Genomic DNA, 57,671 nt, shown 5'->3' on the forward strand with positions numbered 1-57,671 from the left:
GATGTCTTTTACAAATTTTTCAGTACTCTTTTTCTTTGGAGTTTCCATATCTAAATCTAATTGTTTTTCTTGAAAACTCTCCTTAAGTTTTTATAATAGTGTGTCCACTTTTTGCTGACGATTTACAGAGTTAGAGAAACTGCTTACGTATATCCAATACGTCCAGAAACTGAGCAACAATAGTGCAGAGACTATTCCGTTGCAGTGTGTACACCTCAACCTTCAAGACCTTTTTAGTTCAGTCGTTGAAAAATATCGAACTGCAAAAGATAATCTCGTAAAACTTGATCTTTCCCTGCGCACCAAGCAAACTACTATTTACGCAGATTTGCTGCACTTCGCTAATATTATCGACAACCTGATCGAAAATGCCATTAAGTATTCGAATGAAAGGGTACATATTGAAATCACCGTAACGGACGCTCAGGATAAACTGAAGATAACTGTAAAGGATGATGGCTTAGGGATTTTAGACAGCGACCTACCTCATATCTTCACAACATTCTACCGAAGTAATGACAAGGAAATACAACGAAGGGTGGGCTTAGGGCTAGGGCTGACCTATGTAAAAGCACTTGTCGAAGCACACGGCGGTGAAATAAAAGTAAAAAGTAAATTTGGCATGGGTAGTGAATTTATCGTATATTTCCCTTAAACTTTTTTTTCCTGTAAAAAACAATGCGTAATAAAATTCTACTTATAGAGGACGACCCGGGGCTAGCCATCCCTTTGAAAGATTATTTCGAAGATAACGGATTGATTGTCTCCCATACGATATCCGGAGAAGAAGGATTATTGCATTATAGAGATCAAAAACCGGATCTGATTATCCTCGACATTATTTTACCCAACAAAAGTGGATTTGACGTTATTGCAGAGATCCGTGACAAAGATCTTATTACCCCTATCATCTTAATGACGGGAACAGAGTTTGATCCCGACAGCCAAATAAAGGGCTATTCTTTGGGAGCGCTCAATTTTATGCAAAAACCTGTCATGCCTCAGGCTTTATTGGCACTAATCAAGAACCTGCTCTCGCTGCCGAGTAACATTCAACAATTTCAAATTGGGAACACGACAATCTGCATACATGAGCAACGTATTGAACTGAATGGCAAGCAATTCTATGTAAGAGAAAAAGATGCCCGGGTATTTGAATTTCTATTGGCGCGGAAAAACCAGGTCGTAATGCGATCGCTATTACTTAAGCAAATATGGCTGGATGACCATCCCGACAAGAATAACCTCCTGGACGGATCCATACTTCGGCTAAGACAAATATTAAATAAACACCCCTCCCCCCGAATCAAAAGCGTGTACGGAAGAGGTTATTTACTGGATACAACCTCTTCGCAGACTTGTATATAAAACCAACTTTATCTATGTTTGCATCATGATTAGTGCAACTGCAAATACCATATTCCAGCGCGCTATTGATGCTTATCACATTCATGATAATATCGATACGGTGATGGAGAACCCCTACGATTCGGCTACATTGGAGCACCTTTTGTATTTGAAATGTTGGATTGATACCGCACAATGGCACATGGAAGACGTGGTACGTAATCCGGATATCGATCCCAAAGAAGGATTATACTGGAAAAGACGTATTGATAAACAAAATCAGGTGCGCACAGATACGGTCGAATATATTGATAGCTATTACCTGCAAAAATTTGCCGATGTAACGCCATCGGCCGATGCCCGGATCAACTCTGAAAGTCCGGCCTGGGCAATAGACCGCCTGTCGATCTTAGCCTTAAAAATCTATCACATGCAACAGGAGACCTTACGCCCGGATGCCTCTCTCGATCATATCGATAACTGCCGCCAGAAGTTGAATATCCTTTTAGAGCAACGTACAGATTTGTCAAAAAGTATTGATGAACTATTAGAAGATATTGCCTCCGGTCAGAAATATATGAAGGTTTACAAACAGATGAAGATGTACAACGACCCTTCGTTAAACCCTGTCTTATACGGTGTCCAAAAATAATATCTAATATGAAGCGAATTATAGTTATTCGTTTTTCGGCAATGGGTGATGTGGCTATGGTTGCTTCCGTACTTACAGAATTTCAAAAACAGCATGGAGATACGGAAATAGTGCTGGTCTCCAGAAAATTATTTGCTGCATTTTTCGAACATATCCCCAGACTAATTTTTCATCCTATAGACCCCAAGGGGAAACATAAAGGTTTAAGCGGTCTGTTTAGATTATTTAGAGAGCTGAAAGTACACAAGCCCGATTATGTAGCAGATCTACATAACAATATTAGATCTAAAGTCCTAGGTACATTATTCAGACTTAAAGGAAATAATCTATGTACGCTCTACAAGGGCCGCGCAGAAAAAAAATCGCTGACACGACCGCACAACAAAATAAAACGTCAATTAAAACCGACCACGGAGCGTTATGCTGATGTGTTTAGACAGCTGGGTTACAGCCTGAAATTAGACCATGAATTGCCCCGCATCAATCGTGAAGCTCCCGAAGAATATGCTGCTGTTTTTGCATCAGGTATCAAGACAATCGGGATAGCTCCATTTGCGCAACATCCTTACAAAGTGTTTCCATTAGCCAAAATGGAAGATCTGATCCGGCAGCTTTCGGAAAAGAATTATACCGTTTTTTTATTCGGTGGCGGCGCAGCAGAAAAAGAGATCTGTGCCAATTGGTCAAATGAATATAAGCAAGTCGTGAATACCATTGGTCAGTATTCACTTACAGAGGAACTGGATATTATTGCCAATTTAGATTTGATGGTAAGTATGGATAGCTCGGGTATGCATATAGCCTCGTTAGTTGGCACGAGATGTGTATCTATCTGGGGAGCGACACACCCGTTTGCCGGATTTTTGGGTTATGGACAATCTCTGGAAGATTGTGTACAGGTAGCACACCCGGCACGCCCAAGCTCCGTATACGGCAACAAACCCTGCGACTGCGATGGTGTGGAAGCCATTGACTTGGTAACGGTAGAAATGGTGGTTGAGAGAATAAATAAAGTAGTCGGATTGTAGCACACGGACTTGTCCTTAACGTTATACTTTTAATAATAGCTTTTAGTTTGTACATTATATGGAAAAAATATGCTTTGTAGTTTGTCAGTATGGTAGTGAAGTTAATGGCGGAGCGGAAATACATTGTAGAATGCTTGCCGAGAGATTAACTCCCTATTACGAGGTTGATGTATTAACATCAACGACGATTAACAACAGAACTTTTCAACCATATTACCAAGAAGGTTTAGAAATACTAAATGGTGTAAATGTAAGAAGATTTAAATCTGAACCCTACGATAAAGCATTTCATGATAAAATCGCGAAGAAAAGTAAATTAGGGAGAAAGACCAGAAGGATGCTGTATAGAACCGGGATCTTAAGACCCATAGCCGACCTTGTTCCAAAATGGCGTTTAAGCATAGATGAAGAAAAAAAAGTATTAGAAGCACATGGTTATTATTCTTCAGAATTACTAAATTTTGTAAAAGAAAATGTCAATGATTACAAGCGCATTATTCTTTTTTCGTATCCATATCCAAACACCTTCTTTATAGGTGAAATGTTTCCAAATAAATGCATCTTAATTCCTACCGCTCACGATGAAGGCGATCTATTCAGGTCACTACAGACACATTTATTCACTAATATTGGTCATATAGCGTTTAACACCAAAGAGGAAAAAGACCTATGTAAAAATGTATTTGGAAAATCCATGTCTTCCAATAGCATTTTAGCCGTAGGAGTGGAGATTGCCGAACCGGTTTCGAAAGAAAGTATCTACAAAAAGTTTAATTTACCGGAAAACTACGTATTATATTTTGGCCGGATAGCTCCTGAAAAAATGGGCAATCTGATCGATTGGTTTCTCTTGTACAAACAACACAAAAACACCGATGTTAAACTTGTTTTAACTGGCAGGTTATTTATGAAAAATAAAGTGCATCCCGACATCATTTATACCGATTTTGTCACTGAAGCAGAAAAAACAGCTCTAATTAACAGTGCTAAACTTATTATCAATCCGTCGGAGAAGGAAAGTTTATCGTTACTTCTTTTAGAGGCTATGCAATTAGGAAAACCGTCTCTAGTGAATGGCAAATGTGAAGTTATGAAACAGCATTGTATAAAAAGTGACTATGCTTGTCAATATTATATTTCAAAGTCCGATTTTCTTAAGAAACTAGACGATATGCTTTACGGGATAGAAGATCCGGATATGGTCGCAATGAAAGCCAAAAACTATGTCAAAGAACATTACGACTGGAACACAATTATGGATAAATTAAAAAAATTAATCGAATCAACTCCATCCAATTAATATTATCTTTGTTGTCATTCTATGAAAGAACCTGTTAAAACATCGCTTTTAATTTCAACATACAATTGGCCTGAAGCGCTTGATCTTTGTTTTCAAAGTGTGATGAAACAAAGTGTCTTACCCGATGAGATTATTGTGGCGGATGACGGATCAACAGAGGCTACAAGAAATTTAATCCTTGATTTTCAAACTAAAACCGATATGTCTATACAACATATCTGGCATGAAGACATTGGCTTCCAACTTTCTCAAATTCGCAACAAAGCAATCGCGAAAGCTAAAAATCCTTATATCATACAAATCGATGGCGATGTAATCTTAAATCCACATTTCATCGAAGATCATATTGCATTAGCCTCTCCTGAAACTTTCGTCACGGGAAGTCGTGTAAATCTAAGCCAACTTTTCTCTGAAAATCTATTGCTATCTCATGAGCTTCCTTCTTTTACAGTGATCCGGAAAAACAGTCGTAATTTTTTTAACGGACTCAGACTTCCCTTTTTAACAAACTTTCTCTCTACGCGCTATAAAACCACGGGAAAATATAGAGATTTCACCAGAGGTTGTAATATGGCTTTTTGGAAAGAAGATATTATCCGTGTAAATGGCTACAATGAGAATATGACTGGCTGGGGCAGTGAGGATAGAGAACTTGTGGCCAGAATGGCGAACATTGGATTAAAAAAGAAGTTTATTAAATTTGCCGGAATTGTTTATCACATTTGGCATCCATTTGCTTCTCGGGAGCAGGAGACAATTAATGACCGCATCTATGAGCAAACGGTCAACAAACAAATTACAACAATCCCTAACGGGATTGATAAGTACCTAAAATAGCAAATGGTAGCATCAATCATTATAAGCACCTATAATTCCCCCATTTGGCTTGAAAAAGTTCTTATAGGCTACTTATGTCAAACTATTACGAATTTTGAAATCCTGATCGCTGATGACGGCTCAAACGAGGAAACTAAAATGCTTATTGAAAAATATCGTTCTTCTTTCAAATCATTGATTCACATTTGGCATCATGATGATGGTTTTAGGAAGTGTGAAATATTAAACAAAGCGATTCAGGCATCAGCAACACCTTATCTAATTTTTACAGACGGAGATTGCATACCAAGGAAGGATTTTGTTCAGGCTCATTTAAAAAACAGAAAAAAAGGTCATTTTCTCTCTGGCGGTTATTTTAAACTTCAAATGGATACTTCAAATGAGATTTCAATAGAAGTTATTCAAAAACAAGATTGTTTTGATATTAAATGGCTTAAAAAGAATGGATTAAAAAAATCATTTAAAAATAGTAAGCTATCGAACAGTAAAAGACTATTATATATTCTAAATACGATTACCCCGACCAGCCCGACCTGGAATGGACACAATACTTCCGGTTGGAAAGAAGATATTTTATCTGTAAACGGATTTGATGAAAGAATGAAATATGGCGGTGAAGATCGCGAACTTGGAGAAAGATTGGTTAATAAAAATATAACGGGTATTCAAATTAGATACAAAGCTATATGTATTCACTTAGATCACTCCCGTTCTTATGTAAACGATATAGACTGGCAAAGAAACTACCGCATCCGAAAAGAAACAAAACGAAACTCCTCGGTATGGACAGACTTCGGAATCATAAAGTCTTTTTCAAGTTGAAAGAAAGTTTGGAATATTTTTTGTGCTTTCCTGAGTAGCATACCACTGAAACACATCGTTTTACCAAGAATAGAGTATCAATTATTATGAATAGATTAAAAAAATGGCATTTAACCCTCACATCACTTTTCCATTACCCAAATATTATAAAAGAGATTAAAAGGATTGATTCCAATATTTTATTTATTTTTCCATATCTTCAGACTGGCGGAGGCGAACGTGTACATGCAGAAATTATGAAAACATTTTCTCATCTCAACCCAACCTGTCTCATAACCTACTATTCATCCAATGAAGACATGAAGGATGAATTTGAAAAACATGCTAATGTAATAAACCTTGAACGCTGGGGATGGAAAAAATCTTTCCGGCAGATAATGGTCAAAAAAGTAGCCAAAATAATGAATAATAAACCAAATGCTATTGTATTTGGCTGTGGAAATCACTTTTTCTATGACATTATCCCTTTACTCAACGAAAACGTAAAGAAAATCGACCTGATGCATAGCTACTTAGGCAATATACCTAACTCTTTTGAACAATACTCATTGCCTTATGCTCATCTATTAGACAATAGGGTTGTTTTAGGCAGGAAGCATTTTAATCAAATAGCAAAATTCTACAAAGAGAACAGCATAGACTGTTCGGTATCAGACCAAGTTAAGGTAATACACAACAAAGTCTCCCCCCCCCAAGAAGTAATATTCAAAGACTTTATTTCGCCACTAAAAGTTTTATTTGTAGCTCGCAACAGTTCGGAAAAACGTCCCGAGCTTTTTATCGAGATAACGCAGGAATGTTATAAGCGAAGCCTGCCGATCGAGTTTATCATGATTGGTGATTTCGAATGTTATCAGGACGAGGTCAGAAGCAATGTTACTATTACTGGACGCATTACAAACAGTAATCTATTGAATTCCTATTATGCTACAGCACATTTTGTTGCCATCACCTCCGCACTTGAAGGTTTTCCAATGGTGATTTTAGAAGGATTAGCTTACGGCGCAGTTCCATTAAGTACAGATGTTGGGATAGTCTCTGACTATATCAATGAAAAGACTGAGACTGGCTTCATTATAGAAAACTCTCAAAACACTGATCTCATCAAAGATCAATTCATTGAAAAACTAGAATATGCCATCCAACACCCTAAACAACTTTCTGCGATGTCTATAAAAGGACAAATGCTGATTCGTGAGGAATTCAGTGAAGAAAAATTTGAATCAAGTTATAGATCACTTTTATTATCCAAATAATGAAAGTGTTATGTACACAACATGACAAATAATATTACAGAGAACCTTAAAAACAGACCAATTATTACGGTGTTTATGCCCGCATACAATGCTGGCAGGTATATTTATGAAGCGATAGAAAGTATACGCTGTCAAAGTTTTCAAAATTTTGAATTGTTAATTGTAGACGATGGCTCTACAGACAACACATTACATATCATCAAATCATTTTCAGATGCAAGGATAAGACTTATTCAAAATAAAGTTAACAAAGGTTTAGTCTACACCCGAAATATTGCGCTGACAGAAGCTAAAGGTGATTTTATAGCAATTTTGGATAGTGATGACATCGCATTAAACAACAGGCTGGAAAAGCAGTATGAAACTTTCTTACAGCGACCTGATTTAGCTGTCTTAGGAAGCCAAGCTTATGTTATCAATAAAGATGGAAACCGTACCGGCAGGAAAATCACCAATGCAACGGGGGCTGAATTAGTGAAGTCAACTATTTTTTTTGAAAATCCATTTGTGCATTCATCTGTAATGATGCGGACTTCTGTTTTCAAAGAATTTGGGGGTTATCACAACTACTCTACCGCGGAAGACTATGAGCTGTTTATTCGGATTTCCGATAAATATGAGGTAGATAACCTAACAGAATATCTAGTAGAATATAGAGTACATGGAGACAATATCTCGACAACCCAACTTCCACTTTTACAACAGGCAGTTCTGGATATGAAAGCCGATCAACTTAAACGACTAGGAATTGCTAATGATTTGGCACATTGTGAAATGGTCTCATTACAATCTTTTCAAAACAAATATATGTTAAAAGATTACTTCAAGCTATATAAAGATTTGCTGTACACAAATCGTAAAAACAATTTCTTTGAAATCCATTCCTTTGAAAAAGTTTTATTTGACCGTTGGTTTAATGTAATCATGAATAAAGGTGATAAAACTGCTTTTTTAATGCTTTTTAAGCCGCCCCTATTTGACTGGAGTAAAATAACACCACGGCAATTTCGTAAAACATTTAAAAAATCATTAAAAGAAATCTTGTACATCAACAAGATTAGTATGTGCCCCCCTCGCGTTTAAGGTGTCATTTTCATTACACGAGGGAATATAAACTTGCAAACTCATTGTAAATAATAAAACAATAAACATATAAATGAAAATTGTCCATTTTTTAGGTGGCCTAGGAAATCAATTATTTCAATATTCTTTCCTATTAGCATTGAAAAAGCAAGGTCATTTAGTTAAAGCTGACCTTTCAGATTTCAACCATTATTCTTTACATAATGGTTTTGAGCTTCAGAACGTTTTCAATATTCAAATTGAACAAGCCTCTGCTTTTGAACGGAATTTACATTTACCTACAAACCGAAAGTTAGTATGGCGCGCGCTGCGTAGATTTAGTCGAACTAGAAAAGCATATACTTATGAGCATCCCGAATTTCATTTTCACCGAGATTTCATCTACAGTCCAAAAAAGGCTTATCTACAGGGATACTGGCAACATATTTCATACCTAAATTTAGTGGAGAAAGAATTGCGACAGACATTACAATTTCCTCCTATAACTGAAAATCAAAATATAATAGCACAATCCACTATCCAGAATCATGCTAATACAATAGCAATGCATATACGACGTGGTGACTACATAGGCCACTCAGCATTAGGGGGCATTTGCGATCAAGAGTATTATCATAAAGGCATAAAATATATGCTTCAACGCTTCGAAAACCCGCTATTCGTGATCTTCTCAAATGATATTATATGGTGTAAAGAAGAGTTTAAAGATCTTAATGCAATTTTTATCGATTGGAATACCGGAAAAGATAGTTTTCGGGATATGCAACTGATGAGTCTATGTAATCATAACATTATCGCAAACAGCAGTTTTAGCTGGTGGGCTGCTTGGTTAAATCAAAACCCATCTAAAATAGTAGTTTCTCCTAAAAAATGGATAAATGATCCAACCTTAGATACAAGCGGAATGATCTTACCTTCATTTATAACATTTTGAATGGAGCTACCCCCCTTTTCTTCTTTCTTTCGGTGTGTCCGCTGTCCATCGATTATCTATTCAGGCATCAGCTCTATTAGTACAAAAAACCAAAGAGCCATAACGGGATCTTATGATGAAAACCGTGCGTGATGTCGTCTGAAACGATATATGCCTTATCAACTCCTTTAATCTGTTTTTCTGTTTTATCTTTACCACCGATTTCAAAGGTATATTGATTGTCCACGGTAAAATCTCCCTGTTCGGCATAGCTAAGGTCGTACGCATACCCAACTTGGTTAGCAAAAAACGTTTCACGCAGATTTCCGCGATTCGCATTTTCCTTTGCCAGCAAATAAATAAGATTCGTGTTTTCGAGATAAATTTTCGATGGCTTTTGCAACAGACTGATTCCTTCTCCGTATTTGAAAAGATTAGTGGTTAAATCTATTTCATCCAGATAGTGCAGATAGGACAACAACGTACTTCGGTTAATCCCTATCCTTTCACTTATTTTACTTACGTTAGGGATGAAGGGTACGGATTCCGCAATAATCGTTAACAGCTGTTTAATTTTAGCCACATAAGCGAGGCCTATCTGCCGTAATAGAGGCAATTCAATCTCCAGCATCATATTTAATACCTCTCCTAAACGCATAAAATAAAGATCGGGCTCTTCTTTATAGTAGGGATAATAGCCGTGTTGAAGATAGTTTGAAAAATGCTGGAAAGGCTTGATCCGCTCATTTACTTCCCTGGCTTTGTCTGTATGTTGAGCCAATAAATCGTCTAAGGTTATCCGTTCAAATCGAACACCTGTTTCGATAGCCAGATATTCCCTAAATGAAAACCCTTGCATATTATAGATCACAGCCCGTCTGCTAAGATCTGCCCGTGCATTTAAGATTTCTAATAAGGACGACCCCGTAAAAACGATTTTCAGTTCAGGATAGTCATCGTATATATTTTTCAATTCCTGCGCCCAGCCATCATATTTGTGTACTTCATCCAGGAATATGTATTTCCCTCCCTTTTGTTCGAATTCTTTAACCAGCCCCACTAATGAATTGGTGTTGAACCATATCGTATCCAAACTTACATACAACACTTCGTCTAATCGATCAGACAAGTGCAGCTTGATATGTTGCAGGAGCAAGGTTGTTTTGCCGATGCCCCGAGCTCCTTTTATACCGATTAACCTCGCATTCCAATTGACTTCTTCCATTAGACTGCGGGGGAAATCAACATTGACATGTCTCAGTTTTCGCTGAAATAATTCTATTAGATCTTCCATTTTGTTTACTACAATAAACAAAATTAACAAAAATTGTTTATTGTAGTAAACAAAAAATTAGTTAAATAGTTCACCATAATAAACAAGACTAGAAATGAAGCCGGCATTTTACCCTCACTTATTTCCTGAAAAATGCTGATCGGGCAGCGAATTGGGGCATGCTGCACTGAAATATTATTTCGTAAAACATCATCGCACCAGTAACATCTCCGTATTCCATCATCTTTACGACCAGACTAAACTGGTTTCCTTCTGCTTTTCTCCTGACCAATAGGCGACCATCTTCGCCCATTATATTAGCGCTGCCTTAATGTTACCTTAGTCGTATCTTAGGGCTATCCACGAAAAGGTAAGGCAGCCCTAAGACAAAGGTAAGGCAGGGGTAAGGTACCGGGCGAAAACCATCCGAACAACGTCCGAACAAAGGGCGAAGTTAGTCCCTACCCCTCCGAATGAAACTTGCGTCTCCCTTCTTTACACTTGATGCACCAAAAATGGTCGCATGTTATTTTAATTTAACTGAAATCAATATTTCAACACACCAAAAATATCAATAACAAAAAAAATCAAATTTAATTACACTAAGTGTATAAAATACACTACCTTTGTTCAGGTTTATAATTGGTTAGTAAAGGTCTTCAGTCTCTCCGGCTAAAGGCCTTTCATTTTTCACGGCCAATGACTAAATTGATTATACTCTCCTAGATATCGCTCAGTAGCCCGTAATGCGACTCTTTTATCGGATACACCGTGTTCATCACAACAAAAGACCTGTTTGTCACATTTTATTTGGATAAAAGCATATTCTATTTAATCTTGCAGAAGAAAAATACATAACTAAAACTAGTATAATATGAAAACCCGTTGGATAGAATTCTTAATCGTCAGTAGCATCTATTTGTTTTTATTAATCACGATAGCACATGATATCGATAGTGGCAAACAAGCCGTCGGACAGCTTCATCTATTTACCGTATACACTACCGTAAGCTTTTATGTACTATACATATACCCCAATCTCTTTTTGAAGCAAAAGATGTACACATGGTCTATTTTGATAGTCATTACTTTCCTTCTCGAAGCATTTTGTCATTTTGCTTTACAGAACTGGTCACCGTTACCTCCTCATCAGATAATTCCGCCTTTTGCGCTGAGCGGTATGGTTACCCTGGCCCTATTGGTGTATACTGCTGTAAAAACGACTATCAAGGCCTTGAAAACAGTTAGCAACCGTCATTCGATCCAGGCAAAGGTCGGCAAAGAGCTTTTGATATCCTTGGTAATAGGAATTGCTATCCTTATACCCATTTCCCTGGTCAATACATCTATAGCTGCACTAACTGGCTTTACCATTCCTTTTTGCTATACTTTATTTGCGGTACATTATCACTTCTTATTGCCTTATCTAGACCAAAATAAAACACCCAAAACGATCCATATCATACTATCGATCCTCCTAAACCTCATCTGCATTGCACTATTCTCCAGCTTGATGGAAATAACACTTAGACTACTTCACAGTTTTAATAAATTTATTTCTTTCAATGGTTTTAATATATTGTTCTGCTTTCTTTTAGGTACTATACTCACTCCTGTCATTTATATCTTCTATTACCGCAGTCGCAAGCAGCAAACGCAAATAGTTGGCTTAAAAAAGGAACTGGGAAAAACTTCGGCTGACCTGAAACTACTTCAATCCCAGATCAATCCGCATTTTCTATTCAATGCCATGAATACGCTATATGGTATAGCTTTACAAGAAAATGCAGAACGAACATCTTCAGGAATTCAAAAACTCAGTGACATGATGCGATTTATGCTGCACGAAAACCAACAAGACCGTATTCTGCTCGTCCGTGAAATAGCCTATCTCAAAGAATATATCGAACTGCAAAAACTTCGTATAGCTAATCTTCCCTCTATTCAGATAACGGTCGACTTACCGGAGGATGAATACCTGGGAGATCAACGTATCGCACCCATGTTACTGATTCCCTTTATTGAAAATGCCTTTAAGCATGGCATCAGTCTTAACAAGCCATCTTGGATACGGATACAGCTTCACAAGGAAGAAGATACCCTGAAATTAAATGTGTACAACAGTATCCATGCCCATACCGAATCAGATCCCGAGCGGAACAAATCGGGCATAGGTTTAGAAAATGTAGAACACAGGCTTACTTTACTTTACAAAGACCTTTACCAATTGCATATTGAAACAACGAACACGGAATATTTTGTCTTTCTGACTTTGAAATTAACAGATATAGATCCTGAAGTATAAATAAAAAACATTATATTAGCACTACACCGAATATAGATGATCAAAGCCATAGCCATAGATGACGAACCCATAGCCCTGGACATCGTTAGGATGCATGCCGCAAAAGTACCGTTCCTGCAACTCGAAGCGACGTTTGTCAATGCTTTTGATGCCATAGACTATCTAAATAAGAATCAAATAGACCTACTATTTTTGGATATTAAGATGCCCGATATTTCGGGCATTGATCTATACAATAGCCTCGTTCGCAAACCTTTACTGGTATTCGCGACCGCCTATTCCGAACATGCAGTTACCGGATTTGAACTAGAAGCCATAGACTATCTGCTCAAACCTTTCACCTTTGCGAGATTTCTAAAATCCTGTAACAAAGCGCAAGAAATCCTACAGAACAAAAACACTGTTCCTTCCCACATCTTTATCAAAGACGGATATGATACCATAAAGATATTGTTTGAAGAAATACGCTATATCGAAGCTACCGGCAACTACTTGAAATATGTGCTGCACGAGAAGGAAATACTGACACGTGCCACACTCAAAGAGACGATCGACCTGTTGCCGGAATCCTTGTTTATTCAGACACACCGTTCCTTCATCTTAAATCGCACGCATATCCAAAAAATAGAGCGCCATCAAGTCACTATTGACCAACATCATATTCCAATAGGAGCAGCCTATATGGATAACCTGAAAACATCGCTACGTTAAGCTATGCCCTCCCGTGCATCCTTCAAAGGAGTTCGTGAGCTCACCGTATGCTACTTGTGAATGCAACGCATTTTACCTAAGTTTAATGATGGAAACAAAATCACTCTATATTGTACGCCATGCAAAGGCAGAAGAGCATTCCTTTTCTAAAAGAGATTTTAATCGTGATTTAACCGGCAAAGGAATAGAACGCGCCCACAGAATCGCGACAGAATTGTCTTCCGGTGTAACGATCACGGAGAAAACGTTGGTGATTTCATCTCCGGCGAATCGCGCGATACAGACTGCTGAAATATTCAGTACTATTTTAGGATATCCCTTAGAAAAGATCCAAACGGACATCAATATTTATGAAGCATATTACCTGGACATATTGCAGGTTATCAATAATGTACCCGAACCCTACGAATCGGTTTGGATTTTTGGACACAACCCCGGTTTGTCTGACTTAACGAACTATCTGTGCGACAGGGGCATTGACCTCCTGACAGCTAATGTGGCCATTATAGAACTGGAAAGGGGTATTGATTTCGCTTCTGTATCGGGAGGGACCGGTAACTTAAAAACTGTTTTAACCGGAAAATAGAAGAATATTAGGGTAAACTATATCAAATAATCAGTGTTAATCATTTAGTAATCCGCCGGATCATGTCCGAATTGACAACGGAAGGATGTAAAATCGGCTACGAGCATCTTCATCGTTCTTAATTTTCGTACCTTTAAATCTTTATGGCAAATAAACTACAGAACGAGACCTCCCCCTATCTTAAACAGCATGCGCACAATCCGGTAGATTGGATGCCGTGGGGAGCGGAGGCATTGGCAAAGGCAAAAAAAGAAAACAAACTGATCTTGGTGAGCATCGGTTACTCGGCCTGCCATTGGTGCCATGTGATGGAACGGGAAAGCTTCGAAAATGAGGCTATTGCACAAACCATGAATAAATTTTTCGTACCAATAAAAATTGATCGTGAAGAGCGTCCGGATATCGACCAAATTTATATGATAGCTGTCCAGTTAATGACGAATGCCGGAGGCTGGCCATTAAACTGTATCTGTCTGCCCGATGGTAGACCCATATATGGCGGCACCTATTTCAGACCGCAGGACTGGCAGAATGTACTGCTGCAGATCGCAAAAATGTGGGAAGAAACACCCGAAGTTGCACTGGACTATGCACAACGATTGACAGCAGGGATCCATAAGGCCGAACAGCTCCCTATTCTTCCGATTCCGGAACAATACTCCCTGTTGGACATTAAATCGGTCGTACTGCCCTGGAAAGAGCAGTTTGATTTCAAAGATGGTGGTTATCAAAGGTCTCCTAAATTTCCGTTACCCAACAATTGGCTATTCCTCCTCCGTTACGCGGTGCTTGCTAAAGATGATACCGTGTTAGAACATGTACATTTTACATTGGAAAAAATAGCGAATGGCGGAATTTACGATCAAATCGGAGGCGGATTTGCACGTTATTCTGTCGATGAACAGTGGCATGTGCCTCATTTTGAAAAAATGCTATATGACAACGGACAGCTGATCAGCCTGTATAGTGAAGCGTATCAACAAAAACCAACCCCCCTATATAAGCGGGTAGTAGAAGAAACGGTTACCTGGGCCGAACGGGAAATGCTGGCACCAAATGGCGGATTTTATAGTGCTTTAGACGCTGACAGCGAAGGTGTAGAAGGTAAGTTCTATACCTTTGATTATTCCGAATTTGACATCTTAGGGGAAGACGCTGATCTTTTCCGTTCGTATTTTAATATCGTTAAAAACGGCAACTGGGTGGAAGAAAACACCAACATTCCTCTGGTAAACATTGCAGACCAAATTTTCATTACCGAAGCTGGGTTTACGCCGGAAGAATGGGAGCACTATTTAAAAGAGATTAAAAATAAACTCCTATCCTATCGTGCAAACCGGATAAGACCGGGATTGGACAACAAACAGCTGACTACCTGGAATGCGCTTCTCTTAAAAGGGCTAGCCGATGCCTACCGCGTATTTGATGAAGACCGATATCTTAGCCTTGCTTTAGGTATTGGCTACTTTATTAGGGACAACTGCATGGAGAACGATGTATTGCTTCATCAGCCCGCCGATCACAATCGCAAAATAAGCGGTTTTCTCGATGACTATGCTTTTACGATCGAAGCCTACATTGCACTATACGAAGCCACATTCGATGAGCATTGGCTGCTCGAAAGTAAGGCTCTCGCCGATATGGCTATTTCCTTTTTTTATGACAAGGATAATAAAACGTTCTACTATACGGGATCAGATGCCGAACAGCTGATCGCCCGTAAAAGCGAAATTATGGACAACGTGATTCCGGCTTCAACGTCTACTTTGGTACGCCAGCTGTATAAATTGGGACTGTTATTCGACAATGAAAATTACACCGCTGTTGCAGATCAGGTATTTGCAAATGTCTTTCCACACATCAAAAGCTATGGATCGGCCTACTCCAATTGGGCGATCCAATTGTTGGAGCATCATTTCGGGACAAATGAAATTGCACTCACCGGAGAGCCCGCACTGACCTGGCGCAAAGAGCTGGATAATTCCTATATCCCAAATAAAATAATATTAGGAGGAATAAAAAGTACACTTCCATTGTTAAAAAATAGACAAGGTGTGGAGCCAAAAGCCTACCTTTGTCGGAATAAAACATGCAGTCTTCCTCAGTCGTCGATTGCTCATATTATAGAATTAATAAATAATAACAGGGAAAATAATCCCACAAATTAAGTCCAATGGCAGTAGAAAACAACAACGTAATAACGTTGAATTACATTCTTCACACCGTAGAGGGAAATGGAGAAAAAACTTTTGTAGAGCAAACAACCACTGAAAACCCGTTAACATTTTTATATGGTGTAGGTATGATGTTACCTAAATTTGAAGAGAAAATAGCCGGATTAAATGAAGGGGATAAATCTTCATTCGAATTGGCCGCAGTTGATGCGTACGGTGAAAGAGATGATAAAGCTATCGCACAATTACCTGCTGACATGTTCAATGAAACAGGTCTTCCTCCGGTAGGAGAAGTATTACCACTTCAAGATAATCAAGGAAATCAATTCCGCGCGGTAGTGGTTGAAGTAACTCCTGAAGCAGTAGTAGCTGATTTAAATCACCCTATGGCTGGCAAAAACTTAAATTTCGATATCGAGATTTTAGCTGTTCGTCCGGCTACTGAAGAAGAACTATCCCATGGCCACGCGCATGGTGCTGATGGTCATGCTGATCACGAATAATTAAAAACAATAAAATCCGCTTATTAGCGGATTTTATTGTTTTATAGCCCTCAACATCTCTCTTTTGCCGGGAGCTCCAGGTGCCTTTTCGATCGCAAAACCTAAGGCTTTCATGCTCCGCTTTAAGTTTCCCGTAATGGCATACGTTACAAATACACCACCGGGTTTCAAGAACTTACACACATGAGCCAACGTCTCATCCGACCACATTTCGGGTTGATGTATTGCCGCAAACGCATCGAAGTAAATGACATCGAATGTGCCACCTTCATCCTCAAAATCCAATACATCGGCATGTGCAATCTGTAAATCTATCTGCTCAGCTAATCTTGTTGACCCTATCAAGGCATTTTCATAGGCCGGGATAAAATTATTCCACAGATCGGCAGAAATATATTGATCGTAATCGGTTTGTGATATTGTTTCTATTGGCAATGGGAACGCCTCTATACCACAGTAATTTAATTTCACATTATTTTTCATGCAATAGTCGGCTGTAAGCAGAAAATTGAGTCCTGTACCAAATCCCACTTCCAAGATAGATGCTTCTTTTATATGTTCCTTTTCCAAAAAAAACTGTAGCCCCGATTTCAAAAAAACATGTATGCTTTCTTGGTGTGCACCATGTTTGGAATGATAGTGTTCGCCTATTTCAGCATGATACAGTGTTTTTGACCCATCTCCAGTTGTTACAAAATCCATAAAACAAAAATTTATTCGTCAAATCTAATACAAAAAAGGCTATTTTAGCGTTAGACATAACTCTGATGCAGGAAATACTCAAAAACTACAGCAATATTATCCAACTATTGATCGGAATAATAGTCGGTAGTGTTATCGGCTTACTACTACCTCAAGTTGTTTCGTTTATTAAACCGCTGGGGGATATATTTTTAAACCTACTTTTCGTGGCTGTTATTCCACTACTATTTTTCGCCATTTCTTCTGCCGTTGCCAATATAGTAAGCACCAATAAATTGGGACGGATTTTGGGAATAATGTCTGTCGTATTTGTCGTTACGATCGTTATTGCTGCTATTGCTACGATAATAGGTCTGTGGATTTTTCCGGTTACGGCTGCTAAAGATACATCTGCTGCAATTGAAAGTTTGGCAACCAATGCAGACGACACCTGGGGTGATAAAATAGTTCGTTTCTTAACTGTCGGGGAATTTGCGAATCTACTGTCGCGCCAGAATATATTGGCTTTCGTGATATTCTCCTTTTTAGTGGGTACCGCGGCCCGAAAGACTGGCGCAGATGGTGCGCTGTTCATCAAATTCCTGAATGCCGGAAATGAGGTGATGAAATCACTCTTAACACTAATTATGAAATTTGGACCTATTGGTCTGGGAGCATACTTTGCCTACCAAGTACATACCTTAGGCCCCGAATTGTTCGGATTCTACGCTAAACCATTGGCTTTCTACTATATTTTTGGAGTCGTATTTTTCTTTACATTCTATTCCATATATGCTTTTGTAGCACAGCAAAAAAAAGGTGTTACCGCATATTGGAAATATAACATTACCCCATCTTTGACCGCATTGAGTACGTGTAGCAGTCTAGCTACCCTCCCGGCAAATTTGGATGCCGCGAAAAAATTAGGCATACCCGCAAGCGTGGCGAATGTCGTTATTCCGTTGGGCAATACCCTCTATAAAAATGGATCTTCCATTTCTTCTATACTGAAAATCTATGTTGCTTTTTCTATACTGGATTGGAACTTCTTCGAACCCACCACGCTCATCACCGCTGTCGGAATCACCATTCTGGTGAGTATGGTGGCAGGGGGAATTCCAAATGGCGGTTTCATCGGCGAAATGCTCATGATCTCTGTCTATGGCATTCCAAATGAAGCGATACCGGCTATTATGATTATTGGTGCTTTAGTAGATCCACTCGCTACAGTCCTTAATACCACGGGAGACACTGTTGCAGCAATGCTTGTTACTCGATTTTCAGGCGAACGGTTTGAAGAGGTTAAAGAGGGGTGATGCTCGGTGCTTCATTGTTAAAGGTTTACAATTTGATTGTGATAATAGAACCTATTATTTAGTCAGTTTTGCCCCTCGCATTACCTTTCCGTCGTTGCCACGACAGGGCCTTCATTTTTTTCTTGATAAAAAAACGAAGCAAAACCTGCCTGCCTGCCGGCAGGAAATCAAGGCTGTACCGTATTTGTCGTTCCGGCTACGCGATGATGCAGTGCGCAGCTCTTAGGCCGCCACCGCTCTGTCCCACGGCAAGGGCTGAGATCTGCTTGGCTGAGTGCTAATTGTAAGCTTCTGCAACGCATCATCTGCTGTCTGCACGTCCAAATCCGCTAAGGCCGTCTTTTTGAGTCTGCCGAACACCTAACACTCATAACAGAATGCACTATCCTTTCATATTCGAAAAATGTCGCTGGAGTTGCATCAGCCCCTAATCCCCGCACTCGGCCCTGATGCCTGCTTACGCAGTAGCCATTTGCCAATAGCAGGAGGAAGCTCTATCCTTACATGCCCGACAAATGTCGCCTGTGAAGCTTTTGGCAATAGCACTGGGAAGCACTATCCGTACAGCCAAAAGGTTCAAGCGACGATTTCCTGCCTGCCGGCAGGCAGGTTTTGCATCCTTTTTTAGGAAAAAAAGGATGAGCCAGTCGCGGCTTGAGCGACAAAGAAATTGATTTAAAAAATACCTTCTTTAAAAACCAACAAACTATAAAAACCCTCCCCTTACCTTGTAATATTACTGATGCACAATGAGACGCTGCTGGCTCATATCACCACGCACCTCACAAAACACTACTAAACAAGAGGTTAAGCAAAACCCTATTTAGTTTAGAATATTTCTAAATAGAAGGCGTAATTTGTTTAATTCCTTCTTTCAATTCCCTTTTTGTAATTTTGTAACTGGTTTAGTGAATATTCATTATGAAAAAAAGTTCAATCATTCTTATTGTGATCATAGCAGTGGCTATTGCGATGATTTTGGTGATTTACACCGATTCGAGTACCTATTCTACGTTTACAGAAGCGAAGGAAAAGAAAACGGAGTTATACGTTACCGGCGTGTTAAATAAGGAAAAGGATTTAATTTACGATCCCGTAAAAGATGCAAACCTTTTTTCTTTTTACATGTATGACAATGACAGTATAGAATGCCGCGTGGTATTTAATGGAGCAAAACCACAGGATATCGAACGCTCCGAACAGATCGTACTTACAGGAAAAATGGAAGGGGATGTATTTCATGCCACGAAAATATTAATGAAATGTCCTTCTAAATATAATCAAGACGAAGTAGAAGTAGTCGAAACAACTACTGCTTACCTGACTAAGTAGGATCTTTTGAATATTTTTGACTTTTGATTTAAATAATGGACGTTAACTACATTGGTGAAAACCTACTTCCTGGAAAAATAGGGCAGTTTTTTGTTATCCTTTCTTTTGGTGCATCTTTATTTTCTCTGATAAGCTACTTTTTTGCAGCCCAAAACTCGGCGAAAAACCAAGCTGGTGAGTTCATCGCAGATAAGTCATGGAAAACTCTCGGCCGAATTGGCTTTTGGCTGAATACGCTTTCCATTCTTGTTATCGGCTCAACCTTATTCTATATCATCTATAATCACTTATTTGAATACCATTACGCGTGGGCACATTCTTCGCGATCGCTCCCGACACATTACATCATTTCTTCATTCTGGGAAGGACAAGAAGGTAGTTTTTGGCTGTGGATGTTTTGGCAGGTCGTATTGGGGAGTATCCTTGTATTCAAGTCGCGAAGCTGGGAAGCTCCGGTGATGACCTTCGTGATGCTCTGCCAGACGTTCTTGGCCTGCATGCTGATTGGTGTAGAAGTATTCGGATCCCGCATCGGCAGTTCTCCGTTCATCCTGTTGCGAGACGCGCTACATGCGCCTATCTTTAGTAATCCGAATTATTTATCGATGATAGCCGATGGTAGCGGCCTGAATGCATTGTTGCAAAATTATTGGATGGTCATCCACCCACCTACCCTGTTCCTTGGATTTGCCTCTATGATTGTACCCTTTGCTTATGCAGCTGCGGGGCTATGGCAAAGAAGGTATAAGGAATGGATTAATGCCAGTATGCCATGGGCTTTATTCGCCGTTATGATCTTAGGAGCGGGCATTATTATGGGATCATTCTGGGCGTATGAAGCGCTTAATTTTGGTGGCTTTTGGGCTTGGGATCCGGTAGAAAATGTATCCATCATTCCTTGGCTCACCTTGATTGCCGCTGTCCATGTTATGCTAGCCTACAAACATTCCGGACATGCCTACTTCACAGCCACATTGCTTGCATTAGTAAGCTTTGTGTTGGTTATCTATGCGTCGTTCCTAACGCGTAGCGGTATATTAGGCGAAACTTCGGTACACTCTTTTACCAGCCTGGGAATGTCGGGGCAGTTGATTTTCTTCAATTTCACCTTTCTGGCAATCACCATCGTATTATTAGTCTGGAGAAGAAAGGAACTCCCGAGCACAAAGAAAGAAGAAGACATTTATTCGAGAGAATTCTGGTTATTCATTGGCGCATTGGTGTTGACTGTCGCCTGCGTTCAGATGATTGCAACCACTTCAATACCGGTGTTTAATACGCTATTCGGTACCAAAGTAGCGCCTCCGGTTGATCCGATCATACATTATAACAGATGGCAAGGCGCTTTTGTGGTCGTTATCTTATTGCTCACGGCGTTCACGCAGTTCTTAAAATATAAACGATCAGATCCCAATAAATTTTGGCCGGCGCTTATCGCTTCATTTATCGTAGCCCTTATCCTGGCTGCCGTGGTGGTATATTTTACCAAGGTATACACTAACGTCATGTACGTATTGATTACCTTCACCTCCCTTTTCTGTATTTTGGCAAATATCCGTGTACTGGGTGATGCGCTGAAGGGAAAATGGCGATTAGCAGGTTCAGCTGTATCGCATATTGGATTTGCCTTGTTGGTATTAGGTGCATTAGTTGCGGCCGCCACCAATGACGTGATTTCCGTCAATGAAAGCCGGTATATCGGCGTACAAAATTTTGGCAAGGACGGTGATAAATTTACCGACCCTGGTGAAAATTTATTTCTAACCGAAGGTGAACCTGTACAAATGGGAGATTATAAAATTACCTATTTAGGCGATAGCGCTGCTGCTCCGAACGTGTATTATCACATCAAATATGAAAAAATTGACGAGGAAAGCGGCAAAGTGTTAGAGTCGTTCATCCTAAGTCCTTTTGCGCAAAACAATCCGGATATGGGAGGTCTAATCGGCACACCTGCCACCAAGCACTACGTAACCCATGATATCTATACCTTAATCACCGCGGCATCGGCAGATTCTCAATTACCTGCTACAAATATGCAGGACAGTGAAAAAACGGGGTTCGAAGACTATGATGAACCGGCAACCTATCAGGTAAATATTGGAGACACCCTACGCTACCGCAACGGGATATTCATTATCGAGGGCATCAATAAAGACGCTAAATTACAGAATATTCCTTTGGACCCGAAAGACATTTTGGTCGGCTTAAAAATCAAGGTAGTGTCCGGAGATCAGAAAGAATATAATGTGGAACCTGTGTTTTTATTAAAAGAGGGTAATGCGTACGATTTTAATAAAGATGTCGAAGAACAAGGACTTCGGTTCCGCTTTACGAATATCCGTCCGGATCAGGATAAATTAGAAATCATGGTCTATCAAAAACCATTACCCGAAAAGAAATGGATCGTATTTAAAGCAATTAAGTTCCCGTATATTAATTTCTTTTGGTGTGGTACCATCATCATGACGATTGGTTTTATCATGGCGATATATAAACGTATAAAGGACAGAAAATCAGAAGACAAAATTGAATCGTAATGAACATCGTCATACTTGGAACCGGAAATATAGCGACACACTACGCTAAAGCATTCCAAACACTAGGGCACTACATTACGCAGGTATACAGTAAAACTTCAGCCAATGCATCTGCATTGGCTGAAGTCGTTTCGGCCGAAAGCATACCTGATCTTTCCCAAATCAGCCATAGTGCTGATCTGTATATTATCGCGGTCTCAGATCAAGCAATTAAGACGGTCACGGATCAACTTCCCAGGCGACTAAAGGGCATCGTTGTTCATACCTCAGGAGCTACCCCACTGACGGTATTAAATCGTTTTGAAAAAAGTGGAGTCATCTACCCCCCACAAAGTCTTTCCAAAGATGTAGAAACAGACTTATCCACCATTCCGTTTGCCATTGAAGGAAATACATCTGAGGTTGAACAAACGTTGTTGGCGGTAGGGCAACAGCTTTCACATAAATCATTCCTTTGCGATAGCCAACAAAGAATTACCCTACATATCGCAGCTGTCTTTGTCAACAACTTTTCTAATGTCTTGTATCAGGTTGCCTTCGATCTATTAAGGCAGCAGAATTTAGATGTTGAATTGGTGCGGCCGATCATACTTGAAACAGCAAACAAAGTGCAATATCAGGAGCCGAAAGAGGTACAAACAGGTCCGGCGATAAGAAATGACATACAAACAATAAATAGTCATTTAAAATTATTAAGTCAAGATGAGTCTCTTACTCAAATCTATCAAAATTTGACCGCTTTAATTATAAAAACAAGATAGAAAGCGAGCTTTATATACAAAAAAGATAAAAATTAAGACCGACATATTAAAGCACAAATTACTTACTAATTTTGCCGAAGAATAAAACAAACATTAGAAGTAGACGTTTGAATCACATATAACTTGATCACAAACTATGGCAGTTAGAAAATTAATTCTTATCACGGTTCTCTTAATCAATCTTATCATCATTTCTTTTGGAATTATCTTTACGCCGCAATGGTTTTGGTTGCTTAGCGTTCCTTTTCCGCTGATGATAATTGCATTTTACAATAGCTTCCAAACAAACCATGCGATCCTTAGGAACTTTCCTTTGGTTGGCTATTTCCGGTATTTTTTCGAATCTATCCGCCCGGAATTAAGGCAGTACTTTTGGGAATCAGATACTGATGGCAGGCCGTTCAATCGCAGACAACGCTCGATCGTGTATCAGCGATCGAAGAATGAGCGCGAAACAGTTGCGTTTGGTATGCAAACCGATCCACAGGCTGTCGGAAATGAATGGGTCGCACATTCGATTTTCCCGTGCCACATTGAAAGTCACGACTTACGTACTACTGTGGGTAATACATCATGCAGCCAACCTTACAGTCTGAGCGTGTTTAATATTTCGGCCATGAGCTACGGGGCACTGAGCAAAACGGCAATCACTGCATTAAACAAAGGTGCTGCATTGCAAAACTTTGCGCACAACACAGGTGAAGGAGGGATAAGTAATTACCACATCAGCGGAGGCGATTTAATTTGGCAAATAGGAACAGGCTATTTTGGATGTCGAAATGAAACAGGACACTTCGATCCTGATTTGTTCGCCGAAAAAGCGAATCGTCCGTACGTTAAAATGATTGAACTCAAAATCTCTCAAGGGGCTAAACCCGGACATGGCGGTATCTTACCTGCAGCGAAAAATACGCCCGAAGTGGCTGCTATACGTCACGTAGTACCGGGCACCGATGTTATGTCACCTCCCGCACACAGTGCATTCCGCAATCCCATAGAGATGATGGAATTCATCCACCAACTGCGGGATCTCTCAAATGGCAAACCTGTAGGCTTTAAGATCTGTATTGGTGATAAGCAGGAATTTATGGAAATATGCAGGGCCATGCAGACCACTCAAATATTTCCGGATTTCATCTCCATAGATGGATCAGAAGGTGGCACCGGGGCTGCTCCATTGGAGTTTACAGACAACCTCGGTATGCCGTTATACGATGCACTGACATTCGTTACCACAACGCTCATTAAATACGGGCTCAAGAAACACATCAAGATTATAGCTTCGAGTCGTATTGTTACCGGATTCGATTTATTAAAAGTGATTGCCTTAGGTGCAGATGCCTGCTATAGTGCAAGGGGAATGATGTTTGCCTTGGGGTGTATCCAAGCATTGAAATGCAACGAAGATGTCTGCCCGGTTGGAGTAGCTACACAGCAACCTCATTTGTATAAGGGGCTCGACGTAGAAGATAAATATGTACGTGTTGCCCAATTTCATCGGAATACTTTACGTGCTACTGTAGAAATTATGGAAGCTTGCGGATTCCGAACGTTGGATGATGTAACCGCCGACAAATTTTTCAGAAAAGTGGATAGCATACAGACACTAAGTTTTCAGGACATTTATTTTAAAGAAACCGGGCGGTTGAATAAAAAGGAAAACAGCTTTGCAAAAGAGGAGTTCTTAGACTTCTTAGACTAAGATTGGAAAAATTGTGTATCTCGATCAATACCGAGACACACAATTTCTTATTTTAAATTTTGATATACAGTTTCCAGAATATGCTGTGCATCTTTAAGCTTATCCCTGTCAACGTTATCCAGTGCTTCGACGATAGTGCGCGATGCCTGCGCCATACAATCCTTTTTAATCTTCCTTCCCTCCTTCGTCAGGTAAATAAGATTGGTTCTACGATCTACTTTGTCGTTAACACGGATTACCAGCTTCATCTTCTCGAGGTTGTTAATTAATCGTGAAATACTGGGTTTATCACGAAAGGTAAGATTAGCCAATTCTTGTTGCGTTAGCCCTTCTTCGTTCCACAAATAATAAAGGATGCTCCATTGCTCAGAGGTAATATTTAGAGAGCTCTCTTTTAAATTTCGCTGTAGTCTTCGAGACATAGCAGTCGAAGCCTTTCCGGTTAAAAACGAGAAAAACTCTTCTGCAAATAGGTTATCACTAGTCATTTCTAATAAATAAGTTTTAGGTTACCTATACAATATTAAACTAATATTAGTTTAATATACAAATTTTATTTTACCTATGCTTATATTTTTAATTAATTTCTTAACTTTAGTTCAATGGAAAATATATTAATTACTTTGGTATTGGTTGGTGGTCTTATTTATAATATCTACAACAATTATAAAAAGGAGATGGAGAAGACGGCTAAACGTGATGTCAGAACTCCGACACCACCTGTTTCCGCTCAAGTGCCACCGATGCGAACTCCTCCTCCTGTAATCGCAATGGGATCAATCCCTGCGGAAGTATCGCATATTCAAAAATATAAATCGGAAAAAAAGAATGTCTCTAAACAATCTTTAGCCGTTCAACCGTTAGAAGACGAAATTACAGCATTTGATCTCAGACAGGCTGTAATTTACGCAACCATTTTAGATAGACCTCATAAATAATATTTATTGTCCCACTATAAAATGGAAAAGTTGTCTCCGTCTTTTAAAAAAGGGAACTGAGTTCGTGCATTTTCCAAGTCTTTCGGATTGAGTGTGAATGTATACAGATCTTCATCCTCAGGTTTATAATACACGACATCTCCAATCGGTGAGATGCACATGGAGCCACCCGAATAATAAACTTCATTTCCATCATACCCAACACGGTTTACCCCGATCACGAAAGCCTGATTTTCTATTGCTCTGGCCGGAATCAATGTACGCCAATGCGCAGAACGTGTATCTGGCCAACTAGCCGTATACACCAAAAGATCATATCCGTCTACCTGATTACGTGACCAAACGGGAAAACGCAGGTCGTAACAAATCATCGGGCATATTTTCCAGCCTTTAAGCTGAAGAACAATACGGGATTTGCCTTTCGTAAACACCTCATCTTCTTTAGCTATACAAAACAAATGACGCTTATCATAATGGACGAAACTACCGTTGGGCGACATCCATACAAAACGATTATAATATTTATCTTCTTCTTCAATAATAAGGGACCCCGCCACGACACAGTCAAATTTCTTGGACATTTCGTAAAGCCAACGCATAGAAGGACCGTCCATATTTTCCGCACATTTTGCTACGTTCATGGTAAACCCTGTATTAAACATCTCAGGCAAAAGAATAAGATCAGTTTTCTCTCTTAGCGACGATAGTCGCAAAGCCAGATTTTGAAGGTTTTTTTCTACATTCTCCCAAAACAGGTATGCTTGGAATATCGTTATTTTTATAGGTTCCATTTATATGAAAACAGTTTTTTCAATGATTTATTGTTACAATTTAATAAAATTAAAACGAAATCCTATCATTCCAACCAGATTATTGTGTACGTCGCATCAAATTATCAGCTAAACTATAAAGTTCTTTCTTCTGATACTCACCTACGGCCACTTTCTGTAGACTTTCATAAGCCGAATGGGTATATTTTTCCTTCAAATCACTTGCTTCCTGCACGACATGATATTTTTGATACAAATTTTTCATCCGGGTTATTTTGTCATCGGACGTAATACGCTTATCTGTTGACAAAAACTCAAATTCCTGAACATCATCGTTCTCCAATTTAGATTTTAACAGAATATGCAATATGGTCTTTTTATTAGCAATGATATCACCTGCGATCTGCTTGCCAAAAGTAGATGGATCGCCATATACATCCAGAATATCGTCCTGCAACTGAAAAGCTATCCCTAAATTGACACCAAAATTGTAAATATGTCCTCGATCCATCAGCGTAGCGTTTGCTATTATCGCGCCCATTTCCAATGCACCACCTAGTAAAACTGATGTTTTAAGACGAATCATTTCGATATACTGATGCTGAGTTACCGAATCAATTGCCTCAAAATCCATATCATACTGCTGCCCTTCACACACTTCGATTGCCAATTTGTTAAAGATACGCAGGAGCTCCGGTATATATTCGGCTTTCACAAAAGCCAACTGCTCATAAGCTTTTACCAATAAGGCATCACCAGACAGTATAGCTATGTTTTCATTCCATTTTTTATGCACAGCTTGCTTTCCTCGACGCAAGGGGGCATTGTCCATGATGTCATCGTGTACCAGCGAAAAGTTATGAAAATACTCAATGGCTAAAGCCACAGGTGTAGCATTATTGATGTCATTGGTTCCGAATAAATCTGCGCTTAGATAGGTAAGAATAGGCCTGATACGCTTGCCTCCCAACGATAACATGTAACGGATAGGATCATATATGTTTTCAGGAAACCTCGGAAAGGAAGATTTTGCGACTGCTTCTGTCAGAAGATTTTGATAGATTGTTATTTTACTCATATCTACACAAAAATATTAAAAGAATCGATAAGTTATGGGCATATAATTAATTTTATATACTCACGAATTATATTGCGTACAAAGAAGAACTTTATCTAAGTTTGTAAAGACTATTGAACGTATTCCGTATGAAGATATATTATGATCATCAAGTATTCACCATGCAAAAATTTGGTGGAGTCTCCAAATACTTTTCTAATCTAATAGAACATCTCCCTCCTGATTATAATGGTATAATGGCACCGTGCTACTCTGACAATATCTATTTAAAAGAAATCGCTTTATCCAATATCCAACATTTCAATTTTCCTAAAAATTTTAGAATAAAAAGACGTTTATATTATTTCCTTAACAACATCACGCATCGTCAATTTCTTAAACAAAACGACTACGACATTTACCATCCTACTTATTACCAGGTAGCTAACACAAGCAAACCTGTTGTGATAACCCTACATGATCTTATTCATGAAAAATTCCCGCAATTATTCGCAGCATACGATCGCTCCGCACAACTGAAAAAACAAGCTATTCAAAGGGCAGATCATATTATATGTGTCAGTGAAAATACAAAAAAGGATTTATTGGAGTTGTATCCGATTCCAGAACAGAAAATATCTGTGGTATATCATGGTTACGATCTAAATCAAGTGTCTCATTTGGAAGAAAAGGAGAACTACATACTTTATGTCGGTGACAGAGGGGGATACAAAAATTTCAAGAATTTCATATTGGCGGTTAGCCCCCTGTTACTGGATGACCGTTCTCTTCATATTATTTGCACCGGAAAACCTTTTCATAGTGGCGAACTGGCATTATTTGATCGCCTCCGAATCAGTAATCAGGTTCAGGTCTTATCCAATGTTGATTCCAAATCCATGTTACAATTATATCGTAAAGCCAAGCTATTCATATATCCTTCTCTGTATGAGGGATTCGGAATACCCATACTTGAAGCCTTTGGACAAAACTGCCCAATCGTTTTGAGTAATACGAGTTGTTTCCCTGAAATTGCTCATGATGCGGCGGAATATTTTGACCCAGATGAAGTTAAATCCATACAAGAGGCTATCGAAAAAGTATTATTTGATGAAGTCCTGACAAAAACGCTAGTAGAAAAAGGTAAATTGCGACTGCAAAATTTCAGCATGCATCAAATGGCAAATAATACAAGTGAAATTTATAAATTATTCAGATGAGTATAATTATAATGGATAGGCTAGGTCTTGCACCTCAGATCCGAGAGATATTAGAAACCGTGTACGATCCCGAATTAAAGCCTGCAAACATCATCGATCTTGGTCTTGTATACGAGATTATCACAAAAGAAGGTGGTATCGCAAAGGTAGTGATGACATTGACCGCCCCCGGCTGCCCGGTAGCTGGTGAAATAATGGACGAAGTACAACGTAAAGTAGCTTCTATAGATGGTATTAATGAATCGTTGGTAGAGCTCACCTTTGATCCACCATGGACGAGAGACATGATGACAGAAGAGGCAAAACTGGATTTGGGATTGTTTTAAGAGCTTTCTTTCACACTTACTTCCAAATCGCTAAGACTTTTTTGTGGTTTGGAAGGGGGTGTATCTTTCCCAAATAACCCATTCCACATATTACGGGACTCCTTCGTGAGGAGCGGAGATACGATGGAAAGGATCAGCACATATACCACGACAAAGGATTGTATCACCGGAAGTAATCCACCGGCCTTTCCAATATTAGCCATAATAATAGAAAACTCACCTCTTGCCGACAATGTGAATCCAATATCAAAAGATGTCCGTGGTTTCAACTTTGAAAAACGTGCGGCAAAATAGCCGGAAGCAACATTTCCTATTATCGTAACTATCGCTGCTAAAGCTGCCCATCCTATGGCTCCCCCCAGCGAGTAGATATCAATAGAAAGCCCAAAACTAAAGAAGAACATAGCTCCAAAGAAATCTTTATACGGCAATACCATCGCTTCAATCTTTTTGATGTATTTGGAATCTGCGAATACAAGGCCTGCCATCAAAGCACCAATCGCCTCGGCCACATGAATGGTCTCTGAAAAGCCTGCAATCACAAATAATAAGCTAAAAATGATGAGGATAAATAATTCGGACGACTTGTCTTGCAGCAATTTATCTATAAAAGGAATGAGCTTTCTTCCCAATATCAAAAATGTAAGAATAAAACCCAGGGCCAAAAGCGAGGTTCCGGCTACAGCGGCGAACGAAGTACCTCCTGTAAGAATCAGGCCTGAAAGAAACGATATATGCATCGCGATAAATAAATCATCGAACATAATCATCCCCATAATGACTTCTGTTTCAGCATTGGCTGTCCGTTTTAAATCGGTCAGCACCTTCGCAACTATAGCCGTAGAAGAACTCGTCATCAATCCACACAATACCATCAGCTCCTTGAAAGGAAGATCCATCAGCCATCCAATGAATAAACCCGAAACAAAGTTAATGAGTACATAGAGTGCTCCTCCGGTGACGATTGATTTTCCGGATTTGACAAGGCGGCCGACAGAAAACTCCAAGCCGAGATAAAACAGTAAAAACAAAACCCCAAGCCGCCCCATAAACTCAATAAAAGGCTTGCTTTCGGTGAACGTAAAAAATGACCAGACTACATTAAAGCCGGAAGTCAACGAGGGATTATCAACTTGACCCAAAAAGTTAGAAATGAAGGTAGGGTACTCTTCATTTCCCAACAACATACCTATTACAATAAAAAATGGAATGACAGAAAATCGAAGACGGTTAGCTAATAATCCAACCAGAGCAACAAGTAATACAGCAATTCCTATTTCTAAAATAATAATATGAGTCATATATTTTCTATAGCAGTATTTCTTTCAACAGTTTAATATTCTTTTGTTTACCAGCTATTACTAACGTAGTACCAGGCACAATGACATAATCCGGTCCTGGATTGATAGTGGTCTCATCCTCACGAATAGCCGCAATGATCGAAGCCCCGGTACGTTGACGAACTTCCAATTGACCGATGCTTTTATTCACCCCATCATTTGACGTTTCAACTTTATACCATTCAATACGCAAATCATCCAAGGCGACTTGAATAGTTTCAAGTGCTTTGGGCTTGTAAGATAGTCCTCCTAAAATACCAGCAACCTGACGGGATTCTTCATCCGATAAGGTCATAACACAGTGCGTTTCGCTTTCATCATCATCATGACGGTACAGTTCTCGACGACCATCATCATGAATTACAACAACCATATGGTCTCCGGCTTCAGTTTCGATTTGATACTTCTTACCAATACCAATGAGGTCAGACTCTCTTACGATAGACATAGCTCAATAATTAATTGAAATAATATTTTTATTACCATGGGATTTATCCAATACCATTACACAAATCTACAAAAAATTAAATGCGAATAGGCAAAAGGCATAAAGAATACAATTTTGATTAACTATCTTTACATACTTAAAACGAATACCCGTTATTCATTACTATGCAATAGCCGGTTTTAATGTCGTACTGAGGCTTGCAGACTGCGTATCAGGCATTAGGAACGTGTTGGCGGTTATGGAGCTGATGTAACATTGTATCTATACAATTGGATAATAATGCAGTGTTTAGATCGTTATTCATCTGTGTTTGCATTAAGATGAATGATTGCTGCGTCAGGATGACAAATTAAAAAGTATAATGCACAACGAGTTACTTAAAAAAAATAAAAATATGAAAAGAACAACGTTAATAACACTGCTATTTTACTGTGTAACTTTCACAGCAACTGCACAATCAGCTGCGACGTACACGGTTGACAAAACAAAATCGACTATTAATTGGGTCGCTAAGAAGGTCGTAGGTGGTCACGAAGGAACGATCAATATCAAAGAAGGAACAGTGAACGTATCTGACAATAAAGTTACAGGGGGTAGTTTTGTAATCGATATGCCCTCTCTAAAATGCACGGACGCTGAGCGACTAACGGGGCATTTGAAAAATGAAGATTTCTTTGATGTCGAGAAATTTCCGACATCAACATTTGTCATCACCAAAATAGATCACACGAAAAAAGAGCCAATAATAACAGGTAAATTAACGATTAAAGGGATTACAAAAGACATCTCTTTCCCGGCTTCTCTATCTGCAAACGATACTAAAGTAGAAGCAAAGGCAACCGTCAAGGTAAACCGCCTGGATTATGACATCAGATATCGGTCAAGTAGTTTCTTTGCTGATTTAGGGAATAGGGCTATTGAAGATCAGTTTACATTGAATATATCGCTGACAGCTACAAAATAAAGAAAGAGCCCTTAGTAAAATGTCCTCAAAAAGTTAGATATTTTTTGAGGACATTTTTTATTTTGCAGCATCAACGATCCGATATGTCCCATCATCTTTAAGTTCAGGCCTTCCGATGGATATGCTTTTGGAGTGATAAAATAAATACACCCAACCTTCGGCACTTCCTTCTGCCCAATACTGCTTCCTCAAATCACGTGCTAGTCGACCGTCTAAATCATACTTCGCAATGAAATTTCGAAAAATTTCCTCTGGCTCAGGAAGGACATCTCCGCCGAAAAAGAAATGCTCACCCCCCGTTTCAATATGAAATGCTTGATGGAACTCCGTGTGGGCGCCATTCACCAGATACCTGATCTCCTTATTCAACACACCTTCTCCTTCGACTAAAGTAAGATTGCCGCTACGTTGCAATACATCGAAAACTTCAGTACGGTAGGAAGCAGACTCTGAGCTATAGGCATTTTCCCACTCACCACGTTGGATAACATATTCTGCCTCAGGGAAAGCTACCCGGCCTATACCATTTCTAAAATCAACCATCCCCCCGATATGATCTTTATGCAGATGTGACATCAACACATACTTAATGTCTCCTGGTTCAAATCCCAATTTTCGAATATTGTGATGAATCACCAGCTCATCTTCATCCGTACGTTGACCTAATCCGGTGTCGCACAATAGCAGCCCATGGTCAGACTCAATTAAAAAAGGGTGAACATGTATAAATAAGGACCCTGGCCTGTCTTTTACATCGTCTTTGGCAGGATCAAACGGGACAAATTTTTTGGAGGCATCTACTGAAAAAGACCCCTCAAATAAGGAATGTGCCTGTATCATCTTTTATTATATTGTAAATATGATAGTTACACCAAACAACTTTAAATACGCCGCTGCTACATTAGGTAGCTAAGGCTATAAAATGTATATTTACATGTAAATAGTGTGCAAAGATATGCAAAAAAGGTGGGTACTAAAATCTAATAATGATGTCAACAAAATTGAAAAATTACGAGATGAATTGGGGATTAGCGCCCTTATCACCAAGCTATTGCTGAACCGTGGTATTGAAACTTTCGAACAAGCACGTACGTTTTTCAGACCTACACTAGAGGCGCTGCATGATCCGTTTTTAATGAAGGATATGGATCTTGCCATCACCCGTATTGAAAAAGCCATAGGCAATAATGAAAAGATTCTTATTTATGGAGATTACGATGTAGATGGCACTACTGCGGTATCGGTAGTATATAGTTTTTTCAGAACATTTCACAGTCGTATAGAGTTTTACATTCCCGATCGCTACAGTGAAGGGTACGGTATTTCTGTACAAGGAATAGATTATGCTGCTGCGAATGATTTTTCATTGATCATAGCATTGGATTGCGGAATTAAGGCTTTAGATAAAATCGATTACGCAACTAGCAAAGGGGTTGATTTTATAATAGGCGATCATCACTTGCCCGCAGACACCATTCCAAAAGCGGTAGCAGTTCTGGATCCTAAACGATCGGATTGTCTGTATCCTTATAAAGAATTATCAGGATGTGGCATTGGATTCAAAATTATCCAAGCGTTTATCAAAAAAAATGGAATGGATATGGAGCAGGCTTATCAGTATCTGGATTTAGTCGCTGTTAGTATTGCCTCGGACATCGTACCCATTACAGGAGAAAACCGAATTTTAACTCATTTTGGTCTTAAAAAATTAAATTCTAACCCCTGTGTGGGTCTGCAGGCTTTGGTCAGGTTATCGACAAACCGTACTGGGATATTTACTGTAAATGATATTGTATTTCAGATAGGGCCAAGAATAAATGCCGCAGGTCGTATTGACCATGCAAAGGATGCTGTTAACCTGTTGATCTCAAAATCCGTTGAAGAAGCTGTAAACTATTCTGTTGCAGTAGATGATCAAAACAACATCCGCAAAGACTTTGATCTTAAAATCACAGAGGAGGCGTTGGCTATTATTGATAATTGTGAAATAAATCAATCTCGCAAGTCTACTGTATTATATAAATCCGATTGGCATAAAGGTGTTATCGGAATAGTTGCTTCGCGACTGACCGAAAAATACTATCGCCCGACAGTTGTTTTAACCCAAACCAACGGTCAGATCGCTGGTTCGGCTCGCTCGGTTTTAGGTTTTGATCTTTACGAAGCATTAAACGAATGTAGTCACCTCTTAGAACAATTTGGAGGGCATAAATACGCTGCCGGATTAACGATGAGGGAAGAAAACATCCCCCTTTTCCAAAAGAAATTTGAAGAGGTTGTTCAGAAAACCATAAAACCGGAAATGCTGCAACAAGAGGTTTTAATTGAACTTGAAATAGCATTAGATGAAATCGAAAGTAAGTTTTACCGTATCTTAAAACAATTCGAGCCGTTTGGGCCTCAAAATGATTCCCCTATATTCCTATCTACAAATGTAAAAGCTATTGGTCCGGCATATATTGTCGGCAACAATCATATTAAGATGGTTGTATATCAAGAAGACTCACCCAATTTTGAATGTATTGGATTTGGGTTGGCAGATCATATCGACCACATTAATAGCGGTAAACCATTTGATATTTGCTACGCTGTAGATGAAAATAACTGGAGAGGAAAGAAGAATTTACAATTAAATATCAAATCTATCCGATATTAAAATAATCCGAAAATTCGCATGGGCAATATATATCAGCTAAGCTTCTTTCGTTTTTTTTAAGAGTAAGGGGTGATTATAAAACCTACACAGCTGTTACGACAAGAATAAACATTGTATGCGGAGACGATCTCAATTTTTAAGAGACTGTATGGAGTTCAAAAAAACTTATGTAAATTTCATCCGAAGTCTTTCGTTTTCAAAGGTGGATGAGAACCGAGCTTGCCCGCCTCCCGTAGGGCAGGCGAGCTCACTGAAGGTAAATCGCAAAGATTTCTCTATAATGGAAATCTTTGCTAAGTTTGCATCCAAAGCGAACAATACTAGATGATACTTAAAGCGCAACATCTTATCAAAAAATATAAGCAACGTACGGTTGTGAATGATGTATCTTTTCATGTGGAACAAGGTGAGATAGTGGGACTACTTGGCCCTAACGGGGCAGGAAAGACCACATCGTTCTACATGATCGTTGGATTGATCAAACCCAATGATGGCCATGTGTACCTGGATGATGAAGAAATCACCAAGGACGCTATGTACCAACGTGCCCAGAAGGGAATTGGATATCTTGCACAGGAAGCTTCGGTTTTTCGAAAACTATCCGTTGAAAATAATATTCTCGCTGTTCTGGAAATACATTATCCCAATAAAGAAGAACGATTAGCTAAACTAGAAGAATTATTGACAGAGTTCAGCTTACACCGGGTACGCAAAAATCGTGGAGATCTTCTTTCAGGAGGGGAGCGTCGGCGCACTGAAATCGCGCGGGCTCTTGGTGCTAACCCTCATTTCATATTATTGGATGAACCCTTTGCTGGTGTCGATCCGATAGCGGTAGAAGAGATCCAAACCATCGTTGCTAAATTGAAAGCAAAGAATATTGGGGTATTGATTACCGATCACAATGTACAGGAAACCTTATCTATTACCGATAGGGCTTATTTGTTGACAGAAGGAAAAATCATGCTTACGGGTACTCCCGAAGAAATTGCAGACAGTGAATTGGCGAGAAAATTTTATCTCGGACAAAATTTCGTCCTACGTCGAAAAAAACTATAATTATTTTTGAATAGATTTACCTATGGCCATACTAAATTCACTGTTCACATGGATTATGAAAAAGCGCATTCATCAGATAGAGCTCTTCATGAAGTATCCTCACGATGTACAGGAAGAATGGTTTCAAAGTTTAATATCAACCGCTGAAGCGACTGAATGGGGTAAAAAATACGACTATAAAAGTATCTTCACCCCCGAAGAGTTTAAACGACGTGTACCCATTCAGGACTATGACGATATCAAGGTATATGTAGACCGGATGATAAAAGGAGAACAAAATATCCTGTGGCCTTCGGATATTAAATGGTTTGCGAAATCATCCGGTACCACATCCGATAGAAGTAAATTTATTCCTGTTAGTACAGAAGCGTTAGAAGAATGTCATTATCAGGGCGGAAAAGATATGCTTTCGATATATTGCCACAACAAACCTGACAATAAATTATTTACAGGAAAAACTGTTGTTATCGGCGGATCATCTCAAATCAACAATTTCAGTCCGGATTCATATTATGGTGATCTATCGTCCATATTAATCCGTAATCTACCTTCTTGGGCCGAATTCAAGCGAACGCCACAATTAGAAGTTACATTAAATCCGAATTTCGAAGAAAAAATCGAACAGATTGCACAGATTACTATTCAAGAGGATGTGACCAGTTTAGCAGGTGTCCCTACTTGGAATATTGTCATGGCAAAGCGTATCCTTGATATTACCGGAAAAAGCAACTTATTGGAGGTATGGCCGAATCTGGAGTTTTATGGTCACGGCGGTGTGAGCTTCAAACCGTATAGAGAACAATTTAAAACACTGATCCCTTCTACTGAGATGTATTATCTTGAAAATTACAATGCATCGGAAGGATATTTCGGTATTCAAGACCAATCTGACTCGGATGATTTGTTATTGATGTTGGATTATGGTATTTACTATGAGTTTCTACCCATAGAGAATCTAGAAGACGAAGAGCCTCAAACATTAAAGCTGGATGAAGTGGAATTAGGTAAAAATTACGCGTTGATTATTTCCACAAATGCCGGATTATGGCGTTATAAAATTGGTGATACTATCAAATTCACCTCTTTATATCCATATCGCTTTCAAATATCAGGCCGCACAAAACAATATATCAACACATTTGGAGAAGAAGTAATTGTAGATAATGCCGAACATGCACTAGAGGCGGCTTGTGCAGCAACCGGAGCTTGTGTGAAAGATTATACTGCCGGACCTGTTTATTTTAAAGAGGCAGAAGCTGGCGCACACGAGTGGGTAATCGAATTTGACAAGCATCCGAATGATTTTAATCAATTCTGTGAAATTCTAGACAGTACCCTGCGTGAAATCAATTCTGATTACGATGCCAAAAGGTATAAAAATATGGCATTAAAATCCCCTTTGATTCATAATGCGCCCACTAACACCTTCTACACCTGGATGAAATCCCGTGGCAAGTTAGGTGGACAAAATAAAGTCCCTCGTCTTGCTAATAGCAGAGAATATTTAGATCCTTTGCTTCAAATCATGAAAAACACTTAATTTTCTATTGCAGCTCTTTCAATAATTTGTTGGCCTTTCTTCCCAATTCATCATCTGACTTAATATGTTGAAGCAATAAGATGGCCTTCTCATTTTTGTTTTCTTTTGTGTATGCTGCTGCTAAATAGTAAGTAGCTTCCCTTGCGAATACCGACTCACCCTCAGCGATAGCCTCTAATTTAGCAATCGATTCACCCCAGTTTTCTTCGCCATAGTAGGTCAACGCATGGTAATACTTATATTGTACATTTAACGGGTCACTATTTATGAGTTGATCCAAAATGTCTCGTGCCTGGTCAAAAGATTGATTATTAAAATGCCTCACCGCATCTTCATATTTTCCGGCTTCCCCCGCTCCTCTTACAATTTCAGATTCCATGATCGGAAGTTGATAAAGTGTAGATGATGTGCCGGAAAAAAACTTGAAAACGACCAATACACAGGCGGCAGCCAATATAGGAACTAGAATTCTATACAGCGATTTTGATTTATTGTTGCCCTCCGAGCGTCTATGAGCAGTTGCTGCCTCATGAAGATTATTTCGCAGTTCATCTGCATCGCTACTCATTCTTCGTGCGAGAATCGATTGAACCTCCCTGTGCAAATTGAGCTGTTCGCTCAATTGTGGATCAGTGGCAAGTTCTTGTTCAAAAGCAAGCAATTCTTCGCCTTGTAAGAGTCCGTCTATATAATCCTGAATTTTTTCTTCGCTCGTTTTCATCATCTAGTTCATTAAAATCAACTTATTATCTTAAAAATCTGTATCCCCATTAAAGTAAGGATGTGCCTTAACCTTGGATATCAGACTTGCCATACATTCACTTTTTTTCTTACGAAGATAAGCGTACGTAATACCAAGGGACTCCGCAATCTGTTCCTGATGCTTTTCGGTCATACAACGTCGAATAATCTCCTGACACCGCGCTCCTAAGGTATCCAATAGCTGCATCACCATATTTTCCTTTTCAACCTGTTGGACAGATTCGGCTATTTCCTTTGCTGATTCATCCTCAATATGGAATAAGTCTTCCGTTGATTTTGTTACCCACATCTGTTGCTTTTTCTTCAGAACATTGAGCCATTTGCGCTTACAAACCATCAATAAGAAATTTTTGAACGAAGTGGTGAGCTGGAAATCTTTATCTTTAGTCATATAATAGATATCGACCAAAGCCTCTTGCAAAATATCATAGCCGTCATCTTCTGTACCACTATTGTACACAATCATAGAAACTATCTTTTTTGCATAGTTTTTATATATTTTATCAATGCCCGTTCTATCATTATGTTTTAAATAGGCGAGATATTGTTGATCTACATGCATTGTTAATTGGCTTATCTTCAGTAAAAATAAGCATAATTAGATTATTTTAATTATTTTAGATACCTAATTCCCCTATTAATTATGAAGTTTTGGTATCTTGCTTTATATCTATTTTTAATCCCCTATATAGCCGGGGCTCAAATTGATTCATCGTTGATCGAACAGGACACCTTCGTTAGCGTTATTCACTCCCAGATTGTAGACCATAAAATAGCCTTTAAATCGGAGCTGCGGCCACTTGTGCAGGTTCCTGGAGGTAGAGTACCGTTCTACACTTATCTTTGGGATTTCGGAGACGGGCATTTCAGCACGGCGGCAGAGCCCATCCATCAGTACCAAAAAGCCGGGGATTATGAGGTTACCGTATATGCGGTAAACAATTATGATGATGGGAGAAAACCAAAAAGACCTAAGAAAAAAATAACTGTTAATTCGGCTCTCGCATCTTTGGCTCCTTCCCCCTCTCCTTTCGAAGAAAGTTTCTTTACGTCCAATGGCGTATTTCAACTCTTTAAAAATTCGGATGCAAAACCCGGAGAGGATATGGCGCTGGTAGTCGGTGTAAATACCAATGGCAAAAAAGGGAAGGTACTCCTCCTAACAAACGAAAAAATAGCAGGGCTGGATGGCTTTGTTTTAGCCGGACAAAGCAAGTATTACAATGAAAAAATAGACAGCGCATTGCAGCATAAGGAAATAAACAGCCTTTGGGCGAATGTAAAACAATCTACATTTACAAAAACAGGAAGTCCGGATTACGGAATCAAAGAAGAGATGGCTTTCGCATCGTCCAATGAAGCAATAACCTACTTTTCTGATTTACGCATGGCGTATAATAGCTTAGCCACTTATGAAATTGACGGAAGTCAAAGCGAAACACAATTCACACTTATAAACCTGGATATCACCGAAGATATGCTGGTGGATACAAATGCTATTGTGACGATTACCGGCATTTTTATACCGGAGGATGGAATTGCTAACGTACATCAGGTGGATGTACCTGTTGTAAAATCACATGATCCGAACAAAATGTCTATCCGCCCGGCTCGTATGAATTATCGCTTTCAAAAAAAGAATAAAGAACTAACCTACAAAGTACAGTTTCAAAATGATGGCGAAGGTGATGCCAAAAACATACGCCTGGAGATGTTTTTACCCGAAGAAGTAGATCTAAAGACCTTTAAATTGCAGGCTCTCTATCCACAATGCGACTCCTGTTTAACAGCCAACATGCGGGGATGCTATCAATATGACATTAAAGAAGATGGCACCTTGATCTTTCATTTTAAGGACATTTCGCTGCCTGGTACGGGTGCGCCCGATATTACAGATCAGGACAGCACCAAAGGCTTCATTCTGTTTACCGTACAAACGGATAAAAAATTAAAAAACAAAGCTTTCAAATCCTATACCAATATATACTTTGACAAAAATCCGCCGATTAAAACGAACAATGCTACCTCCCGATTCCGAAAGGTATTTTCTCCATTGGTAACCGTTGGAGCAAGCAGCACATTCGGCACACCCTCCGGAAATGATATTCAATACAAGTTTAAACCCGGGATTCAAATAGGGATAGGGATAGCACCAATAGCCCCATACCGAAAACCATACTGGCAAGCAGAGCTGTACACCTCTTATTTTAAAGAAGAAGCCACGCACCCTTTAACCGCTGCCGAGGGTGTCATTCAGTACGTCGATGACAATGGAAGGAATACCGAGGCTAAATATAATGCGTACACGATAAACAGCAAAAAAGATTTTATGACGGTACAGGTACCTGTACAGATCCGATTCAATATTAACGGCTTCCTGTCCACCGGAGCAGGAGTCAGTCTTCGCACCGACTTCAATCTCAAGAATCAGGAATCAATTACCTATAATACTGAAAATGCAAATGGGGTAAATGGCCAGATCGTCCTTCCGCAGGAGGTCGAAAAGGATGCAATGAGTCCGATTAAGATTAATCCGTTTTGGGATATCAATGTTGGCCGGGTGTATCTCGGTCCGGCTCTCGGTATTCGGGTATCGTACGATACACACCAAAAAGCGACTGCGGGTGTTTATGGTATCTGGAGATTTTAGCGGTAATGAAGTTAATACGAATTGGTATATGCTTTTTATTGTTGGTGGGAGCTTGCACGCCCAAACAGAACCCCCACGATAGTGCAAAGGCAGAGAGTCTGAATCCTCTTATCAGCAGTAAAAACGATGCTGATACCGATGAAGTATTCGAGCAATTAGCTGATATTGTAGAGGAGCACCCTGAAAAATTTATTCACCATCCGGATTCGTTTTACAACAATATACCAAACAACCCAAAGACCTCATATCAACAGGAATTGTATGTATATGTCCTGTCCAATATGGGGTATCAACTACGGGAACATGCAGATATCCTACAAAGTATTAGGTACTATGAAAAAGCATTACAGGCTACAAAGATCTATACATTAACAGATGTTGACATCGACAATGATATTATTATGCCATTGGCGAATCTATACATACGTATTGATGACAATAAAAAAGCGATTTCCCTTTTGGAACAGGCCATCAGCACCGTTAAAACGGCAAAAAAATTAAGTTCCTTTATCAATAATCTAGCCAACGCGTACGTCTATGATAATAATCCCAAAAAAGCAAAATCTGTTATTTTAAACACATTACAATCCGATGTACCTTTAAAACCGTTATTATACAACACATTAACCTCTATATACTGGAGCGAGGACAAACTTGATAGCTGTAAACTCTACAATCAAAAAGCCTTGGCGGAATTTGAGCAGATGACATTGACAGGCGATTCCATTTTATGGTATACCAATGCACTCAGTATGGCGGGCCGTTTGTCATCCAGCAAACAGCCTATTGAAGCATCCTTAGAACTATTGGAAAACACTTTTCCTCAGCACAAATTTAGAGAAAAAGCTAAACTACAACTTGAACTCGCAACTATTTACTACGCCCGTAATGACTCCGACAGAGCCCTTAGCAATTATAAAAATGTGTTAACCTATTTTTCTGACACCAATAAATATCAATTAGATTATACGTACACACAGGCGTTGGGTAAAATTGGAGATTGCTATGCTAAACTTAACAAGATAGATTCGGCTATCGCTTATTATCAATGGGCAATAGAAAACGACTACCGTACACAACAGCTTATTGTAAGCAAAGAGAATCAGTTAAAAAATAACATCTGGCATAAAAACCTCATCGAGAGTATAATGGCACTTTGTGAAGTCAAACTAAAAAAAGAGCCAAATAACCAAGCTGTACAGGAAACAATGCTATGGTGCATAGAACTGGGCAAAGCCAGAATGCTAATCACCGAGATTAACCGTTCGGAGAAATGGGACTCACAGAATCAGCAGCTGCAACAGGCTATCCGGATTATCCGCACATCGTATCAAGACCTGGGTGGGCTCGAAGACAACAACCAGCGAGAAAGACTGGAAAAACGGATAAAAAACTTATTACTGGAGTTTCAGCTCTCAGAAAACTATTTCGAAAAAATAAGTTCACCGTCCCTTCGGTATGAATTTATGGAAAAACTTCGCAAACAAGGTGCTGATTATTACAGCTATTTTATGCACCAAGACAGTAGTGTCACAATTTTAGGTCTGTTAAATAAGAAAACTACCTACAAAAAACTGCATGATAAAAACTTTATTACTACCATTGAAGAATTCAAAAAATCGTATTTTGGCGACACACCGAATGCCTATAATCTATCTCCATCTAATTACCAAACAGCTGCTCGTAAAATAGCACAATACCTTCTCCCGGATATCGCGCGTGCAAAGGCTAATATTTTCCTGTCGCTAGATGGTGTATTTCACGGACTGCCCTTTGATGCGTTATGGGATTCCGATTTTCTGCTAAAAAAGCATAACTTTTCTTATCTCAATTCTTTTTTGCTCTTTGACATTCTCCCCAATAACAAGGTTTTATCCACGCCTATTTCTATCTTACATCGGTCGGAATATCAGGAGCCGCTACCAAGTCTCCATTTCGTAAAAGAGGAAGTAAAAAATATAGCCGATAAATTTCTATCCCGAATAATAAACCCCGAAAGGCAGCATGATTCGGTATTGTCCGAAGAATTCTCTTCCCTAAATGTCATTCATATTGCAGCACATGCGATCTTGGAAGGGGATAAAGATCCATATATCTATCTTAAAAATCGGGTTTCGACCAATCAGCTTTCGTACTATGAAATGAATACGCCACTGGTTTTTCTGTCTGCCTGCAACACCGGAACGGGAAAACCCTTGCCTTCGGAAGGAACGGAGAGCATACATCGGGTGTTTTTAAGCCGAGGTGTTCCGTCTGTCATTTCCACCTACTGGTTTGCAAATGATGAAATGATGTTATCCCTTACGGCCTCTTTTTACGAACAATTATATCATATAGGCTTTCCAATGGAGGCACTGGGAGAGGCAAAAAGATTTTTTTTGGCTACGGCTTCCGACAAACAAGCGAACCCCTGGTATTGGGCAAACATCAACTATGCCGGAGTGAACAATGAAATAGGCTTGAAGAAATCTTCAAACCTATTCCTTTATTCTAGTATATTGGCAATATCTCTAATTATACTGCTGTTTTTTTGGCGTATAAGATCAAAATTCTAGGGTCGGGATATTTTATAGAGAAAAATAAAATATCCGATAATAAATCTAATCAATCCCGGTGGCTTTTTCTTTGTTCTTCCGATATATTTCGCATCTTTCATAATAGTATATATTTAATTAGTTAATCGTCAAAATTCGCTCCTATAGCGCCAGTATTTTTATTTCAGTCCTCCGGTTTTGTTCGTGCATTTCTTCAGAACAATTGACATTATTACTACAGTGGTTCATCAACTTACTTTCTCCGTATCCTTTTGCCACCAATCTGTCTTTTGCAATTCCACGGCTAATCAGATATTGTACTGCAGATTCAGCTCTTCGTTGAGATAGCTTTTGATTGTAATCATCATTGCCTCTACTGTCGGTATGCGATGATAGTTCGATACGTAATGTCGGATTCTGTTGGAGTATAGAAACGACATTATCAAGAATAATTGCAGCATCCGGACGGATATTGCTCTTATCAAAATCGTAGTGAATATTCTTTAACACCCATTCGCCTCCGGCTATCAGATCACAGACACCTAACTTCAATGTCACATAGAGCGTTTGACTGCGATCCAAACCTTTTGTACTCACGATTTCCGTCTGTGAATATTTTCCGGCTTGATGTGCTACGACAGAGAACTCTCCATTTTGCTCCAGTTGATAAATAAATTTACCCTCGCCATCCGATATTTGAGAAACGTTCGTTTTTGAGTTGCTATTGGTTAATACTGTGTTGACTCCTGAAGTATTTTTTTCGAGCGCACAATCAAATGTTTCGCCAATTAATGTGAAGCGTGGATCATCGTGGTAAATTTCTTTGAACAGGATGCTGGCAGGAGTCTTAAAATCTTCTTCCGTCAACGCAAGCAATGGCGTTTTTATTCCGTTCTTCTCGCCTATTATTTCATATCTTCCCGGGATTAGAGCGGAGATACGTGCTGCCTGACCATTTGCATCACTTATTGATCTTTCCTCCACGTTTGGCCCTTTCACAGATACCGTCACACCACTCAATGCCAGGTTTGTCTGTTTATCCTTCACCACAACCTGAAGTCCCTTATCTACTCCTTTTACGAGATCGTCATAATGCTGAACGGGTTCTATAACTTTGGGTGTTGTTTTTGTTCCAAAAATGTATTTTATCCCCATACCTAAGTTCACACTTTGGTGAAGTGTAGAAGTCATTACTTTTCGCTCTTCGTAATGGTCTAAAAAGTGCTTAACCTCTGTGCTTGCAACAATAGGACTATATTCAACATACTCTTCTACAGTAAACTGACTGCTTTTGCCTGCAAATTTAGCTCCAAAGGACTGTAAATAGTCCACATTGGCGAAGAGTGCAACGTGCGTTGACAACTTGTAATTAAACCGCAAGCCTCCGACCCCGGCCCAGCTCATTGCTTTATTCGTCGAATCATTAGCTGTAGCTTTTATATCCATGGTAAACGGAAATAACATCGCATCTTCGTAATAGAGCGATCGGGTATATTCGGGAAAATACTGCTGCATGGCACCCCCTTTTACATAGGCTTCAAATTGAAATCGATTTTTTTCATATTTATAGGTAGGTCCTATCCCAATAAAATAATGGACAAATTTGTTCTTTTTATAATCTGTACTCAGATAGCCATTGGTAAAAAACATGGTATCTTTCTTAGCAGCCCCGTATGATAAATAACGTGCATCCAAACCTATACCAAATGTGTTACCATTAAAATATTTGTCGAGAAAAAAACCGGAAAAGTAGCCTATTTTGGCTTCACCTACTGATTTGTATGTTCCAATGGGAATACTAGCACCCCCTTGTACACCTATTTGCAGATCACCCTTGGAACGATTGTCCTGTGCATGTGCTAAAATTGTAAATCCAATTAACATTAAAGCGAGTAAAATTCTTTTCATACCTTTTAGTTTTAAGTTTTTAATTCTGTCAGACTCATTGGTATATCATGGGTAATTACAAATTGTTACCCCAAGAAATAAAAAAACTGCACATCTAGCTGTGATACCTGCAGCATTGCACCTTTTAGGAAGGTTATTGAATAATTATAGGTGTTTTCAGAAAAAATCAGCAATTAGAATGTGTCAACTATTAATCTTTTTCATAAATTGCGTACTTTATAACTAGAATAGAAATGAGCGCGACAGAACAACTTTCAATTCGCGTAGAGCCAACGCAACACTCAAGACTCTCGCAGGTAGATTTTAACAATTTAGTATTCGGAAAAGTCATGTCAGACCACATGCTGGTCGCTGAATACAATGATGGCAAATGGACAGATGTCAGCATTCTACCTTATGGCGATTTAACGGTTAACCCGTCTATGTCGGCACTGCATTATGGGCAGGCTATCTTTGAAGGGATTAAAGGATATAAATTTGCAGATGGTACAGTGAGCATCTTCCGTCCGGAGAAAAATTGGGAACGTTTTAATAAATCAGCTTCACGCTTACAAATGCCGGAAGTGCCGGAAGAAATTTTCTTAGGAGGATTAAAAAAATTATTGGATGTAGATAGGAATTGGGTACCGTCTAAAGAGGGAACTTCATTATATATCCGTCCTTTTATGTTTGCGACAGAAGCGGCATTGGGTGTCCATCCATCTATATCGTATAAATTTATTATTATTACATGCCCTGTAGGAGCTTACTACAGTAAACCTATCAGCTTAAAAGTAGAAACCCATTATACGCGTGCTGCGGAGGGTGGAGTTGGTTTTTCCAAAAATGCGGGTAATTATGCATTATCCCTGTATCCTACCAAATTGGCTAACGATGAGGGATACGATCAAATTATGTGGACTGATGCAAACGAGCACAGATACATTGAAGAAGCGGGTACAGCAAACCTTATATTCCGTATTGGAGACACCATTATCACGCCACACGGAGACACTATCTTGCATGGTATTACACGCCGTACCATTATGGAATTAGCTGAAAAGTGGGGCTATAAGGCCGAACAACGCAAGGTATCGGTACAAGAATTAATTGACGGTATCGAAAACGGAACGGTATCCGAAGCCTTTGCTGCAGGAACAGCTGCCACCATTACGCATATTTCACGTATCGGATTCAATGGGCAGGATTACAATCTACCTCCGGTAGAAGGTCGCGAATTCTCCAACAAGGTATTGAGCTATTTAAATGATCTACGCTACGGCAAAATTGAAGATCCATTCGGCTGGAATTATATTGTCTAATTGTTCAAATTGACTATTATATTAAATCCCAAGCAGTTATTCTGTTTGGGATTTTTGTTTTTAATGAAAGCTGGTTAGTAATGGAAATGAACCTTTTATTTAATCAGTTTTTTGACCCTCACATTGCCTTTCCGTTGTTGCCACGACAGGGCCTTCATTTTTTTCTTGATAAAAAAACGAAGCAAAAAAATCAAGGCTGTACCGTATTTGTCGTTTCGGCGATGCGATGATGCAGTGCGCAGCTCTTAGGCCTCCGGCGCTCTGTCCCAAAACAAAGGCTGAGATCTGCTTGGTTACGTGCTAATTGTACGTTTCTGCAACACATCATCCGCTGCCTGCACGTCCAAATCCGCTAAGGCCGTCCTTTTTCAATTCAGCTGAAGTATTATAATAATCATATAACAATGCACTATCCTTACATGTCCGACAAATGTCGCCTTGGCGGGTCGCCGACAGCAGGAATGGTGATCCGTTCTGGCGAGCCGGCACAGCGACGAGTTCCTGCCTGCCGGCAGGCAGGTTTGATTCCTTTTTGCGGAAAAAAGGAATGCCTCATCGCGGCGAGCGACAAACAGAACTGATTAAATAAAAGGTTCATTAAAAGCATCCTCTCTAAGAAACAAACCGATTAAGATACGCCACTATCTTATCTTTTTCATTCGGTTGAAACCATGTCGTGTTACCATATTTCTTAAACCAGGTAATCTGTCGCTTGGCATAGCGCCGCGAATTTTGTTTTATCTTTTCTATAGATTCTTCCCAAGAGGTCCTGCCGTCCAGATAATCGAATAACTCGGCATATCCAACCGTTAATAATGCGGGCTTGTGACGATAAGGAAGTAAGAGCTTCACTTCTTCTATCAAACCAGCTTCAATCATCTTATCTACACGGATATTAATACGTTCGTATAATTTTTCCCGTTCCATATTGAGACCGATGGTAACGATGTCAAATGGTCTTTGAGGGGCGGCTTTCTTCTGATAAGAAGACATCGGTAGCCCTGTTGTCTGGTAAACCTCCAGTGCTCTAATCACACGTTGGGGATTACCTGTATCCGCTATAGCATAATAGTCTGGATCTATTGCTAAAAGACGTTCTTTCAAAAGATCAAGCCCATATTGTTCGAAGTCTTTATTAAGTTGATCCCGAATACCTTCCGGAGCTTTGGGAAGGTTATCAAGTCCTTCACAAACTGCCCGAACAAACAACCCCGACCCTCCGACCATGATGACAGTATCGTGCTTTTTAAATAATTCCTCCATTAATGCTAACGCATCACGTTCGAAATCTCCTGCAGAATATTCTTCATCGATGGAATGGGAATCGACAAAGTGGTGGGGAGCCGCAGCTAGCTCTTCCGCATCAGGCTTTGCTGTACCAATACACATCTCTCGATAAAATTGGCGCGAATCTGCGGAGATAATTTCGGTGTTAAAATGTTGCGCCAAAGTGATAGCCATAGCAGTTTTACCTACTGCGGTAGGGCCAACCACTGCGACTAGAGTCTTTTTGGCTATTGTATTGCGTGCATTAATAATTATCCTCTCCTCCAAACTCTTGTGAAGACTCCTCTTCTTCACTTTCTTCATCGTCAACAACATCAAAATCATCCTCTTCATCAACACCATACTCTTCGGCTACCACATCAATATCATCGTCGTCGTCATCAACAGTATCTGCCACAGGGAAATTGGCCGCAGCTAGGTTTCGTGGAGCTTGACCGACAACTTTAAATAAAGCCGGATATTCTTTACCATCTTCTTCTTTCAGAATCTTAATGAGTTCCACATGAAAATCGTAGGGACGGTCGAAATTATAGATATAATAAAATTTTTGATGAGGATCGTCTATAAACTTACTCAAACGGATATTTTCCATCAGCAATACGCCATCATTTATTTTACGTGCAGATGGTTGTAAAGCAACTTCAGTTCCTTTCTTCCATTGGTCATTGCTCACATAAAATGAAGATGATGCATCTACAGGATAACCTGTGCTCTTATGAATTTCTTGATGTAATTCTAAGAAGGTGCTTTTTGAAGGCATATCAATATCACGATATATATCTTCATAATCTTCAAAAGTTACTCTAAATCTATAAATTGCCATATTATAAGTCTCGTTTTTAAGCTCGCGCTCAATCGCTGTATAAAAATAAAAATTATTTTGAGGTCTCTAAAGACAAAGTACGCTTGGGTTCTAAATTTAATTCTTTCCCACGGCTTACCATAAAATGATATGCGGCCTCACGATTATTCGGAATATCTCCTTCCAAGATCGCTTCGCGAATAGCATTTTTGATAATGCCGACCACCTTGCCTGGCCCCAATTCAAAGACTTCCATGATATCTTCGCCTGTTACCGGGGGTTGCCAGTTGCGGATCTGATCCCGTTCTTCTACGTCTTTGAGCTTCTGCTTTACCAGCTCAAAATTATCTCTATATTTTTTCTTTTTAAATTCATTTTTTGTAGTCACATCGGCATGACACAGCAACATCAGCGCCTCTATATCATCCCCTGCCTCGAAAAGTAAACGCCTTACGGCAGAATCGGTTACAATCTCTTGTGCCAATACAATTGGCCGCAAATGCAACTGTACCAATTTCTGCACAAACTTCATCTTGTCGTTAAGGGGTAATTTCAGTTCGGCAAAAAGTTTGGGCACCATTCGTGCTCCTTTATCTTCATGTCCGTGGAATGTCCATCCTACACGTTTATCAAATCGTTTAGTTGCCGGCTTAGCGATATCGTGCATAATAGCAGCCCATCTCAACCATAGATCATCAGACATTTCTGCAACATTATCCAATACTTCCAAGGTATGATAAAAGTTGTCCTTGTGTCCTTTACCATCAACTATATCAACACCATGCAGATTGCACATAGCTGGAAATATCAATGTTAATAATCCGGTGTCAAATAGATATTTAAAACCCATCGACGGTTTATCCGACAAGATGATCTTATTCAATTCATCGGTAATACGTTCTTTAGAAATGATTTTAATCCTATCCTTTGTATCCGAAATAGATTGGATCGCATGGATATCAATTTTAAAGTTCAATTGCGTTGCAAAACGGATCGCCCTCATCATACGCAAAGGATCGTCCGAAAATGTTTCCGCTGGTGCTAACGGGGTGCGAATAGAACGGTTTTCAATATCTTCAAGACCATTAAACGGATCTAACAATTCGCCATAGTTATCAGCATTGAGCGAATATGCCATGGCGTTAATGGTAAAATCACGTCTGTTCTGATCGTCTTGTAACGTGCCATCCTCTACAATAGGTTTGCGGGATTCCCGTCGATAAGATTCCTTCCGAGCCCCCACAAATTCGACATCCAGTCCATCATAAACCAACATGGCTGTGCCGAAAGATTTATAAACGGCCACTTTGGTACGCAACTTTTCACCTAAGGCATTTGCAAAATCTATTCCGCTTCCTATAACCAGAATATCTACGTCATTTTTGAATGGACGGCCCATAATACGATCCCGCACATATCCCCCAATGACGTAGCATTCGGTTTTTGTGTGTGCTGCCAATTCTTTAATAATGGAAAATATAGGATGTTGTAAATGTTTAATAATTTGCAAAATTACTTATTTTAATAAATTAATCCCTATCCTTTGAAAGTTTACGAAATGCTAATGGATTTCGCGACAATTCGGCTTGCTCTCGACGGTTTTTGACGATATGTACAGCGGCAAATATCGCTTCCAGAAATGATTCGTGGGAAGCTAAATTCTTTCCGGCAATATCATAGCCTGTTCCGTGATCGGGCGATGTGCGCACAATAGGTAATCCGGCTGTATAGTTTACCCCCTTACGATTCGCGATATGTTTAAAAGGAATTAAGCCTTGATCGTGGTACATTGCCAGCACACCATCAAATTTTAAATAGGCATCCGTAGCAAAGAATCCATCTGCCGGATAAGGTCCAAGACAAAGGATCCCTTCTTGTTTTGCTCTATCGATAGCCGGACGAATAACCGTATCGTCTTCGGTCCCTATAATACCGTTATCACCGGCATGTGGGTTAAGTCCTAATACGGCAATCTTCGGCTTTTGAATCCAAAAGTCGGTCTTCAGACTGCTATTCATCAGACGAAGCTTTTTTAGTATGGCTTCTTCTGTAATCTGTGCCGCAACCTCTTTAACAGGAATATGTCCGGTGACAACACCAATACGGAGATCATCACAGATCATAAACATCAGTACATCATCCGAATTCGTCTTACTTTGCAGGTATTCCGTATGACCGGGAAACGAAAATCCTTCTTGCTGAATATTGTGCTTGTTGATAGGAGCTGTAATCAATGCGTCAATTTTCCCTGCATTCAAATCTTCAACGGCTCTCTCAAGTGAAATAAAGGCGTATTTCCCACCTATCTCATTCTCTTCTCCCAACGTAATCCGAACATCCTCCTGCCAGCAGTTGATCATATTCGCCCGCTTAGGATGAGCTTGTTCTACCCCATTGATTACATTGAAACTGAAATCATTGATATTATTTGCTTTACGATGAAAAGAAGCATTTTTAGTATTTCCATAGACAATAGGTGTAAAATATTCCAGCACACGATTATCCAATAACGACTTGATAATCACTTCTAATCCTACCCCATTTATATCGCCTATACTAATACCTACTTTTAATTTTTCACTCATCTTTTAAAGCTTTATTCGCTCAAAAATAAACAAAAAACCGCAGAAAACTAATGCTTTCTGCGGTTTTACGAATTCTTACACAGAACTATTTACGCTTACATTATTTTTATTTAATGACGCATACTATTTTGCATCCAAAAAGATCTTTTTACTATTTTTATCTAAATCGTATTTCTTCTTATCCTTATCTAACAAGACATCAAATCCATTGTATTTTTCACTTGTTGCCTTATCTTCCATTTTTGGAGGAGTAACAGTTTTAGAATCCGGGAGTGTTTTTTTAGGCATTACTGGTTTTGAAGCATCGGATAATCTTCCAATTTCATTATACCCCTACCCCGTTAGAACTAACAAAAAAGCCTTCATAAACACGTTAATACTTTTACCGACTAACGTTTATTATGAAGGCTTTTTCAATAAAAATAACGCTATTACTTTATCACACCCAATGCTTTTCCGACTTTGGTAAACGCAGCAATCGCTTTATCCAAGTGTTCGGTTTCATGTGCAGCAGAGATCTGTACACGGATACGTGCTTTTCCCTGTGGAACAACCGGATAATAAAAACCGATCACATAAATTCCTTCTTCCAGCATTTTTGCTGCAAATTCTTGTGCTAATTTAGCATCATATAACATGACGGGAACGATGGGATGAAAACCTGATTTGATGTCGAATCCGGCTTCTGTCATTTTCTCACGGAAGTATGTCGTATTATTCTCCAACTTATCCCGTAGTTCAGTCGTTTCACTCAACATATCCAATACCGCAACGGAAGCACCAGCAATTGCGGGAGCCAGGGTATTTGAAAATAAATACGGACGTGAGCGTTGACGCAACATATCAATAATTTCCTTACGCCCAGACGTAAAACCACCTGAAGCACCTCCTAAGGCTTTACCGAGGGTACCTGTTATAATATCTACGCGATCTATCACGTTAAATAATTCGTGGGTACCGCGACCTGTCTTACCAATGAAGCCAGAGCAGTGCGATTCATCTATCATCACTAAAGCCTCATATTTATCGGCAAGATCACAGATTTTATCCAAAGGGGCTACCGAGCCATCCATTGAAAAAGCACCGTCTGTTACAATGATACGATGGCGTGCTCCTGAAGCGGCTTTTAATTGTACTTCAAGATCTTCCATATCGCAATTTTTATAACGGAAACGTTGTGCTTTACACAAACGCACTCCATCGATAATCGAAGCGTGATTCAACTCATCCGAAATAATAGCATCCTCTGCTCCTAATAACGGCTCGAATACGCCTCCATTAGCATCAAATGCGGCAGCATATAAAATGGTATCCTCGGCACCTAAAAATTTAGAAATCTTGGCTTCTAATTCTTTATGAACATCCTGCGTACCACAGATAAAGCGCACAGATGACATCCCATAACCATGTGAATCAATGGCTTTTTTTGCAGCTTCTGTAACTTTGGGATGAGATGACAATCCCAGATAATTGTTCGCACAGAAATTAATCACTTCCTGCCCTGTACTTACTTTAATATCTGCCCCTTGCGGTGTAACGATGATACGTTCTTCTTTGTACAAGCCTGCATCCTTAATCGCTGCAAGTTCTTTTTCCAATACGGGTTTTAATGTTGTAAACATATTATAAGTAAAAAAAGTTATAAGTCAAAAAATAGGCAAATAAGCGGATTCGCAAATTCACTCGTCTACCAACCAAAGATACAAGAAATTATAATGTGCTTATAACGAAATCGATTGTCCTATTTAATCCGCTTCCATGTTTCGGTCCGACCCAAAAACTCACACCCTCATATCCACGGATGTCTAGTTGGCTGATACCTTATAATACTCATTTTACATCTGTACGTTTTACCTGATTTTGGATCATAAATATATCAGCCCTCATAAGGACTGCCAGTTTTGGTAAAATTGTTTCATTTATCGTGAACATTCTTCAACGTCAATTTGAGCGTACACCTCGATCCTAAGATATATGATGTTTTAAATCTTTAATCGGCATGCGGTTTTTCGGATGTTAGGTTCTTAAACTGCTAGTCAGCGCGTTTAATGTCGAAACTTTTCCTTTGGCACTAAATTTGACCTGTTTTTTCCAAACTAATACTTTGTAATTATGAGATTCATCATATCACTTTTGTTAACGGGGCTTGTTATCGCATTCGCATCCTATCTTATTCCAGGTGTCCACGTTGCAGGCTTTGGATGGGCTATTGTAACAGGATTAGTAATCGGATTCGTAAATGCAGTTATCGGTGGGATACTGCGCTTATTCACATTTCCACTCAATTGGCTTACTTTTGGCCTGGTTTCATTTGTCATCACGGTATTGATGGTCATGCTCAGCGACAGCATCATGGGATCTAAATTCGATGTTTCGGGATTCTGGACAGCAGCGTTGTTTGCCATTGCGGTAGCTGTACTCGAAATGATTATTGGAAGGATTCGCGGAGACGAATCCGCTAGATAAATAGAGTATATAAACCAAAGAAGTCTCATTTCGTACTATTGATACGCTGTGCATTTGCTACGGTGACACTTGTACAGCTCGATAAAAAGTGTAAAATCCTATTTGACCATCTATATACGAACTTTACAAAAACAGTCCGTTGAAGTACTTCAACGGACTGTTTTTATCATGATGATATGGTCTTTTTCTTTGGTCTTTTCTTCATTTTATTGATCCATATCATGACACCTGTGACAGGCAGAGATGTTGCAATAATACAGGATATAAAATAGAGCAGTTTCGTAAATGAACCATAAATATCCCCTATATGCAATGCTTTTATCGATGCCGCTGCACGCTCATTAAAAGGCTTTTCGCTGAAAATATCCTTTTCCAATACCTCTCCCGTATATTGATCTAGTGTCAATTTATCTCCTGCTGATGGTGCGAAAAAGCCAACCCTATTCTTAGCAATACTGATGGCACCAATACTATCTTTAGCAAAGTTGATGGTTACGTCGCCATTGTAGGGCAATATATCGTTGACGGCCGATAATGTCTGCTCAACAGTAAGGGGTTGATGCCCTTCCTTTGGAATAAGAGATACCTGTTGCGGCTTCTCTTCTTTTGGGGTATTGGGCTCCTGATATGTCCCCCAAGTTTTTTGCCACCCTGCTCTGTACCATTCAAACGACCAGAATGGTCCGGTAACGGCCATCAAAAACAGAATGATACAGCTGTAAAAAGCTAATGTATTATGTAAATCGTGATTGATACGTTTCCATTTGGCAGACCATTTGATTTTTAAACCATTCTTCCACGACCGCATTTTGTTCGGAAACCAAATAACGACACCGGAAATAACACCGAATAAAAACAGTAACGTAGCAGTACCTGTAATCCAAGATCCTAGTTTACGGTTCTCTACTCCCTCTATAATCGGCTCTTCAATTTCATTGAGCAACAACCACCGGTGTAGGCCAAACATTTTTTGCATAAATTCTGCTGTCTTCGTTTTTACTTCCGAGACATCACCGATCACTTCTCCGGAATAGGGGTTTACCATCATTTGGTTGAACCGTGGACGACGCGGACCTCCTCCTGCCGCAGGACCAGCCTGCCCTCTAGCCGCGGCTACCTGAGAGCCTTCTCCACGCTTACTATTATCTGCATTGCCGTGGTTGTGATCGTGCGTATGTGGTTTGTCATGTACTGATACTGTCTGTACTAGACTGTCTTTAGCAGGTTTGCGCTGAGGGACTTCCTCCCCTTCCTCCTTTTTATCGTTGTGGGCATGACCGTGAGCATGACGTTTTTCCGTACCTTCACCAGATCCTCTTTTGGCTGAAGCTGCACCATCGCCTTGGGCACGTTGCCGGCCTGAACGTTCGGCTGCGCCGCGTGGCAATTGCTCTTCCTCTTTATTCTTTTCGGGCTTAATAAAAAGGACTGCTGTCGTTGCATCTGTTGCGTGAGGAATCTTAATCCCTACGATGCGCCCTTCGATACGAGGCTTTACAATAGCCAACAAGGAATCTGGAGCAATCTTATCTCCAGCTGCTTGTACCTTATAATATTCAGGGGCCGCGGCCTCCCGTATCTCGGTATTGTAGACGTATACCGTACCTGTAATACAAACGATAAAAACGACTATTCCCGAAATCAACCCGCCCCATAAGTGGAGATCATTAAATAACTTCCGGACTTTGGGCCAGGTTTGTTGGTTTGTCTTTTTTGATTTGTTCATTCTCTTCTCTCTAAATGATTCATCAAATAAAAATCAGGCAAGGGTAAGGCCTCACCTGATTATACTTGTATAAGGAGCACTAATTGTTTCGATTAGTAAGCGCCCAAATAGAAACTACCTGATTGTCCCTTCAGTTTAATTCCTTTGGCAATCGTTTTAGTTTTCCAATTGACAACATATAGATTTCCGTCCTTACCATTAGGTGTCAATGGGAGATATACATAATCGCCGGCAAGACCGATATTTTGGAACTGAGTAAACGATCCCTGCAAAGCCGTACCTCCATTTTGAGCTGCGGAAAGACCAGAGAAACCGCTGTCGGTTTGGTTTTCTGTAACCAATTTTGTCACTGTCTTCGCATTCAAATCCACAAGGGCAACGTAACCGCCGTCAACACCTGCTTCCGTGTACAGAACGATACCAATTCCGTCTTTGATGTATCTCCAAGCCCTGATACCTGTAAGATTACCGGTTCCTAAAGCTTTAGACAAGTCGAATAAATATGTATTATCATATTCGTTCGTGCTTTTGTCAATACGAAGGATGTGTGGAAAAGCTGCATTAGGTCCAGTTCCCGTAGCTTGATATACATGACCATCAGTTCCTACATATTGAGTCATTGTGCGGTAGCTGTTATTACCATATTTACTCTGTGTAGACCAAATTAATCTCGGATTAGCTAACGAAGGATAATCGAGCACTAGCGTTACGGTACCTTTTATATTACCAGCATCATTAGGCCAACTCCAAGTAACTACTCCTGTCGTTGCATTTACTGATTTTACAGGTAGCTTTGTGGGATCCACCTTACTAATTGAACATCCAATAAAAATTTTATTTCCACGTATTACCGGAACATCAAGACGACCTACAGAATAACCGGCTTCTTTTTCAGCTTGGGTAAAAGGAAACTCGAATTCAGTGGTATTAGGTACGCGCGGATCATCCAAATTTATAAGCGCTACGCTGGCCGTACCCCTTCTATACTCATAAGTTTGTGTACCAGCTTCTGCTTTTACAGGATCAATAGGAGCAGATGCACCAGAGATATTTACGCCTATTCCCACTCCTTCAGCAGCTTTAACCCAACGAGGAGATGTACCTAAAACACCCGAAACATTTAACTCTTCTTTTGTATCTACAAAATCTTTTCCGCCCGATACACGATATTTATTAAAGATTCCTCCGTTAACACCTGTATACTGTATATTGTATAAAAAGTTGCCATTAATGGATCCCTGCACACGTGCAGTTCTTTGAGAGCGCAGACTATATCCCTTTGACCATATATCGATTTCTTTTGAGGCATCACTTGCTTCTTCTTGCGTCAAAGCATAAGCTAATGTTCCTCCATTACCCGCTGTACCTTTCTCATCCGGAAATGCGGCTGTCAATGTGATGTGTTTTCTCGGACTATTATCCGGTCCGGAAGCACCATTACCACCATCTGGCCCATCGTTCTTATCACATGAGACCATTGTACCTAGTACAATAGCAGAACCGAACAATACGGATTTTAGTAATTTTTTATTCATTATATATAAATTTTATTGTTGATTATTTTCGATTGAAACTATTAAGTATATAATTCAATTTTAAGTATACGCCCCGTCCCGGCTTTTGCACACCAAAATTGTCATATACTTCTGCGTTTGTAATATTTTTCAAATCCAAACTGACCACGAAACGACCATTCGGTGTACGATAACTACCACCTAAATCATGATAAAACTGAGTGGGTGTGGTAAACCATTTATCTGAATCGATCCAAACTGTTTGAAAAGGCACTACATAACCCGAGTTATAAAAAATATTGAATGTTGATTTTCGCTGAATGAGGTTATCTATTCGGTATTGCAAACTAGCATTTAGCATAAAAAAAGGTTCGTTAGGTAACTGCCTATTATACATACGATGAGGCTGACCATTTTCATCAAACTTTTCCTTCATTAAGGTGTTGAACCTAGAAAAGTTAACCAACACATTTAGCTTATTGTTGTACACATAAGTAACCTCTGCTTCAAACCCTCTGGATTGGGTTCTCCCAATATTGATATATTTCGATGTTTGTATGTTGGCATCACTTTCCCTACCTGCAATGACCGAATCGACAGCCTGCACGGCTATTTTATCATAGCCGTTCCTCCAAAAAGCGCTTGCGTAAAGCGAAAGTTTATTTTTCTTTCCTTCTAAAGCCGTGTATCTAAAAC

52 protein-coding genes (1 of these 52 running past the window's edge) are annotated in these 57,671 nt (G+C 39.5%); 31 read left to right on the plus strand and 21 right to left on the minus strand.

Going from position 1 to position 57,671, the window contains the following annotated elements; translation table 11 throughout:
- Nucleotides 1–199 precede the first annotated feature (199 nt).
- The 10 genes from E4F24_RS05405 (at nucleotide 200) to E4F24_RS05450 (ending at nucleotide 9,259) form a co-directional block, all read left to right on the plus strand.
- The gene (locus E4F24_RS05405) at nucleotides 200–655 is read left to right on the plus strand and encodes a sensor histidine kinase (RefSeq protein WP_181182380.1); all 456 of its coding nucleotides are present in this window, start codon (nucleotides 200–202) and stop codon (nucleotides 653–655) included.
- 23 nt (nucleotides 656–678) lie between these two features.
- Nucleotides 679–1,368, plus strand: a complete 690-nt coding sequence (locus E4F24_RS05410) for a response regulator transcription factor (protein WP_140937652.1) — start codon at nucleotides 679–681, stop codon at nucleotides 1,366–1,368.
- 25 nt (nucleotides 1,369–1,393) lie between these two features.
- Nucleotides 1,394–1,999: a DUF4254 domain-containing protein gene (locus E4F24_RS05415; protein ID WP_140937653.1), complete on the plus strand. Its 606-nt coding sequence runs from the start codon at nucleotides 1,394–1,396 to the stop codon at nucleotides 1,997–1,999.
- A gap of 8 nt (nucleotides 2,000–2,007) precedes the next feature.
- Nucleotides 2,008–3,027: a glycosyltransferase family 9 protein gene (locus tag E4F24_RS05420; protein WP_140937654.1), complete on the plus strand. Its 1,020-nt coding sequence runs from the start codon at nucleotides 2,008–2,010 to the stop codon at nucleotides 3,025–3,027.
- Between the two features lie 58 nt (nucleotides 3,028–3,085).
- Nucleotides 3,086–4,327, plus strand: coding sequence for a glycosyltransferase (locus tag E4F24_RS05425; protein WP_140937655.1), 1,242 nt, complete (start codon nucleotides 3,086–3,088; stop codon nucleotides 4,325–4,327).
- Nucleotides 4,328–4,348: 21 nt separating this feature from the next.
- Nucleotides 4,349–5,164: a glycosyltransferase family 2 protein gene (locus tag E4F24_RS05430; protein WP_140937656.1), complete on the plus strand. Its 816-nt coding sequence runs from the start codon at nucleotides 4,349–4,351 to the stop codon at nucleotides 5,162–5,164.
- Nucleotides 5,165–5,167: 3 nt separating this feature from the next.
- Nucleotides 5,168–5,986, plus strand: coding sequence for a glycosyltransferase family 2 protein (locus tag E4F24_RS05435; protein WP_140937657.1), 819 nt, complete (start codon nucleotides 5,168–5,170; stop codon nucleotides 5,984–5,986).
- A gap of 86 nt (nucleotides 5,987–6,072) precedes the next feature.
- A complete protein-coding gene (locus E4F24_RS05440) occupies nucleotides 6,073–7,242 on the plus strand; it encodes a glycosyltransferase family 4 protein (protein ID WP_140937658.1) in 1,170 nt (389 codons plus the stop codon).
- 21 nt (nucleotides 7,243–7,263) lie between these two features.
- A complete protein-coding gene (locus E4F24_RS05445; RefSeq protein WP_140937659.1) occupies nucleotides 7,264–8,325 on the plus strand; it encodes a glycosyltransferase family 2 protein in 1,062 nt (353 codons plus the stop codon).
- Nucleotides 8,326–8,398: 73 nt separating this feature from the next.
- Nucleotides 8,399–9,259, plus strand: a complete 861-nt coding sequence (locus E4F24_RS05450; RefSeq protein ID WP_140937660.1) for an alpha-1,2-fucosyltransferase — start codon at nucleotides 8,399–8,401, stop codon at nucleotides 9,257–9,259.
- Nucleotides 9,260–9,335: 76 nt separating this feature from the next.
- Here the strand turns inward: E4F24_RS05450 and E4F24_RS05455 are convergent, their stop codons facing one another.
- Both E4F24_RS05455 and E4F24_RS13745 read right to left on the minus strand, forming a co-directional pair.
- The gene (locus E4F24_RS05455; protein WP_140937661.1) at nucleotides 9,336–10,532 is read right to left on the minus strand and encodes an ATP-binding protein; all 1,197 of its coding nucleotides are present in this window, start codon (nucleotides 10,530–10,532) and stop codon (nucleotides 9,336–9,338) included.
- Nucleotides 10,533–10,650: 118 nt separating this feature from the next.
- Complete coding sequence (locus tag E4F24_RS13745) at nucleotides 10,651–10,824, minus strand: hypothetical protein (RefSeq protein WP_181182381.1); 174 nt, start codon at nucleotides 10,822–10,824, stop codon at nucleotides 10,651–10,653.
- A gap of 561 nt (nucleotides 10,825–11,385) precedes the next feature.
- On the opposite strand from E4F24_RS13745, the gene E4F24_RS05460 reads away from it, so the two are divergent.
- From E4F24_RS05460 to E4F24_RS05480, 5 genes are all read left to right on the plus strand, one after another.
- On the plus strand, nucleotides 11,386–12,816 hold the full coding sequence (locus E4F24_RS05460) for a sensor histidine kinase (protein ID WP_140937662.1): 1,431 nt from the start codon (nucleotides 11,386–11,388) through the stop codon (nucleotides 12,814–12,816).
- Nucleotides 12,817–12,852: 36 nt separating this feature from the next.
- A complete protein-coding gene (locus tag E4F24_RS05465; RefSeq protein WP_181182382.1) occupies nucleotides 12,853–13,527 on the plus strand; it encodes a LytR/AlgR family response regulator transcription factor in 675 nt (224 codons plus the stop codon).
- Nucleotides 13,528–13,612: 85 nt separating this feature from the next.
- Nucleotides 13,613–14,113, plus strand: coding sequence for a SixA phosphatase family protein (locus tag E4F24_RS05470; protein WP_235891157.1), 501 nt, complete (start codon nucleotides 13,613–13,615; stop codon nucleotides 14,111–14,113).
- Between the two features lie 143 nt (nucleotides 14,114–14,256).
- Nucleotides 14,257–16,281: a thioredoxin domain-containing protein gene (locus tag E4F24_RS05475; RefSeq protein WP_140937663.1), complete on the plus strand. Its 2,025-nt coding sequence runs from the start codon at nucleotides 14,257–14,259 to the stop codon at nucleotides 16,279–16,281.
- A gap of 5 nt (nucleotides 16,282–16,286) precedes the next feature.
- Nucleotides 16,287–16,790 carry an FKBP-type peptidyl-prolyl cis-trans isomerase gene (locus tag E4F24_RS05480; protein WP_140937664.1) on the plus strand — a complete coding sequence of 168 codons (504 nt, stop codon included), beginning with the start codon at nucleotides 16,287–16,289 and terminating at the stop codon, nucleotides 16,788–16,790.
- A 33-nt stretch (nucleotides 16,791–16,823) separates the two neighbouring features.
- On the opposite strand, the gene mnmD is transcribed toward E4F24_RS05480, so the two are convergent.
- Entirely contained in the window at nucleotides 16,824–17,492 is a 669-nt protein-coding gene (mnmD, locus tag E4F24_RS05485) for a tRNA (5-methylaminomethyl-2-thiouridine)(34)-methyltransferase MnmC2 (protein ID WP_140937665.1), read from the minus strand.
- 65 nt (nucleotides 17,493–17,557) lie between these two features.
- Here mnmD and E4F24_RS05490 point away from each other — a divergent pair, with 65 nt between their 5' ends.
- The 5 genes from E4F24_RS05490 to E4F24_RS05510 all read left to right on the plus strand — a co-directional run bounded on the left by E4F24_RS05490 (nucleotide 17,558) and on the right by E4F24_RS05510 (nucleotide 25,122).
- Nucleotides 17,558–18,787, plus strand: a complete 1,230-nt coding sequence (locus E4F24_RS05490) for a dicarboxylate/amino acid:cation symporter (protein ID WP_140937666.1) — start codon at nucleotides 17,558–17,560, stop codon at nucleotides 18,785–18,787.
- Nucleotides 18,788–19,708: 921 nt separating this feature from the next.
- The gene (locus E4F24_RS05495; protein WP_140937667.1) at nucleotides 19,709–20,119 is read left to right on the plus strand and encodes a cytochrome c maturation protein CcmE domain-containing protein; all 411 of its coding nucleotides are present in this window, start codon (nucleotides 19,709–19,711) and stop codon (nucleotides 20,117–20,119) included.
- 35 nt (nucleotides 20,120–20,154) lie between these two features.
- On the plus strand, nucleotides 20,155–22,659 hold the full coding sequence (locus E4F24_RS05500; RefSeq protein WP_140937668.1) for a heme lyase CcmF/NrfE family subunit: 2,505 nt from the start codon (nucleotides 20,155–20,157) through the stop codon (nucleotides 22,657–22,659).
- On the plus strand, nucleotides 22,659–23,420 hold the full coding sequence (locus tag E4F24_RS05505; RefSeq protein WP_140937669.1) for a Rossmann-like and DUF2520 domain-containing protein: 762 nt from the start codon (nucleotides 22,659–22,661) through the stop codon (nucleotides 23,418–23,420). The genes E4F24_RS05500 and E4F24_RS05505 overlap by 1 nt, the downstream gene beginning before the upstream one ends.
- A 136-nt stretch (nucleotides 23,421–23,556) precedes the next feature.
- The gene (locus E4F24_RS05510) at nucleotides 23,557–25,122 is read left to right on the plus strand and encodes an FMN-binding glutamate synthase family protein (protein WP_140937670.1); all 1,566 of its coding nucleotides are present in this window, start codon (nucleotides 23,557–23,559) and stop codon (nucleotides 25,120–25,122) included.
- Nucleotides 25,123–25,169: 47 nt separating this feature from the next.
- On the opposite strand, the gene E4F24_RS05515 is transcribed toward E4F24_RS05510, so the two are convergent.
- The gene (locus tag E4F24_RS05515; RefSeq protein ID WP_235891158.1) at nucleotides 25,170–25,610 is read right to left on the minus strand and encodes a MarR family winged helix-turn-helix transcriptional regulator; all 441 of its coding nucleotides are present in this window, start codon (nucleotides 25,608–25,610) and stop codon (nucleotides 25,170–25,172) included.
- A gap of 114 nt (nucleotides 25,611–25,724) precedes the next feature.
- On the opposite strand from E4F24_RS05515, the gene E4F24_RS05520 reads away from it, so the two are divergent.
- The gene (locus E4F24_RS05520) at nucleotides 25,725–26,060 is read left to right on the plus strand and encodes a hypothetical protein (protein WP_140937671.1); all 336 of its coding nucleotides are present in this window, start codon (nucleotides 25,725–25,727) and stop codon (nucleotides 26,058–26,060) included.
- Nucleotides 26,061–26,074: 14 nt separating this feature from the next.
- Here the strand turns inward: E4F24_RS05520 and E4F24_RS05525 are convergent, their stop codons facing one another.
- Both E4F24_RS05525 and E4F24_RS05530 read right to left on the minus strand, forming a co-directional pair.
- Nucleotides 26,075–26,851 (minus strand): amidohydrolase, encoded by a 777-nt coding sequence (locus E4F24_RS05525; RefSeq protein WP_140937672.1) that lies wholly within the window; start codon nucleotides 26,849–26,851, stop codon nucleotides 26,075–26,077.
- A 79-nt stretch (nucleotides 26,852–26,930) separates the two neighbouring features.
- Nucleotides 26,931–27,908: a polyprenyl synthetase family protein gene (locus E4F24_RS05530; protein WP_140937673.1), complete on the minus strand. Its 978-nt coding sequence runs from the start codon at nucleotides 27,906–27,908 to the stop codon at nucleotides 26,931–26,933.
- Between the two features lie 128 nt (nucleotides 27,909–28,036).
- Here E4F24_RS05530 and E4F24_RS05535 point away from each other — a divergent pair, with 128 nt between their 5' ends.
- Both E4F24_RS05535 and E4F24_RS05540 read left to right on the plus strand, forming a co-directional pair.
- Entirely contained in the window at nucleotides 28,037–29,107 is a 1,071-nt protein-coding gene (locus E4F24_RS05535; protein ID WP_140937674.1) for a glycosyltransferase family 4 protein, read from the plus strand.
- Nucleotides 29,104–29,433 carry a metal-sulfur cluster assembly factor gene (locus E4F24_RS05540; RefSeq protein WP_140937675.1) on the plus strand — a complete coding sequence of 110 codons (330 nt, stop codon included), beginning with the start codon at nucleotides 29,104–29,106 and terminating at the stop codon, nucleotides 29,431–29,433. Before E4F24_RS05535 ends, E4F24_RS05540 begins: the two co-directional genes overlap by 4 nt.
- Here the strand turns inward: E4F24_RS05540 and E4F24_RS05545 are convergent.
- Complete coding sequence (locus E4F24_RS05545; protein ID WP_140937676.1) at nucleotides 29,430–30,734, minus strand: cation:proton antiporter; 1,305 nt, start codon at nucleotides 30,732–30,734, stop codon at nucleotides 29,430–29,432. The genes E4F24_RS05540 and E4F24_RS05545 overlap by 4 nt on opposite strands.
- A gap of 7 nt (nucleotides 30,735–30,741) precedes the next feature.
- Nucleotides 30,742–31,221, minus strand: coding sequence for a cation:proton antiporter regulatory subunit (locus E4F24_RS05550; protein WP_140937677.1), 480 nt, complete (start codon nucleotides 31,219–31,221; stop codon nucleotides 30,742–30,744).
- A 394-nt stretch (nucleotides 31,222–31,615) separates the two neighbouring features.
- Between E4F24_RS05550 and E4F24_RS05555 the strand changes: the two genes are divergently transcribed.
- Entirely contained in the window at nucleotides 31,616–32,185 is a 570-nt protein-coding gene (locus E4F24_RS05555) for a YceI family protein (protein ID WP_181182383.1), read from the plus strand.
- Between the two features lie 57 nt (nucleotides 32,186–32,242).
- Here E4F24_RS05555 and E4F24_RS05560 read toward each other — a convergent pair whose 3' ends face one another.
- Nucleotides 32,243–33,025 (minus strand): MBL fold metallo-hydrolase, encoded by a 783-nt coding sequence (locus tag E4F24_RS05560; RefSeq protein ID WP_140937679.1) that lies wholly within the window; start codon nucleotides 33,023–33,025, stop codon nucleotides 32,243–32,245.
- Nucleotides 33,026–33,140: 115 nt separating this feature from the next.
- On the opposite strand from E4F24_RS05560, the gene recJ reads away from it, so the two are divergent.
- The 3 genes from recJ (at nucleotide 33,141) to E4F24_RS05575 (ending at nucleotide 37,440) form a co-directional block, all read left to right on the plus strand.
- Complete coding sequence (gene recJ / locus E4F24_RS05565; protein ID WP_140937680.1) at nucleotides 33,141–34,841, plus strand: single-stranded-DNA-specific exonuclease RecJ; 1,701 nt, start codon at nucleotides 33,141–33,143, stop codon at nucleotides 34,839–34,841.
- Nucleotides 34,842–35,165: 324 nt separating this feature from the next.
- On the plus strand, nucleotides 35,166–35,900 hold the full coding sequence (lptB, locus tag E4F24_RS05570; protein WP_136901566.1) for an LPS export ABC transporter ATP-binding protein: 735 nt from the start codon (nucleotides 35,166–35,168) through the stop codon (nucleotides 35,898–35,900).
- A gap of 22 nt (nucleotides 35,901–35,922) precedes the next feature.
- Nucleotides 35,923–37,440, plus strand: coding sequence for a GH3 auxin-responsive promoter family protein (locus E4F24_RS05575; RefSeq protein WP_140937681.1), 1,518 nt, complete (start codon nucleotides 35,923–35,925; stop codon nucleotides 37,438–37,440).
- A gap of 4 nt (nucleotides 37,441–37,444) precedes the next feature.
- Here the strand turns inward: E4F24_RS05575 and E4F24_RS05580 are convergent, their stop codons facing one another.
- Both E4F24_RS05580 and E4F24_RS05585 read right to left on the minus strand, forming a co-directional pair.
- A complete protein-coding gene (locus E4F24_RS05580; RefSeq protein WP_140937682.1) occupies nucleotides 37,445–38,164 on the minus strand; it encodes a hypothetical protein in 720 nt (239 codons plus the stop codon).
- Between the two features lie 27 nt (nucleotides 38,165–38,191).
- Nucleotides 38,192–38,764 carry an RNA polymerase sigma factor gene (locus tag E4F24_RS05585; protein ID WP_140937683.1) on the minus strand — a complete coding sequence of 191 codons (573 nt, stop codon included), beginning with the start codon at nucleotides 38,762–38,764 and terminating at the stop codon, nucleotides 38,192–38,194.
- Nucleotides 38,765–38,845: 81 nt separating this feature from the next.
- Here E4F24_RS05585 and E4F24_RS05590 point away from each other — a divergent pair, with 81 nt between their 5' ends.
- On the plus strand, nucleotides 38,846–40,852 hold the full coding sequence (locus E4F24_RS05590; protein WP_140937684.1) for a PKD domain-containing protein: 2,007 nt from the start codon (nucleotides 38,846–38,848) through the stop codon (nucleotides 40,850–40,852).
- 5 nt (nucleotides 40,853–40,857) lie between these two features.
- On the plus strand, nucleotides 40,858–43,407 hold the full coding sequence (locus E4F24_RS05595) for a CHAT domain-containing protein (RefSeq protein WP_140937685.1): 2,550 nt from the start codon (nucleotides 40,858–40,860) through the stop codon (nucleotides 43,405–43,407).
- A 141-nt stretch (nucleotides 43,408–43,548) separates the two neighbouring features.
- Here E4F24_RS05595 and E4F24_RS05600 read toward each other — a convergent pair whose 3' ends face one another.
- Nucleotides 43,549–45,294: an OmpA family protein gene (locus E4F24_RS05600; RefSeq protein WP_140937686.1), complete on the minus strand. Its 1,746-nt coding sequence runs from the start codon at nucleotides 45,292–45,294 to the stop codon at nucleotides 43,549–43,551.
- A gap of 233 nt (nucleotides 45,295–45,527) precedes the next feature.
- Here E4F24_RS05600 and E4F24_RS05605 point away from each other — a divergent pair, with 233 nt between their 5' ends.
- On the plus strand, nucleotides 45,528–46,595 hold the full coding sequence (locus E4F24_RS05605) for a branched-chain amino acid aminotransferase (RefSeq protein ID WP_140937687.1): 1,068 nt from the start codon (nucleotides 45,528–45,530) through the stop codon (nucleotides 46,593–46,595).
- A 612-nt stretch (nucleotides 46,596–47,207) separates the two neighbouring features.
- Here the strand turns inward: E4F24_RS05605 and miaA are convergent.
- From miaA to kbl, 6 genes are all read right to left on the minus strand, one after another.
- On the minus strand, nucleotides 47,208–48,215 hold the full coding sequence (miaA, locus tag E4F24_RS05610; RefSeq protein WP_235891159.1) for a tRNA (adenosine(37)-N6)-dimethylallyltransferase MiaA: 1,008 nt from the start codon (nucleotides 48,213–48,215) through the stop codon (nucleotides 47,208–47,210).
- On the minus strand, nucleotides 48,127–48,705 hold the full coding sequence (locus E4F24_RS05615) for an IS1096 element passenger TnpR family protein (RefSeq protein WP_140937689.1): 579 nt from the start codon (nucleotides 48,703–48,705) through the stop codon (nucleotides 48,127–48,129). Before E4F24_RS05615 ends, miaA begins: the two co-directional genes overlap by 89 nt.
- Before the next feature lie 52 nt (nucleotides 48,706–48,757).
- Nucleotides 48,758–50,188 carry a CCA tRNA nucleotidyltransferase gene (locus tag E4F24_RS05620; protein WP_140938106.1) on the minus strand — a complete coding sequence of 477 codons (1,431 nt, stop codon included), beginning with the start codon at nucleotides 50,186–50,188 and terminating at the stop codon, nucleotides 48,758–48,760.
- Between the two features lie 25 nt (nucleotides 50,189–50,213).
- Entirely contained in the window at nucleotides 50,214–51,269 is a 1,056-nt protein-coding gene (pdxA, locus tag E4F24_RS05625; RefSeq protein ID WP_140937690.1) for a 4-hydroxythreonine-4-phosphate dehydrogenase PdxA, read from the minus strand.
- Between the two features lie 123 nt (nucleotides 51,270–51,392).
- The gene (locus E4F24_RS13750; protein WP_181182384.1) at nucleotides 51,393–51,557 is read right to left on the minus strand and encodes a hypothetical protein; all 165 of its coding nucleotides are present in this window, start codon (nucleotides 51,555–51,557) and stop codon (nucleotides 51,393–51,395) included.
- A 143-nt stretch (nucleotides 51,558–51,700) separates the two neighbouring features.
- Entirely contained in the window at nucleotides 51,701–52,891 is a 1,191-nt protein-coding gene (gene kbl / locus E4F24_RS05630; RefSeq protein ID WP_140937691.1) for a glycine C-acetyltransferase, read from the minus strand.
- A gap of 490 nt (nucleotides 52,892–53,381) precedes the next feature.
- Here kbl and E4F24_RS05640 point away from each other — a divergent pair, with 490 nt between their 5' ends.
- Nucleotides 53,382–53,735 carry a phage holin family protein gene (locus E4F24_RS05640; protein WP_140937692.1) on the plus strand — a complete coding sequence of 118 codons (354 nt, stop codon included), beginning with the start codon at nucleotides 53,382–53,384 and terminating at the stop codon, nucleotides 53,733–53,735.
- A gap of 166 nt (nucleotides 53,736–53,901) precedes the next feature.
- Here the strand turns inward: E4F24_RS05640 and E4F24_RS05645 are convergent, their stop codons facing one another.
- From E4F24_RS05645 to E4F24_RS05655, 3 genes are all read right to left on the minus strand, one after another.
- On the minus strand, nucleotides 53,902–55,461 hold the full coding sequence (locus E4F24_RS05645) for a PepSY-associated TM helix domain-containing protein (protein ID WP_140937693.1): 1,560 nt from the start codon (nucleotides 55,459–55,461) through the stop codon (nucleotides 53,902–53,904).
- A gap of 92 nt (nucleotides 55,462–55,553) precedes the next feature.
- Nucleotides 55,554–56,996 (minus strand): hypothetical protein, encoded by a 1,443-nt coding sequence (locus E4F24_RS05650; protein WP_140937694.1) that lies wholly within the window; start codon nucleotides 56,994–56,996, stop codon nucleotides 55,554–55,556.
- 22 nt (nucleotides 56,997–57,018) lie between these two features.
- Nucleotides 57,019–57,671: the 3' portion of a TonB-dependent receptor gene (locus tag E4F24_RS05655; protein ID WP_140937695.1), read on the minus strand. It continues 1,771 nt past the right edge of the window; the window shows 653 of its 2,424 coding nt (coding positions 1,772–2,424); the start codon falls outside the window, past its right edge — the gene reads right to left on this strand; its stop codon occupies nucleotides 57,019–57,021.

Source organism: Sphingobacterium lumbrici, from assembly GCF_006476045.1.
In the GTDB taxonomy this organism is placed as follows: domain Bacteria; phylum Bacteroidota; class Bacteroidia; order Sphingobacteriales; family Sphingobacteriaceae; genus Sphingobacterium; species Sphingobacterium lumbrici.

Coding starts and splice junctions, on each gene's coding strand:
- E4F24_RS05410 (WP_140937652.1), top strand. CDS start 679: ATGCGTAATAAAATTCTACTTATAGAGGACGACCCGGGGCTAGCCATC.
- E4F24_RS05415 (WP_140937653.1), top strand. CDS start 1,394: ATGATTAGTGCAACTGCAAATACCATATTCCAGCGCGCTATTGATGCT.
- E4F24_RS05420 (WP_140937654.1), top strand. CDS start 2,008: ATGAAGCGAATTATAGTTATTCGTTTTTCGGCAATGGGTGATGTGGCT.
- E4F24_RS05425 (WP_140937655.1), top strand. CDS start 3,086: ATGGAAAAAATATGCTTTGTAGTTTGTCAGTATGGTAGTGAAGTTAAT.
- E4F24_RS05430 (WP_140937656.1), top strand. CDS start 4,349: ATGAAAGAACCTGTTAAAACATCGCTTTTAATTTCAACATACAATTGG.
- E4F24_RS05435 (WP_140937657.1), top strand. CDS start 5,168: ATGGTAGCATCAATCATTATAAGCACCTATAATTCCCCCATTTGGCTT.
- E4F24_RS05440 (WP_140937658.1), top strand. CDS start 6,073: ATGAATAGATTAAAAAAATGGCATTTAACCCTCACATCACTTTTCCAT.
- E4F24_RS05445 (WP_140937659.1), top strand. CDS start 7,264: ATGACAAATAATATTACAGAGAACCTTAAAAACAGACCAATTATTACG.
- E4F24_RS05450 (WP_140937660.1), top strand. CDS start 8,399: ATGAAAATTGTCCATTTTTTAGGTGGCCTAGGAAATCAATTATTTCAA.
- E4F24_RS05455 (WP_140937661.1), bottom strand. CDS start 10,532: ATGGAAGATCTAATAGAATTATTTCAGCGAAAACTGAGACATGTCAAT.
- E4F24_RS13745 (WP_181182381.1), bottom strand. CDS start 10,824: ATGGGCGAAGATGGTCGCCTATTGGTCAGGAGAAAAGCAGAAGGAAAC.
- E4F24_RS05460 (WP_140937662.1), top strand. CDS start 11,386: ATGAAAACCCGTTGGATAGAATTCTTAATCGTCAGTAGCATCTATTTG.
- E4F24_RS05465 (WP_181182382.1), top strand. CDS start 12,853: ATGATCAAAGCCATAGCCATAGATGACGAACCCATAGCCCTGGACATC.
- E4F24_RS05470 (WP_235891157.1), top strand. CDS start 13,613: ATGATGGAAACAAAATCACTCTATATTGTACGCCATGCAAAGGCAGAA.
- E4F24_RS05475 (WP_140937663.1), top strand. CDS start 14,257: ATGGCAAATAAACTACAGAACGAGACCTCCCCCTATCTTAAACAGCAT.
- E4F24_RS05480 (WP_140937664.1), top strand. CDS start 16,287: ATGGCAGTAGAAAACAACAACGTAATAACGTTGAATTACATTCTTCAC.
- mnmD (WP_140937665.1), bottom strand. CDS start 17,492: ATGGATTTTGTAACAACTGGAGATGGGTCAAAAACACTGTATCATGCT.
- E4F24_RS05490 (WP_140937666.1), top strand. CDS start 17,558: ATGCAGGAAATACTCAAAAACTACAGCAATATTATCCAACTATTGATC.
- E4F24_RS05495 (WP_140937667.1), top strand. CDS start 19,709: ATGAAAAAAAGTTCAATCATTCTTATTGTGATCATAGCAGTGGCTATT.
- E4F24_RS05500 (WP_140937668.1), top strand. CDS start 20,155: ATGGACGTTAACTACATTGGTGAAAACCTACTTCCTGGAAAAATAGGG.
- E4F24_RS05505 (WP_140937669.1), top strand. CDS start 22,659: ATGAACATCGTCATACTTGGAACCGGAAATATAGCGACACACTACGCT.
- E4F24_RS05510 (WP_140937670.1), top strand. CDS start 23,557: ATGGCAGTTAGAAAATTAATTCTTATCACGGTTCTCTTAATCAATCTT.
- E4F24_RS05515 (WP_235891158.1), bottom strand. CDS start 25,610: ATGACTAGTGATAACCTATTTGCAGAAGAGTTTTTCTCGTTTTTAACC.
- E4F24_RS05520 (WP_140937671.1), top strand. CDS start 25,725: ATGGAAAATATATTAATTACTTTGGTATTGGTTGGTGGTCTTATTTAT.
- E4F24_RS05525 (WP_140937672.1), bottom strand. CDS start 26,851: ATGGAACCTATAAAAATAACGATATTCCAAGCATACCTGTTTTGGGAG.
- E4F24_RS05530 (WP_140937673.1), bottom strand. CDS start 27,908: ATGAGTAAAATAACAATCTATCAAAATCTTCTGACAGAAGCAGTCGCA.
- E4F24_RS05535 (WP_140937674.1), top strand. CDS start 28,037: ATGAAGATATATTATGATCATCAAGTATTCACCATGCAAAAATTTGGT.
- E4F24_RS05540 (WP_140937675.1), top strand. CDS start 29,104: ATGAGTATAATTATAATGGATAGGCTAGGTCTTGCACCTCAGATCCGA.
- E4F24_RS05545 (WP_140937676.1), bottom strand. CDS start 30,734: ATGACTCATATTATTATTTTAGAAATAGGAATTGCTGTATTACTTGTT.
- E4F24_RS05550 (WP_140937677.1), bottom strand. CDS start 31,221: ATGTCTATCGTAAGAGAGTCTGACCTCATTGGTATTGGTAAGAAGTAT.
- E4F24_RS05555 (WP_181182383.1), top strand. CDS start 31,616: ATGAAAAGAACAACGTTAATAACACTGCTATTTTACTGTGTAACTTTC.
- E4F24_RS05560 (WP_140937679.1), bottom strand. CDS start 33,025: ATGATACAGGCACATTCCTTATTTGAGGGGTCTTTTTCAGTAGATGCC.
- recJ (WP_140937680.1), top strand. CDS start 33,141: ATGCAAAAAAGGTGGGTACTAAAATCTAATAATGATGTCAACAAAATT.
- lptB (WP_136901566.1), top strand. CDS start 35,166: ATGATACTTAAAGCGCAACATCTTATCAAAAAATATAAGCAACGTACG.
- E4F24_RS05575 (WP_140937681.1), top strand. CDS start 35,923: ATGGCCATACTAAATTCACTGTTCACATGGATTATGAAAAAGCGCATT.
- E4F24_RS05580 (WP_140937682.1), bottom strand. CDS start 38,164: ATGATGAAAACGAGCGAAGAAAAAATTCAGGATTATATAGACGGACTC.
- E4F24_RS05585 (WP_140937683.1), bottom strand. CDS start 38,764: ATGCATGTAGATCAACAATATCTCGCCTATTTAAAACATAATGATAGA.
- E4F24_RS05590 (WP_140937684.1), top strand. CDS start 38,846: ATGAAGTTTTGGTATCTTGCTTTATATCTATTTTTAATCCCCTATATA.
- E4F24_RS05595 (WP_140937685.1), top strand. CDS start 40,858: ATGAAGTTAATACGAATTGGTATATGCTTTTTATTGTTGGTGGGAGCT.
- E4F24_RS05600 (WP_140937686.1), bottom strand. CDS start 45,294: ATGAAAAGAATTTTACTCGCTTTAATGTTAATTGGATTTACAATTTTA.
- E4F24_RS05605 (WP_140937687.1), top strand. CDS start 45,528: ATGAGCGCGACAGAACAACTTTCAATTCGCGTAGAGCCAACGCAACAC.
- miaA (WP_235891159.1), bottom strand. CDS start 48,215: ATGAAGAGGATGATTTTGATGTTGTTGACGATGAAGAAAGTGAAGAAG.
- E4F24_RS05615 (WP_140937689.1), bottom strand. CDS start 48,705: ATGGCAATTTATAGATTTAGAGTAACTTTTGAAGATTATGAAGATATA.
- pdxA (WP_140937690.1), bottom strand. CDS start 51,269: ATGAGTGAAAAATTAAAAGTAGGTATTAGTATAGGCGATATAAATGGG.
- E4F24_RS13750 (WP_181182384.1), bottom strand. CDS start 51,557: ATGCCTAAAAAAACACTCCCGGATTCTAAAACTGTTACTCCTCCAAAA.
- kbl (WP_140937691.1), bottom strand. CDS start 52,891: ATGTTTACAACATTAAAACCCGTATTGGAAAAAGAACTTGCAGCGATT.
- E4F24_RS05640 (WP_140937692.1), top strand. CDS start 53,382: ATGAGATTCATCATATCACTTTTGTTAACGGGGCTTGTTATCGCATTC.
- E4F24_RS05645 (WP_140937693.1), bottom strand. CDS start 55,461: ATGAACAAATCAAAAAAGACAAACCAACAAACCTGGCCCAAAGTCCGG.
- E4F24_RS05650 (WP_140937694.1), bottom strand. CDS start 56,996: ATGAATAAAAAATTACTAAAATCCGTATTGTTCGGTTCTGCTATTGTA.